56 protein-coding genes (2 of these 56 running past the window's edge) are annotated in these 57,671 nt (G+C 54.5%); 42 read left to right on the forward strand and 14 right to left on the reverse strand.

Annotation, left to right across the window (positions count from 1 at the left end):
• From fliO to CLV83_RS09640, 18 genes are all read left to right on the forward strand, one after another.
• On the forward strand, window positions 1-42 hold the 3' end of the coding sequence (fliO, locus tag CLV83_RS09555) for a flagellar biosynthetic protein FliO (protein WP_132291052.1). 381 nt of this gene lie to the left of the window's left edge; 42 of the gene's 423 nt are visible here — the last part of the coding sequence; its start codon lies beyond the left edge, outside the window; its stop codon occupies window positions 40-42.
• Window positions 42-776 carry a flagellar type III secretion system pore protein FliP gene (gene fliP, locus CLV83_RS09560; RefSeq protein ID WP_132291055.1) on the forward strand — a complete coding sequence of 245 codons (735 nt, stop codon included), beginning with the start codon at window positions 42-44 and terminating at the stop codon, window positions 774-776. The genes fliO and fliP overlap by 1 nt, the downstream gene beginning before the upstream one ends.
• An 8-nt stretch (window positions 777-784) precedes the next feature.
• Complete coding sequence (gene fliQ / locus CLV83_RS09565) at window positions 785-1,054, forward strand: flagellar biosynthesis protein FliQ (protein ID WP_132291058.1); 270 nt, start codon at window positions 785-787, stop codon at window positions 1,052-1,054.
• A gap of 2 nt (window positions 1,055-1,056) precedes the next feature.
• On the forward strand, window positions 1,057-1,836 hold the full coding sequence (fliR, locus tag CLV83_RS09570) for a flagellar biosynthetic protein FliR (RefSeq protein WP_132291061.1): 780 nt from the start codon (window positions 1,057-1,059) through the stop codon (window positions 1,834-1,836).
• Between the two features lie 2 nt (window positions 1,837-1,838).
• Window positions 1,839-2,984 carry a flagellar biosynthesis protein FlhB gene (gene flhB / locus CLV83_RS09575; protein ID WP_132291064.1) on the forward strand — a complete coding sequence of 382 codons (1,146 nt, stop codon included), beginning with the start codon at window positions 1,839-1,841 and terminating at the stop codon, window positions 2,982-2,984.
• Between the two features lie 164 nt (window positions 2,985-3,148).
• Window positions 3,149-5,266 (forward strand): flagellar biosynthesis protein FlhA, encoded by a 2,118-nt coding sequence (gene flhA, locus CLV83_RS09580; RefSeq protein ID WP_132291067.1) that lies wholly within the window; start codon window positions 3,149-3,151, stop codon window positions 5,264-5,266.
• A 34-nt stretch (window positions 5,267-5,300) separates the two neighbouring features.
• The gene (gene flhF, locus CLV83_RS09585) at window positions 5,301-6,791 is read left to right on the forward strand and encodes a flagellar biosynthesis GTPase FlhF (RefSeq protein WP_132291070.1); all 1,491 of its coding nucleotides are present in this window, start codon (window positions 5,301-5,303) and stop codon (window positions 6,789-6,791) included.
• Between the two features lie 14 nt (window positions 6,792-6,805).
• Window positions 6,806-7,621 carry a MinD/ParA family protein gene (locus tag CLV83_RS09590; RefSeq protein ID WP_132292642.1) on the forward strand — a complete coding sequence of 272 codons (816 nt, stop codon included), beginning with the start codon at window positions 6,806-6,808 and terminating at the stop codon, window positions 7,619-7,621.
• A 31-nt stretch (window positions 7,622-7,652) separates the two neighbouring features.
• Window positions 7,653-8,363, forward strand: a complete 711-nt coding sequence (locus CLV83_RS09595) for an RNA polymerase sigma factor FliA (protein WP_132291073.1) — start codon at window positions 7,653-7,655, stop codon at window positions 8,361-8,363.
• A gap of 54 nt (window positions 8,364-8,417) precedes the next feature.
• The gene (cheY, locus tag CLV83_RS09600; protein ID WP_104003644.1) at window positions 8,418-8,804 is read left to right on the forward strand and encodes a chemotaxis response regulator CheY; all 387 of its coding nucleotides are present in this window, start codon (window positions 8,418-8,420) and stop codon (window positions 8,802-8,804) included.
• Window positions 8,805-8,836: 32 nt separating this feature from the next.
• Window positions 8,837-9,664: a protein phosphatase CheZ gene (locus tag CLV83_RS09605; protein ID WP_132291076.1), complete on the forward strand. Its 828-nt coding sequence runs from the start codon at window positions 8,837-8,839 to the stop codon at window positions 9,662-9,664.
• Between the two features lie 13 nt (window positions 9,665-9,677).
• Window positions 9,678-11,792: a chemotaxis protein CheA gene (locus tag CLV83_RS09610; RefSeq protein ID WP_132291079.1), complete on the forward strand. Its 2,115-nt coding sequence runs from the start codon at window positions 9,678-9,680 to the stop codon at window positions 11,790-11,792.
• A 34-nt stretch (window positions 11,793-11,826) separates the two neighbouring features.
• The gene (locus tag CLV83_RS09615; protein WP_132291082.1) at window positions 11,827-13,059 is read left to right on the forward strand and encodes a protein-glutamate methylesterase/protein-glutamine glutaminase; all 1,233 of its coding nucleotides are present in this window, start codon (window positions 11,827-11,829) and stop codon (window positions 13,057-13,059) included.
• On the forward strand, window positions 13,059-13,820 hold the full coding sequence (locus tag CLV83_RS09620) for a flagellar motor protein (protein ID WP_132291085.1): 762 nt from the start codon (window positions 13,059-13,061) through the stop codon (window positions 13,818-13,820). The genes CLV83_RS09615 and CLV83_RS09620 overlap by 1 nt, the downstream gene beginning before the upstream one ends.
• Window positions 13,798-14,700: an OmpA family protein gene (locus tag CLV83_RS09625; RefSeq protein WP_132291088.1), complete on the forward strand. Its 903-nt coding sequence runs from the start codon at window positions 13,798-13,800 to the stop codon at window positions 14,698-14,700. Before CLV83_RS09620 ends, CLV83_RS09625 begins: the two co-directional genes overlap by 23 nt.
• Before the next feature lie 13 nt (window positions 14,701-14,713).
• On the forward strand, window positions 14,714-15,502 hold the full coding sequence (locus CLV83_RS09630) for a ParA family protein (RefSeq protein WP_132291091.1): 789 nt from the start codon (window positions 14,714-14,716) through the stop codon (window positions 15,500-15,502).
• Window positions 15,495-16,313 carry a chemotaxis protein CheW gene (locus tag CLV83_RS22590; RefSeq protein WP_165900274.1) on the forward strand — a complete coding sequence of 273 codons (819 nt, stop codon included), beginning with the start codon at window positions 15,495-15,497 and terminating at the stop codon, window positions 16,311-16,313. The genes CLV83_RS09630 and CLV83_RS22590 overlap by 8 nt, the downstream gene beginning before the upstream one ends.
• A 99-nt stretch (window positions 16,314-16,412) precedes the next feature.
• Window positions 16,413-16,829 carry a DUF2802 domain-containing protein gene (locus CLV83_RS09640; RefSeq protein WP_243642352.1) on the forward strand — a complete coding sequence of 139 codons (417 nt, stop codon included), beginning with the start codon at window positions 16,413-16,415 and terminating at the stop codon, window positions 16,827-16,829.
• Between the two features lie 22 nt (window positions 16,830-16,851).
• Here the strand turns inward: CLV83_RS09640 and CLV83_RS09645 are convergent, their stop codons facing one another.
• Together CLV83_RS09645 and fliK are read right to left on the reverse strand one after the other, a co-directional pair.
• Window positions 16,852-17,133, reverse strand: coding sequence for an EscU/YscU/HrcU family type III secretion system export apparatus switch protein (locus CLV83_RS09645; protein WP_132291094.1), 282 nt, complete (start codon window positions 17,131-17,133; stop codon window positions 16,852-16,854).
• Window positions 17,130-17,921, reverse strand: a complete 792-nt coding sequence (gene fliK, locus CLV83_RS09650; protein ID WP_132291097.1) for a flagellar hook-length control protein FliK — start codon at window positions 17,919-17,921, stop codon at window positions 17,130-17,132. The genes CLV83_RS09645 and fliK overlap by 4 nt, the downstream gene beginning before the upstream one ends.
• A 346-nt stretch (window positions 17,922-18,267) precedes the next feature.
• Between fliK and CLV83_RS09655 the strand changes: the two genes are divergently transcribed.
• From CLV83_RS09655 to CLV83_RS09720, 14 genes are all read left to right on the forward strand, one after another.
• Entirely contained in the window at window positions 18,268-18,501 is a 234-nt protein-coding gene (locus CLV83_RS09655) for a hypothetical protein (RefSeq protein WP_132291100.1), read from the forward strand.
• Window positions 18,502-19,563: 1,062 nt separating this feature from the next.
• Window positions 19,564-20,190, forward strand: coding sequence for a cytochrome c biogenesis heme-transporting ATPase CcmA (gene ccmA, locus CLV83_RS09660; protein WP_132292648.1), 627 nt, complete (start codon window positions 19,564-19,566; stop codon window positions 20,188-20,190).
• Window positions 20,187-20,900: a heme exporter protein CcmB gene (ccmB, locus tag CLV83_RS09665; RefSeq protein WP_132291103.1), complete on the forward strand. Its 714-nt coding sequence runs from the start codon at window positions 20,187-20,189 to the stop codon at window positions 20,898-20,900. Before ccmA ends, ccmB begins: the two co-directional genes overlap by 4 nt.
• 9 nt (window positions 20,901-20,909) lie before the next feature.
• A complete protein-coding gene (locus CLV83_RS09670) occupies window positions 20,910-21,668 on the forward strand; it encodes a heme ABC transporter permease (protein ID WP_132291106.1) in 759 nt (252 codons plus the stop codon).
• 7 nt (window positions 21,669-21,675) lie between these two features.
• Window positions 21,676-21,855, forward strand: a complete 180-nt coding sequence (gene ccmD, locus CLV83_RS09675) for a heme exporter protein CcmD (RefSeq protein ID WP_132291109.1) — start codon at window positions 21,676-21,678, stop codon at window positions 21,853-21,855.
• Window positions 21,852-22,313 (forward strand): cytochrome c maturation protein CcmE, encoded by a 462-nt coding sequence (ccmE, locus tag CLV83_RS09680; protein WP_132291112.1) that lies wholly within the window; start codon window positions 21,852-21,854, stop codon window positions 22,311-22,313. The genes ccmD and ccmE overlap by 4 nt, the downstream gene beginning before the upstream one ends.
• Window positions 22,310-24,271: a heme lyase CcmF/NrfE family subunit gene (locus tag CLV83_RS09685; protein WP_132291115.1), complete on the forward strand. Its 1,962-nt coding sequence runs from the start codon at window positions 22,310-22,312 to the stop codon at window positions 24,269-24,271. Before ccmE ends, CLV83_RS09685 begins: the two co-directional genes overlap by 4 nt.
• Before the next feature lie 14 nt (window positions 24,272-24,285).
• Window positions 24,286-24,822, forward strand: a complete 537-nt coding sequence (locus tag CLV83_RS09690; protein WP_132291118.1) for a DsbE family thiol:disulfide interchange protein — start codon at window positions 24,286-24,288, stop codon at window positions 24,820-24,822.
• The gene (locus CLV83_RS09695; protein WP_132291121.1) at window positions 24,819-25,301 is read left to right on the forward strand and encodes a cytochrome c-type biogenesis protein; all 483 of its coding nucleotides are present in this window, start codon (window positions 24,819-24,821) and stop codon (window positions 25,299-25,301) included. Before CLV83_RS09690 ends, CLV83_RS09695 begins: the two co-directional genes overlap by 4 nt.
• Complete coding sequence (gene ccmI / locus CLV83_RS09700) at window positions 25,298-26,545, forward strand: c-type cytochrome biogenesis protein CcmI (protein WP_132291124.1); 1,248 nt, start codon at window positions 25,298-25,300, stop codon at window positions 26,543-26,545. Before CLV83_RS09695 ends, ccmI begins: the two co-directional genes overlap by 4 nt.
• Before the next feature lie 56 nt (window positions 26,546-26,601).
• The gene (gene zipA, locus CLV83_RS09705; RefSeq protein WP_132291127.1) at window positions 26,602-28,032 is read left to right on the forward strand and encodes a cell division protein ZipA; all 1,431 of its coding nucleotides are present in this window, start codon (window positions 26,602-26,604) and stop codon (window positions 28,030-28,032) included.
• Between the two features lie 103 nt (window positions 28,033-28,135).
• Window positions 28,136-30,487, forward strand: coding sequence for an NAD-dependent DNA ligase LigA (gene ligA / locus CLV83_RS09710; RefSeq protein ID WP_132291130.1), 2,352 nt, complete (start codon window positions 28,136-28,138; stop codon window positions 30,485-30,487).
• Window positions 30,484-30,696 (forward strand): YheU family protein, encoded by a 213-nt coding sequence (locus tag CLV83_RS09715; protein ID WP_132291133.1) that lies wholly within the window; start codon window positions 30,484-30,486, stop codon window positions 30,694-30,696. The genes ligA and CLV83_RS09715 overlap by 4 nt, the downstream gene beginning before the upstream one ends.
• 37 nt (window positions 30,697-30,733) lie before the next feature.
• Complete coding sequence (locus CLV83_RS09720) at window positions 30,734-31,429, forward strand: DUF4126 domain-containing protein (protein WP_132291136.1); 696 nt, start codon at window positions 30,734-30,736, stop codon at window positions 31,427-31,429.
• 223 nt (window positions 31,430-31,652) lie between these two features.
• On the opposite strand, the gene CLV83_RS09725 is transcribed toward CLV83_RS09720, so the two are convergent.
• The 12 genes from CLV83_RS09725 to rfaH form a co-directional block, all read right to left on the reverse strand.
• Complete coding sequence (locus tag CLV83_RS09725) at window positions 31,653-32,327, reverse strand: CBS domain-containing protein (RefSeq protein ID WP_132291139.1); 675 nt, start codon at window positions 32,325-32,327, stop codon at window positions 31,653-31,655.
• Between the two features lie 43 nt (window positions 32,328-32,370).
• Window positions 32,371-34,356 carry a bifunctional tRNA (5-methylaminomethyl-2-thiouridine)(34)-methyltransferase MnmC2/FAD-dependent 5-carboxymethylaminomethyl-2-thiouridine(34) oxidoreductase MnmC1 gene (mnmC, locus tag CLV83_RS09730; RefSeq protein ID WP_165900275.1) on the reverse strand — a complete coding sequence of 662 codons (1,986 nt, stop codon included), beginning with the start codon at window positions 34,354-34,356 and terminating at the stop codon, window positions 32,371-32,373.
• A gap of 62 nt (window positions 34,357-34,418) precedes the next feature.
• Window positions 34,419-35,672, reverse strand: a complete 1,254-nt coding sequence (locus tag CLV83_RS09735; protein WP_132291146.1) for a nucleotide sugar dehydrogenase — start codon at window positions 35,670-35,672, stop codon at window positions 34,419-34,421.
• 23 nt (window positions 35,673-35,695) lie between these two features.
• On the reverse strand, window positions 35,696-37,336 hold the full coding sequence (gene pgi, locus CLV83_RS09740) for a glucose-6-phosphate isomerase (protein WP_132291149.1): 1,641 nt from the start codon (window positions 37,334-37,336) through the stop codon (window positions 35,696-35,698).
• Window positions 37,337-37,370: 34 nt separating this feature from the next.
• Window positions 37,371-38,249: a UTP--glucose-1-phosphate uridylyltransferase GalU gene (gene galU / locus CLV83_RS09745; protein ID WP_132291152.1), complete on the reverse strand. Its 879-nt coding sequence runs from the start codon at window positions 38,247-38,249 to the stop codon at window positions 37,371-37,373.
• A gap of 176 nt (window positions 38,250-38,425) precedes the next feature.
• Entirely contained in the window at window positions 38,426-38,806 is a 381-nt protein-coding gene (locus CLV83_RS09750; protein WP_132291155.1) for a Na+/H+ antiporter subunit G, read from the reverse strand.
• A gap of 12 nt (window positions 38,807-38,818) precedes the next feature.
• A complete protein-coding gene (locus CLV83_RS09755) occupies window positions 38,819-39,088 on the reverse strand; it encodes a K+/H+ antiporter subunit F (RefSeq protein ID WP_132291158.1) in 270 nt (89 codons plus the stop codon).
• Entirely contained in the window at window positions 39,082-39,585 is a 504-nt protein-coding gene (locus CLV83_RS09760; protein ID WP_132291161.1) for a Na+/H+ antiporter subunit E, read from the reverse strand. Before CLV83_RS09760 ends, CLV83_RS09755 begins: the two co-directional genes overlap by 7 nt.
• Window positions 39,582-41,096 (reverse strand): monovalent cation/H+ antiporter subunit D, encoded by a 1,515-nt coding sequence (locus tag CLV83_RS09765; protein WP_132291164.1) that lies wholly within the window; start codon window positions 41,094-41,096, stop codon window positions 39,582-39,584. Before CLV83_RS09765 ends, CLV83_RS09760 begins: the two co-directional genes overlap by 4 nt.
• A complete protein-coding gene (locus CLV83_RS09770) occupies window positions 41,097-41,459 on the reverse strand; it encodes a Na+/H+ antiporter subunit C (RefSeq protein ID WP_132291167.1) in 363 nt (120 codons plus the stop codon).
• A gap of 1 nt (window position 41,460) precedes the next feature.
• A complete protein-coding gene (locus tag CLV83_RS09775) occupies window positions 41,461-44,259 on the reverse strand; it encodes a monovalent cation/H+ antiporter subunit A (protein ID WP_132291170.1) in 2,799 nt (932 codons plus the stop codon).
• Between the two features lie 254 nt (window positions 44,260-44,513).
• A complete protein-coding gene (rfaH, locus tag CLV83_RS09780; RefSeq protein ID WP_132291173.1) occupies window positions 44,514-45,005 on the reverse strand; it encodes a transcription/translation regulatory transformer protein RfaH in 492 nt (163 codons plus the stop codon).
• Between the two features lie 290 nt (window positions 45,006-45,295).
• Between rfaH and CLV83_RS09785 the strand changes: the two genes are divergently transcribed.
• The 10 genes from CLV83_RS09785 to CLV83_RS09830 all read left to right on the forward strand — a co-directional run.
• Window positions 45,296-46,606 (forward strand): nucleotide sugar dehydrogenase, encoded by a 1,311-nt coding sequence (locus CLV83_RS09785; protein WP_132291176.1) that lies wholly within the window; start codon window positions 45,296-45,298, stop codon window positions 46,604-46,606.
• A 528-nt stretch (window positions 46,607-47,134) separates the two neighbouring features.
• Window positions 47,135-48,106 (forward strand): NAD-dependent epimerase, encoded by a 972-nt coding sequence (locus CLV83_RS09790; RefSeq protein WP_132291179.1) that lies wholly within the window; start codon window positions 47,135-47,137, stop codon window positions 48,104-48,106.
• Complete coding sequence (locus tag CLV83_RS09795; RefSeq protein ID WP_132291182.1) at window positions 48,103-49,272, forward strand: nucleotide sugar dehydrogenase; 1,170 nt, start codon at window positions 48,103-48,105, stop codon at window positions 49,270-49,272. Before CLV83_RS09790 ends, CLV83_RS09795 begins: the two co-directional genes overlap by 4 nt.
• 646 nt (window positions 49,273-49,918) lie before the next feature.
• Window positions 49,919-51,403 (forward strand): MBL fold metallo-hydrolase RNA specificity domain-containing protein, encoded by a 1,485-nt coding sequence (locus CLV83_RS09800; RefSeq protein ID WP_132291185.1) that lies wholly within the window; start codon window positions 49,919-49,921, stop codon window positions 51,401-51,403.
• Between the two features lie 174 nt (window positions 51,404-51,577).
• Complete coding sequence (locus tag CLV83_RS09805; RefSeq protein WP_132291188.1) at window positions 51,578-52,720, forward strand: glycosyltransferase; 1,143 nt, start codon at window positions 51,578-51,580, stop codon at window positions 52,718-52,720.
• A complete protein-coding gene (locus tag CLV83_RS09810) occupies window positions 52,698-53,624 on the forward strand; it encodes a class I SAM-dependent methyltransferase (protein WP_132291191.1) in 927 nt (308 codons plus the stop codon). Before CLV83_RS09805 ends, CLV83_RS09810 begins: the two co-directional genes overlap by 23 nt.
• On the forward strand, window positions 53,624-54,301 hold the full coding sequence (locus tag CLV83_RS09815; protein WP_132291194.1) for a methyltransferase domain-containing protein: 678 nt from the start codon (window positions 53,624-53,626) through the stop codon (window positions 54,299-54,301). Before CLV83_RS09810 ends, CLV83_RS09815 begins: the two co-directional genes overlap by 1 nt.
• The gene (locus CLV83_RS09820) at window positions 54,298-55,740 is read left to right on the forward strand and encodes an MOP flippase family protein (RefSeq protein ID WP_132291197.1); all 1,443 of its coding nucleotides are present in this window, start codon (window positions 54,298-54,300) and stop codon (window positions 55,738-55,740) included. The genes CLV83_RS09815 and CLV83_RS09820 overlap by 4 nt, the downstream gene beginning before the upstream one ends.
• Before the next feature lie 430 nt (window positions 55,741-56,170).
• Window positions 56,171-57,139, forward strand: a complete 969-nt coding sequence (locus CLV83_RS09825; protein WP_132291200.1) for a glycosyltransferase family A protein — start codon at window positions 56,171-56,173, stop codon at window positions 57,137-57,139.
• Between the two features lie 9 nt (window positions 57,140-57,148).
• Window positions 57,149-57,671, forward strand: the 5' portion of a protein-coding gene (locus tag CLV83_RS09830; RefSeq protein ID WP_132291203.1) for a glycosyltransferase. It continues 260 nt past the right edge of the window; only the first 523 of its 783 coding nucleotides appear in the window; its start codon is at window positions 57,149-57,151; the stop codon falls past the right edge of the window.

Here is a 57,671-nt window from a genome sequence, read left to right on the forward strand (position 1 = left end):
CGGCTCAAAGAGGCGATGCAGCAGAGGGGGAGAAAGCCTTGATGCGTTGGCTTTTACTGCCGTTACTGCTGCTCTGTGTGCCCGCCTGGGGTGCCGATACGGCGTTTCCGGCGGTGACGGTTACCACCGGCGAGGATGGCACCACCAACTACAGCGTCACGATTCAGATCCTGGCGCTGATGACGATGCTCACCTTCCTGCCGGCGATCCTGATGATGATGACCTCCTTTACCCGGATCATCATTGTGCTTTCGATCCTGCGGCAGGCGCTGGGTCTGCAGCAGACACCGTCGAACCAGGTTTTGCTCGGACTGGCGCTATTCCTGACGCTGTTCATCATGACTCCAGTGCTGGACCGGGTGAATGAGCAGGCGGTTCAGCCCTATCTGAATGATGAGCTTGCGCCGCTGGAAGCGCTGGAAGCGGCCAGCCGGCCGTTTCATCAGTTTATGGTGAGCAACACCCGCGAAAATGATCTGGATCTGTTTATGCGGATATCGGAAACGCCGGATGTGGCGTCGGCCGAAGAGATCCCGCTGCAGGTGCTGGTGCCGGCGTTTGTTACCAGTGAGCTCAAGACCGCCTTCCAGATCGGCTTTATGCTGTTTATCCCCTTCCTGGTGATCGACCTGGTGGTGGCCAGTGTGCTGATGGCTATGGGTATGATGATGCTGTCGCCGGTAATCATCTCGCTGCCGTTCAAGATCATGCTGTTCGTGCTGGTGGATGGCTGGGCGATGGTGATGGGGACCCTGGCCGCCAGCTTTGGCATTTAGGAGGTACCATGACAACCGGAGTGGTGCTGGATCTTTTTGGAAGCGCAATCTGGGTGGTGGTGTTGATCGTCTCCGCCATCGTGATACCCGGTCTGATTGTCGGCTTGATCGTCTCTATCTTTCAGGCGGCGACCCAGATCAACGAGCAGACTCTGAGCTTCCTGCCGCGTCTGATCGTCACGCTGCTGGCGTTGATGGCCTTCGGTCCCTGGATCGTCACCGAGCTGATGGATCAGTTTAACTACCTCTTCATGAATATTCCGCGGCTGATCGGTTAGCCATGGAAATCGACCTCGCGCAGATCGAACAGATGGTGGGCCAGATACTGCTGCCGCTGTTTCGAGTCGCCTCCATGCTGATGACGATGCCGATTATCGGTACCCAACTTGTGCCGGTACGGGTCCGCTTGGGGCTGGCGCTGGGTATCACGGCGGTACTTGTACCCGTTCTGCCTCCTGTGCCTGCGTATGAAGGCCTCTCCGGCGAAATGTGGCTGTTGATTGTCGAGCAGGTGGTTATCGGTACGGTGATCGGCTTTACGCTCAATATCCTGATGGAAACCTTTGCCGTAGGCGGCCAGTTGATTGCAAACCAGATGGGTCTCGGTTTTGCGTCCATGACCGATCCAGCTAACGGCACCAGTGTGGTGGTCTTGGGGCAGTTCTATCTGATGATGGTAATGCTGATGTTCCTGGCTATGAATGGGCACCTGGTGGTGATCGAGACCCTGGCGATGAGCTTTGAGGTACTGCCGATCGGTGAGGGAGGGTTGCCGCTGTCCAATCTCTGGCGGATCGTGCTGGCTGGTGGCTGGCTGTTTTCCGCGGGTGTTTTGATGGCGTTGCCGGCGGTGACCGCGTTACTGGTGGTGAACTTTGCTTTTGGCATCATGACCAAGGCGGCGCCCCAGTTGAATATATTTGCCATCGGCTTTCCTTTCACTATGGTGCTCGGCATCTTTATTGTCTGGGCCTCTCTGGGCGGCTTTCTCGGTCAGTATGAGCGCTTTGCCGAGTCGGTGCTGGAGCTGATCACCAACGTGATCCGGGAGGCCGGCTAGCGATGGCTGAAGAAACGGGTCAGGAAAAAACCGAAGAACCCACGGCGAAGCGCCTGCGCGAAGCGCGTGAAAAGGGGGATGTGCCCCGCTCCAAGGAGTTAACCACCACCTTTCTGCTGTTTGCTGCGGTGGCGGCCGCGTTTATTTTTGGTGGGCAGGTGGTGAACAGCATGGCCGGGCTCATGCGTTTCAATTTCTCCCTCGATAAGGCGACGATTGCCGATCCGTCGCAGATGATCATTCATTTCGTCAGCTCCATGATCGACGGGTTTATCAGTCTCTGGGGGCTGTTCGCGCTCTTGGTGGTTGCCGCCGTGGTTGGCCCCATCGCTCTGGGGGGCTGGAACTTCAGCGGTCAGGCATTGCAGCCGAAAGGAAGTCGTATCAATCCTCTCTCCGGTATCAAGCGCATGTTTTCTCTGAATGCGCTCACCGAATTGCTCAAAGGGATGGCCAAGTTCCTGGTGGTGGGGACGGTCGCGGTGGGCGTGTTGCTCTGGGATAGGCCTGAGATAGCCTCTCTTGCCAAGCAGTCTGTTAATAATGCCATGGCTCACGCAGTGGATATCATCATCTGGTCGTTCCTGCTGATGAGTGCTGCGACGATTCTGATAGCGCTCGTTGACGTGCCTTTTCAGGTCTACAGCTATACCAAGAAGCTGAAAATGACGCTGCAGGAAGTTAAGGATGAGATGAAAAACACCGAGGGTAAGCCCGAGGTGAAAGGGCGTATCCGTCAGATGCAGCGTGAGATCTCCCGTCGCCGCATGATGCAGGAGGTGCCCGAGGCGGATGTGGTGATCACCAACCCGACCCATTACTCGGTGGCGATAAGGTACGACCAGTCCCGGGGTAATGCGCCGATTGTTGTCTCCAAGGGCGCTGATTTCCTGGCGTTGAAAATTCGTGAGATAGCCGAAGAACATGAGGTTCCGATACTGGCTTCACCAGCCCTGGCGCGTGCGCTCTACCATGCTACCGAGGAGGGCGAAGAGGTGCCTCTTGGGTTGTACAAGTCGGTGGCTCAGGTGTTGGCTTATGTCTACCAGCTTCGCCGTTACCGTCAGCGCCTGGACGAAAAGCCTGAACCGCTGGATGAGGACGATATTGAGATACCCGAGTCGCTGAGAGTGGACCCGGAAGAGTAAGTCTGATTTATCCCCGGAAGTTGGCGGGGTTTTTGCTTTATCTAGACTTGATCGATCATTTAGCGTCAAAAAAATGTTATTTAATCGCTACGTAGCCTGTTTTATCCCCAGGGTTGGGGATGGAATGGGTGTTTTGTCATTTTTTTGACGGTATCGGGGGCGTTTTGGACCGTACAGCCATACTCAACAATGCACGCAGTTTGTCGCAGGGGAATCTCGGTATTCCTTTGTTGCTGCTTGTTGTGCTGGCGATGGTCACGCTGCCGATGCCCCCCTTTCTGCTGGACGTTTTTTTCACGTTCAACATAGCCCTTTCGATCGTGGTGCTGCTGGTGGCTATCTATGCCCTGCGACCGCTCGATTTCGGCGTATTTCCCACGGTGCTTCTTGCTGCCACCCTGATGCGACTGGCGCTTAACGTGGCCTCGACCCGCGTAGTGCTGTTGTACGGGCACGAGGGGACCGGGGCGGCCGGTAAGGTGATCCAGGCATTCGGCGACGTGGTGGTCGGCGGTAACTATATCGTCGGTGTCATCGTGTTCGCGATCCTGGTAATCATCAACTTCGTCGTGGTTACCAAGGGTGCCGGGCGTATTTCTGAAGTGAGCGCTCGCTTTACCCTCGATGCGATGCCCGGTAAGCAGATGGCGATCGATGCCGATCTTAACGCTGGCCTGATCAGTCAGGATGAGGCTCGCAGCCGGCGTGCCGAGGTCACTCAGGAGGCCGACTTCTACGGTGCCATGGATGGTGCATCGAAGTTTGTCCGCGGGGATGCGGTAGCCGGGATTCTGATCCTGGTGATCAACCTCTTCGGTGGTTTCGGTATCGGTATGCTGCAGCACCAGCTGAGCTTTGAGCAGGCGCTGCAGTTCTACGCATTGCTGACCATCGGTGACGGCCTGGTCGCTCAGATTCCTTCTCTGCTGCTCTCAACCGCGGCTGCGGTGATGGTCACCCGCGCGAACTCTGACGAGGGTATGGGGCAGCAGGTGTTCCGGCAGATGTTTGCCTCGCCCCGTGCGCTGTTTGTGTCCGCGCTGATCCTGGGCATTATGGGTAGCGTACCGGGCATGCCGCATTTCGCGTTCCTGTCCCTGGCAGCAGTTGCCGGAGGGATCGGCTGGTATATCGTTAAACAGGAAGAAAAGCGTAAGCAGGCCCAGGCCGAAGAGGCCGCGGCCGCGCCCGCCGAACGTAGTGAAGCTGAAGTTGCTGAAGATAACCGCGAGCTCGGTTGGGATGATGTCATGCCGGTTGATATGGTCGGGCTTGAGGTGGGATATCGCCTGATTCCGATGGTCGACAAAATGCAGGGTGGCCAGCTGCTCAACCGGATTAAGGGGGTGCGTAAGAAGCTGTCTCAGGAGCTTGGGTTCCTGGTGCCCTCGGTACATATCCGCGATAACCTGGATCTGCTTCCCGGCGCCTATCGGATCACGATGATGGGTGTAGTGGTGGGTGAAGCTGAGATCTATCCGGATCGTGAGCTGGCGATCAACCCGGGACAGGTGTTCGGCGAGGTCGAAGGTATCAAGGTTAAGGATCCGGCCTTTGGCCTGGATGCGATCTGGGTAGAAAAACCGCAGAAAGAGCGGGCGCAAACCCTCGGCTACACTGTAGTGGATGCGAGCACCGTGGTGGCTACTCACATCAATAAGGTACTGCAGGCCCAGGCGCATGAGTTGTTGGGTCATGAAGAGGTGCAGCATCTGCTCGATCTGCTGGCTGAGAAGTCACCCAAACTGGTTGAAGAACTGGTGCCGAAAAAACTCTCGATCAGTGTATTGTTGAAGGTGTTGCAGAATCTGTTGATGGAGCAGGTGCCGCTGAAAGATTTCCGTACCATCACGGAATCCCTGGCGGAGGCGGTCAACCGAACCCAGGATCCGCTGGCGCTGACCGCCTCAGTGCGTATTTCGCTGTCGCGCCTGATTGTACAGACCATCAACGGTTCGGCGGCGGAGTTGCCGGTGATTACGCTGGATCCTCAGCTGGAACAGATGCTGCTCGGCTCTATGCAGCAGCGTCAGCAGGGTGAAGATGGTCTGGTGCTTGAGCCGGGAATGGCCGAACGTCTGCAGAAATCGCTGGCGCAGGCGGCTCAGAACCAGGAGATGAAGGGGCTGCCGTCGGTACTGCTGGTATCCGCGCCGATCCGTCCTTTACTGGCTAAGTTTGTGCGTTACGGAGAGCAGCTGATCCATGTGCTTTCCTATCAGGAAGTCCCTGAAAACAAAAATGTCACCATAGTGGCGACAGTTGGGGGACAAAATGGTTAATGGTTTTCCGCTTTTCGGCCGATAAGGGACGAATATGAAAGTAAAACGCATATTTGCACCGGACATGCGCCAGGCCATGCGTCGCGTTCGCGAGGAGATTGGTCCGGACGCGGTTATCGTTTCCAACCACCGGGTTGCCGGCGGTGTGGAGATCGTTGTCGCGCGTGAAGAGGAGTACGAAGCCGCGCAGAGTGAGCTGAAGCAGGAGCGTGCCCGGCGTCGTGAAGAGCAGGTGCGAATACTGACCAGCAAAGCGGGGCAGAGCGCGGACAAGCGCAGAGATCTGGAGCAGGTGCTTGAGCGTACGCGTCTCGATATCGCCAAAGCACAGGAAGGTCAGGAACGGTCTGAGGTATCGCGTACCGCTAACCGCCAACTGGATGGCGATGACGACGAAGAGCTGCACTCCATTCTTGAATCGCTGCGGGAGCGTCAGCGTAGCCGCGATGCCCAGCATGCGCCTGCGCAAGAAGCGGCGCCCAAGCCCCGGCCGCGGGAACCTGTTCGGCAGGAACCAGAGTTCAGTCCGCACAGCAGACCGGCTGATGAGCAGGACAGCGCTCAGATCCGCAATATGCAAAACGAGATCCAGCAGTTGCGCTCGATGCTGGAACAACAGATTTCAGCCAGGCAGGCGGCGCCGCAACCGGCTCCTCGCCCGCATCATTTCAGTGAGGTTGAGTCGGCTCAGGGCAGTGACCGTAGCAGTGGCGTCAAGGTACAGCTCGAACACCGCTTTGAGCGCTTGGGGTTGGGTAGCCGTCTAACCTCATCGCTGCTGGCGTCCATCGAGCCGGGGCTACCCATCGATAAGGCCTGGCGCAACTCGCTGGCGCGCTTGGCGGATTCCATCCCCGTTGTCGGTGAAGAGTTGATTGAGCGCGGCGGTATGCTGGCTTTTCTGGGGCCTACCGGCGTTGGGAAAACGACGACTATCGGCAAGCTGGCGGCCCGTTACGTGCTTCAGCACGGCAGTTCCAGCCTCGCGCTGGTGACGACAGACAGTTTCCGTATCGCTGCTCATGAACAGCTGAAAACTTTCGGGCGTATTCTGGACGTGCCGGTCCGGGTGGTGGATGAAAATCACAGTCTGGAAGAGGTGCTGCAGTCCCTTAAAGGCAAACGCCTCGTGCTGGTGGATACCGCGGGGATGAATGCCCGTGATCCTTCCGGTCAGTTGCAGCTGGAAATGCTCGAAAGTGTCTCGATTCGGGTCAAGAAACTGTTGGTACTTTCCTGTTCGAGCCAGCGGCAGCTGCTGGAAAGCGCCTGGCAGACCTATTCCAAGCTGGGTCTGCATGGCTGTGTGCTGAGCAAGATGGATGAGTCGGGCAGCCTTGGCGAGGCACTGACACTGGCGGTGGAAAAGCAGCTCCCGGTTGCTTATGTCGCGGATGGTCAGAAGATTCCCGATGATATCGGGTTGGCACGACGCCATGACCTGGTCAGCCGTGCCGTGGTGACGGCGCAGCGCGATAGCGAGCGAGCCAAGTCGGCCTCCTCTGATCTCTACAGGGCTGGCTGAAGCAGAGCATGAATATGAAGCAGTCTCATCCGGTCAAGGTGGTAGCGGTTACGGGCGGCAAAGGTGGAGTCGGCAAAACCAACGTGTCCGTCAACCTGGCAGCTGCTCTTGGCGAGATGGGGCGGCGTACGGTGCTGATGGATGCGGACCTTGGGCTTGCCAACGTCGATGTGATGCTGGGGCTGAGGCCCAAGCAGAACATTGTCGATGTGCTGGAGGGCACCTGCGGGCTGAAGGATGTCATGGTCGAGGCTGGCGAGAATTTCTATATTGTGCCTGCATCCTCAGGGACCCAGGAGATGACCGCTCTGAGCGTGCATCAGCACGCAGAGCTGATTCATGCGTTTAACGATATCGCCGATGAGCTAGATGTACTTATCGTTGATACGGCGGCGGGGATTTCTGAATCAGTGGTGAGTTTTATACGTGCCGCGCAGGAAGTTCTTGTGGTAGTCTGTGATGAACCGACGTCAATTACAGACGCTTATGCGCTAATCAAGTTATTGAATCGGGATTATCGTATGACACGCTTCCGTGTGCTGGCTAACATGGTACGTAGCGACACAGAGGGGCGAAGCATGTTCAGCAAGCTGCTGACCGTGACGGATCGCTTCCTGGATGTCACGCTTCAATACCAGGGATCAATCCCTTATGATGAGGCGGTACGCAAGGCTGTGCAGAAGCAAACGCCTGTTTTGAAAGCGTTTTCGACCAGTAAGGCAGCACTTGCATATAGGCAGCTCGCCAACAAGGTGGATGAGTGGCCCGTATCGACAACATCGCGCGGGCACCTCGAATTCTTTGTTGAGCGTCTGGTTCAAGGGGTATAGGCAGTACATACGTACTTAGCGCAGAGCTTGCATGTATAACCAGCTGGAATTCAGGTCAGGCCAGGAGCTCGTTGAACAATATGCGCCCCTGGTGAAACGGATAGCCCGTCATTTGATGGCCAGGTTGCCATCCAGTGTCGTGCTCGATGATCTGATTCAGGCAGGCATGATCGGGTTACTCGAAGCGCTTAACAAATACGACCCCGGCAAAGGTGCTAGTTTTGAAACCTATGCCGGGATCAGAATCCGCGGCGCTATCATTGATGAGGTGCGTCGAGGTGACTGGACACCCCGCTCGGTGCATCGTAACGGCCGGCGGGTAAGCGAGGCGATCGCCCGGGTTGAAGCAAGAACCGGACGTGATGCCTTGGATGCAGAAGTGGCAGCGGAATTGGGCGTTTCGCTGTCCGAATACCATAACCTGTTGCAAGATTCGTCGGATAGCCGGCTTTTCAGTTTTGATGAGCTCAGCGAATCCGGTGATGACACGGTTGGGGAACAGTTCGCTGGCGATGATCCGGGGCCGGAAAATTCCACCCAGGGTGGCGCCTTTAAGGCAGCACTGGCACAGGCAATACAGAATCTTCCCGAACGGGAAAAACTGGTGCTGGCGCTGTACTACGATGAGGAGCTAAACCTCAAGGAAATAGGGCAGGTGCTCGGTGTGACCGAGTCACGTGTCAGCCAGATCCACAGCCAGGCAGCGGCACGGCTGAGGACACGTTTAAGAGACTGGCAATAAAGGGGCTACCCTTTTCTGGTGCCGAAGTAGATTTAATAACCGGGAGAACCTGTCTTGAGCAAAGACATCAAGATTCTTGTTGTGGATGATTTCTCCACCATGAGACGCATCATTAAAAACCTGCTGCGGGATCTGGGGTTCACCAATGTGGATGAGGCGGACGACGGCAAGACCGCGCTGCCGATCCTGAAACAGGGGCGAATCGAGTTTCTGATTACCGACTGGAACATGCCTGGCATGAGCGGTATCGATCTGATCAAAGAGGTGCGCTCCGATCCCAACCTCGCTCATATCCCCATATTGATGGTGACTGCGGAAGCCAAGCGTGAGCAGATCATCGCAGCGGCCCAGGCTGGTGTGAACGGCTATGTAGTTAAGCCGTTTACCGCTGCAACGTTGAAAGAGAAGATCGACAAGATCTTCGAACGTCTGCAGGGCTGACAGGGCTGTAACAGGTACCAGAGGAACGCCTTATGGCTGAACAGGATAAGACGGTAGACCTGGACGGGCTGGAAGAGTTGCTGAAGGACAAGGCACAGGAGTTGGTGGCCGCGTTAGAAGCGGGCAAGCTGCCCCTGGCTATCGAACTGATTAATCAGCTGCAGACCGCCCGGCACGAGGTGTTTTACAACGAAGTCGGTCACCTGACGCGTGGTTTGCATGAGGCGATCAAATCGTTTTCCAGTGATGTCGGCGGTCAGCTCGATGAGCAGGCCGGTAAGGAAGCGATGAGTGATGCCTCTGACCGCCTTTCCTATGTCATTGAGCTAACAGAAGATACGGCTCATAAGACAATGGATCGGGTGGATCAGTCCCTGACTCTGGTGGACCGCCTGGATGACCAGAGCTCCCGCTTTCGCGACCTGCTGATGCTGGTGGGTCAGCTTGAGGGTGAGTTCAAGGCGTTGGATGGTGTTTATGACCGCACCTGCTCTCTGAAAGACGAATCGGAAAATACGATTGGAGAGCTGCGTACCGCATTGACTGAAATACTCGTCTCCCAAGGGTTTCAGGACATCACCGGGCAGCTGATACGCCGTGTCATCACCTTGTTGACTCAGGTGGAAAGTCAGCTGGTCAAGCTGATGGATATGGCGTCCAAGGTGGAGCGCCTTAGTGGCGTTGATATTACCGCCTCGTTTGGAAAGTCTGATGCGGCTGAAGTGGGCGACACCACCAGCAAGCGTGATGAAAAGAAAAACCAAGAAGTGAAGGCTGAGGGTCCTCAGGTACCGAAGGGCGATAACGTCGCCTGCGACCAGGACGATGTAGACGAGCTGCTTTCGAGCCTAGGATTTTGAGTAGGAGTACCCTATGAGTTTCGATGCCGATCAGGAAATTCTCGATGATTTTCTTGTCGAAGCGGGGGAGATTCTTGAGCAGCTGTCTGAGCAGCTCGTAGACCTGGAGCAGCGTCCGGAAGACAGAGATCTTCTGAATGCTATTTTCCGTGGCTTTCACACCGTTAAGGGTGGCGCAGGCTTCCTGCAGCTGGATGCCATGGTGGAGTGCTGCCACAAGGCTGAAAACCTGTTCGATGAACTGCGTAACGGTGAATTAAGTGTTACTCAGGAGTTGATGGATCTGGTGCTGCAAGCCCTGGATGAGGTCAACTCCATGTTTGAGTCGGTTCGCAACGGCATAGAGCCCGATCACGCCTCGCCCGAGTTGCTGCAGCGTTTGAAGGATTTTGCCGAAGGGCGTGGCCCATCCAGTGCTCAGGCGCCGGCGCAAAGTGCTCCCCAGCCGGCGGCAGAACCAGAACCGCAAGAACCGCTGCCGTCAAACCCGAACACACCGAACGACGACTTCGAGGCGCTGCTGGGTGATCTGGCTGGTGCTGGCGGCGCTGCGACAGAATCTGCAGAGGCGTCGGGATCAGATCTGATTACCGAAGATGAATTCGAGGCGCTGCTGGACGATCTGCATGGAGCCGGCGGCGCACCTGGCAATGAAAAGCCGCATCTGCCTGCTTCCAGCGCATCAGAAAGTCCTGCATCGGGCGATAGCGATCTGATCTCTGAAGACGAGTTCGAAAACCTGCTCGACCAGCTTCAGTCCGAGGGTAAGGGTGCCTTTTCCGGTGTGGCTCAGCCTGCGAAACCGGCTGCGGTGGCCAGTGCACCTGCGCCTCGTCCGGCACCTGCTCCTCGGCCGGAGCCCGAGCCTGACAGGCCGGCCCCTGCCGTTGAGAGCACTGCGCCGAAAGCTGCGGCGGATACTGCGGCTCGCGCGGCAGCACCGGCGGCTCATAAGCCGACTCAGGAAAGTAATGTCCGCGTCGATACTCGTCTGCTCGACAAGATCATGAATATGGTCGGTGAGCTGGTGCTGGTGCGTAACCGTCTGGTGCGTCTCGGTGTCAGCCAGGAAGATGAGGAAATGGGCAAGGCGGTCGGTACCCTGGATATGGTCACGGCCGATCTTCAATCATCGGTAATGAAGACCCGCATGCAGCCGGTGAAAAAGGTATTTGGCCGTTTTCCGCGTTTGATCCGTGATCTGTCTCGCAGCTTGCAGAAAGAGGTCAAGCTGGAGCTGCGCGGCGAAGATACCGATCTGGATAAAAACCTGGTCGAGGCGCTGGCAGACCCGCTGATCCACCTGGTTCGTAACTCGGTTGACCATGGCATCGAGGCACCGGAAGTGCGCGCCAGAGCGGGTAAACCCCGCGAAGGTCATGTACTGCTCTCCGCTGAACAGGAAGGCGACCACATCCTGCTGATCATCCAGGATGATGGTGCCGGCATGGATCCGGAGAAGCTGCGTAACCTGGCGGTAAAACGTGGCATGCTGGATGAAGAATCCGCACGTCGACTGTCCGATCAGGAGTGTTTTAACCTGATTTTCCAGGCGGGTTTCTCCACCAAAACCGAGGTGTCTGACGTCTCCGGTCGTGGTGTCGGCATGGATGTGGTTAAAACCAAAATTACCCAGCTGAACGGCACACTCAGTATCGATTCCGTCATGGGGCAGGGCACCCGGATTGCGATTCAGGTACCGCTGACGCTGGCGATCATGCCGACGCTGATGGTGATTCTTGAGGGGCAGGCGTTTGCGCTGCCGCTGGTGAACGTCAACGAGATCTTCAACCTGGATCTGACCAAGACCAACATTGTCGATGGTCAGGCGGCGATCATCGTGCGTGATCAGGCGATACCCTTGTTCCATCTGAAACGCTGGCTGGTCAATGGCAAGCAGAATGAGGCGCTGCCGGAGCAGGGCCACGTGGTGATTGTTACCGTCGGTACGACACGGGTTGGTTTTGTTGTCGATCAGCTGGTTGGACAGGAAGAGGTTGTTATCAAACCCCTGGGCACCATCCTGCACGGTACACCAGGACTGTCCGGTGCCACGATCACCGGTGATGGCCGGATCGCGTTGATTATCGATATTCCTAACCTGCTCAAACGTTATGCGCAGACCTGATCGCGTGCGCGGGAAACCGGGTTGGAGAGCCTAGATGACGATTCGTGTACTGGTCGTTGATGACTCCGGTTTTTTCCGCCATCGCATCGAGGAAATTCTGCGGGATGATAAACGCGTTGAGGTGGTAGGGAGTGCGGTCAACGGGCGCGAGGCGGTCGAGAAGGCGCGCGCGCTCAAACCCGATGTGATTACCATGGACGTGGAGATGCCGCAGCTTAACGGTATCGATGCTGTCCGTATTATCATGCGGGAATGTCCCACCAATGTGTTGATGCTGTCGTCATTGACCCATGAGGGCGCGAGAATCACGCTGGAGGCGATAGAAGCGGGAGCCGCCGATTATCTGCCGAAAGATATTCGTGCCTGGATGGATAAAAGTCAGGGAATACGTACCCAGCTTATCGAACGAATTCTGGCGCTGGGTAGCAACCGGCGTTTCCGCTCGGGTTCCGTGTTCGAGCATCGCCATCCGCGATCCAAGGCCAGTACTACTTCGACCATGGTGTTCCGGCCGGATAGCCCGACACCAACGCGTCCTTCCGCTCGTGTTCCCCGCTCGGCTGAGAGTGCTGAACGCAAACCTGCGCCGCCAGTGAGAAGAGAGATGCCAGCGCGCACGCCTGCGTTTCGTTCTCCGGCTCCGACAGCAGAGGCAGCAGGCTCCACAAGTAACCCTGCCAAGGTTAAGTTTCCAGACTGCCGGATCGTCGTGATCGGCACTTCCACCGGCGGCCCCGCCGCGTTGCAGAAAATTCTCACTGCGATCCCTGCCGGCTTTCCCTACCCGGTGCTGCTGGTGCAGCATATGCCGAAAACCTTTACCCAGGTGTTTGCCGAGCGCCTCAATCAGCAGTGTGCGCTGGAGGTAAAAGAGGCGGTGGACGGCGATCGCCTGCGTCCCGGACTTGCCTTGTTGGCGCCTGGTGGGCTGCAGATGATGATCGATCCTCGCCAGACTGATCGTGTGCGGATCCTCGAGGGCGATACCAAACTGACCTATAAACCCAGTGTCGATGTCACCTATGCTTCTGCCGCCAAGGCCTATGGTGCCAAGGTGTTGGCGCTGATCCTGACCGGCATGGGGGCCGATGGTTGTGATGGCGCCCGCCTGCTCAAGCGTGAAGGTGCAAAGATCTGGGCGCAGAGCAGGGACAGCTGCACTATCTATGGTATGCCTCAGGCGGTAGTGAATGCAGGTCTCGCTGATGAGATTCTGGATCTGGAAGATATCGGCCCGTTGTTGGCGAAGCAGAGCAGGAAAAGCTGATGTTTGGGTTGCTGGGGATACTGGTGGCTGTTGTGGCAATCGTCGGTGGTAACTATATCGGCGGTGGCGATCTGTCTGAGCTGTATAACCCCACAGCGGCACTGATCGTGGTTGGCGGTACCCTGGCAGCGGCGATGGTGCAGTCGCCACGGGAGGATTTTCGTCGTGCCCGACGTTTGTTCGGCTGGGCCTACCGTACCGATGAGCCGGATTTTAATGCCGGCAACCGGGCGCTACGTGACTGGTGCCAACTGGCGCGCAAGCGCGGATTGATCGCTCTCGAGGCTGAGGCAAACAAGTGTGACGATGCCTTTGTTGCCAATGGCCTGCAGCTGCTTGCCGATGGCCGTCCGCCAGAGATGATTCGTTCCATACTTGAGGTGGACCTGATCGCCCGCGAGCAGCGTGATTTGCAGGCGGTGCGGGTTATTGAGAGCCTGGGTGGCTATGCGCCGACTTTGGGGATTATCGGTACGGTACTCGGTCTGATTCAGGTGATGGCAAACCTGGCGGAGCCCGAAGCTCTGGGGCAGGGTATCGCCACCGCGTTTGTATCGACCATATACGGCGTTGCCCTCGCCAACCTTCTGCTGATTCCCACGGCCAACAAGATTAAACGACTGGTTCAGGGGCGGGCGCAGTATCATGAGATGCTGATGGATGGCCTGGTATTCATTGCCGAGGGGCAGGGGCCGGAGGTGATCCGGCAGCGCCTGCAGGGATACCTGGAGACGGACGATGCCGCGCAGAAGGCCTCCTGAACCTGACGCTCCACTGGATCGCTGGATTCTCTCCTGGGCGGATTTCGTGACTCTGCTGTGCGCCTTTTTCGTGATGATGTATGCGATTTCCCAGGTGAGTGAAGATAAGTACCGGCGTATGAGCGAAGCGCTCTCCGATGTATTTTCCGGCCCCGGTGTGATGCGCGGTGTCAGCCCTGCTGTTGATGGTGGCGGCGGCATTCTGGAGGGCGGTGAGAGTCGAGAACAGGCCCCCGCAACGCTGGTCGGCCCCGCCGATGAAGGGGAAACACGGCTGCTGAACGATCTGCGCGCGCGGATGGAGGCGGACTTCAGTGAAGAGATCGCCGGTGGTGAGGTGGAAGTGCAGGGTTCAGATCTCTGGTTTTCCATCGAGTTGCGTTCCAGCCTGTTGTTTGAAAGCGGCGGCGCCATTCCATCAATAGCAGCCGATCGAGTCTTGTCACAAATCGCTGCAGAGCTCAGGGGGCTGGAAAACCCGGTTCATGTGGAAGGGTTTACCGATAACGAACCTATCTCTACCGACCGTTACCCTTCCAACTGGGAACTGTCCGCTGCCAGGGCAGCGGCGGTTGTAAGGCTGTTGGCGATGAATGGTGTCTCTCCGAGACGTATGGCTGCAGTGGGCTACGGGGAGTTTCAGCCGGCCTACAGTAATCGTACGGCTGAGGGGCGACGGCTGAATCGGCGCATCGTTATCGTCGTTTCGCGGGATGAGAAAGTCCGCAGGGCGGTGACCTCCTTCGGCAGTGAACAGGTCAGTAATGATGCGGTCAGCGAAATGCTGACCGAGCAGGACAGCGAGCCGGCGCCGCCGGCGCTGGAGCAGGTTGAAACGGAAGACGGAATTCTGATCCGTCAGGCCAGGCCGGAAGACTAACGGGAAAGTTGCTATGCAGGTGTGGGCTGTTGCTAACCAGAAAGGCGGGGTCGGTAAAACGACCACAGTGGTAACCCTGGCGGGGTTGCTGGCCGATGTGGGTTACAAGGTGTTACTGGTGGACCTGGATCCCCATGGTTCCCTGACCAGCTATTTTCGCTTTGATCCTGATGAGCTCGAGCACAGCGTCTATGACCTGTTTGAACAGCTGCAGGTCGATGAGAAGCGTACACAGAGTCTGATTGTGCCCAGCTCTCAGCCAGGTATCGATCTGATGCCCGCATCTACTGCTCTGGCGACACTGGAGCGGCGTGCGGTCGGTAAAGAGGGAATGGGGCTGCAGGTGGCCAAGGCGCTGGCAACCCAGAAAAAATCCTACGATTTTGTCTTGATCGACAGCCCACCGGTACTGGGTGTGCTGATGGTTAATGCGCTGGCGGCCTGCAATCATCTGCTGGTGCCGGTTCAGACGGAGTTCCTTGCGCTGAAAGGGCTCCAGAGGATGGTGAGAACCATCGAGATGGTTAACCGGGCGCGCCGCAACAAGCTGGAGTACACGATTATCCCCACCTTTTACGACCGCCGTACCCAGGCATCTGTCAGTAGTCTTCGCGAGCTGCATAAGCGCTACGAAGACAACATTTCGACCGCTGTGGTGCCTGTGGATACCAAGTTTCGTAACGCCAGTCTTAAGGGGCTGGTGCCCTCTTCGATGGATGCGGGCAGCCGCGGTGTTCACGCCTATGCGAAGCTGTTGAGAAACCTGCTGGAACAGCGCAGAGAGGGCCAGGCCCATGGCTGATCAGAAGAAAGTCGTTTTCGAATATATCGAAGCACTGTTGGCCGATCCCGATCTCGAAATGGAGGATCTGGCTGATGAAATCGTACCGGATATTTCGGATGAGGCGTCCGAGCCCGCGCAGGATGAGATTTTTCCCTCCGCAGATGAGGACGATCTGGAAGTGGTGCTTGACGCAGAGGAGGCCAGCGCACACGCTCCTGTAGAGCCAGAGCCAGAGCCAGAGCCAGAGCCAGAGCCAGAGCCAGAGCCAGAGCCAGAGCCAGAGCCAGAGCCAGAGCCAGAGCCAGAGCCAGAGCCAGAGCCAGAGCCAGAGCCAGAGCCAGCACCGGCGCCGATCACCGCCATGCCCAGGGCAGAGGCGGCTACGGCCTCCAGTGCGCCGGTCAAGGTGCTCAACTGCGTACTGCTCGATATGCACGGCCTGAAGCTGGCGGTGGAGTTTGACCGCATAGAGGGAGCGCTGAATATGCGCGATCTGTCTCTGAGTATTGGCGGCATGCCGGACTGGATTCTCGGCTCCTTTGGTGAGGCGTACGCCAGCACCCATGTGGTTGATACCGCCATGTGGCTGATTCCGGAGCGCTATAAACCGGAGCATTCGCAGTATTCCGAGGTGCTGATACTCCAGGGTCGCAAGTGGGCATTGGCTTGTGATGGCCTGGTTAAATCGATCCAGGTACCGATGGACAGGGTCAACCTGAACACGGATAAAGCGCAACGCTCCTGGCTGCTGGGTACCTACATGGAAGAGCGCTGTGCCCTGGTCGATGTGGAACAGCTGGTTGAGGAGTTCGAGGCGACAATCGCCTGATCTGTATCCACGCTGCCCGCCGCTTGAGTTACAATCGGGTGAATAGTCGTCGCGTCTGGCTGATAGTCGGACGCTGGTTTTTTCTGGGGCAGGCCCGCGATGGATCTGAGTGCCAACAATCTGATTGTTATGATATTCGCCATGCTGAGCCTGGCGACGCTGGTGATCTGCGTCGTTCTCGCGGTGCGTCTACGCAGGCAGGAACGGCGTCAGCAGGCGTTGATCAATGTGCTGCGTAACGAGATTCGCGCCATGACCAACGGCTCCATCGGTATGGGCAAGCGATTGCTGGCGATTGAGCATCGGCTCAATATCACAGTGGAAAAGCAGCAGGAGCTGGAAAACCGCGACCCGGGTGTTCTTGCCTACAATCAGGCGGCCAAGCTGATGGAAATGGGCGCGGATGTAGACGATCTGGTGCGCAGCTGCGGTATTGGCCGCCCTGAGGCCGAATTGATGGCACTGCTGCACCGCGAACTGCACACTGGCGAGACGCTGCCGCAACAGCGTCACTGAGGCGTATCCCCCTTTTCTGTTTTCAGACCTCTGTTTTCAAACCATAGGTGAAGGCGATAATCTCGGCGATCGCGCGGTACAGCGATTCCGGAATCTCATCTCCCAGTTCCAGCCGGATCAGGATCTCCAGCAGTTCAGGGCTTTCGTAGATATGGACATCATGTTCTTTGGCCAGACTGATGATCTGCTGCGCAATCACCCCCTGCCCCTTGGCCGTTACTCTGGGTGCGCTGCCCGCATCCTGATCATACTTCAGTGCTACTGCCTGTCGGCTCAGTGATGAGTAATCGTTATCGTCTGTCATGTGTGCAGGTCCACCAAACGGTGATTAACGGGAGAACGGGTGTCCCTTGGCGGCTTCCCTCGCTGAACCTGTAGCGCTTCCACCTCGAATCCGCTGGCGCCAAGCTGCTGCTGGAAACCGTCCAGTTGTTCTCTTATCAGGCGGGTTGTTTCCTCCCGTTCAGCCCAGAAACGTGCACTTAACTGCCATTCTTGCTGCAGGCTGACGTGAGCATCTACCGGACCCAGTTCCTCTCTGTCGAAATGGAGTTGAATCGACCACTGGGAAACAAAGCGGCCCTCTTCGTCAGGCTTTTTGCGTTGCTGGATATGGATTTCGCTGTCCTCAAGTCTATCTCTCTCCAGGCGAATCGGCAGATCCAGCCGGTACTGGCGCTCCAGGGACCCGTCTGGCATCTCCTGCCAGTTTTGCAGACTGGTGGCCTGATGGCTGGCGCTGCGTGCCTGGAGACCTTTTACCAGCGTTAGCATCTGTTCCCGTGCCTGGGGTGGCAGCTGGTCCGCCAGATCGGTCAGCTTTCCGAGCTGCTGCTGCAGGGGTGGCAGCTCGCGCTGAGAAGCGGCTGGGTTAGCTCTGGGCTGGCTGATCAGCCCGCTGGACTGAAGGTGATTCTGCACCACCTGTTGGGTGGTTTTTGCGTCAGTTTTCGGAGGAACGCTGAACAGGCTCAGCATCGACTTGATCACCTGTGCCACCGCATCGCCCCCCGGGCGACTGATGGCCGGTATCTGGCGCATCTGGTTCAGTGCATCGCCGGCGGGCAGCTGCTGCGGCAAATTGTCGCGCAATATTTGCTGTAACCCTTCCTGTAATTTCAGTTGTGCCCCGTTATCATTGCGGGGCGGTGCGAGCTGAAGCTGTATATGGTTATCGCTGGTGCGGGTCAATTGCACCTCCAAACCTGGTTGCAGCGGTCTGGGGCTGATGAATTCCAGCGTTTGTCCGTTCACGCTCAGGCTGACGCGGATGTTGTCAGCGTTAGCGGCAATGACCTGTCCAGAGGCGCCTTGGGGAGCGGTCGAAGCTTGCGCGGCAGGCGGAGTCTGTGCGGCGACAGGCGTTTGGGGTGCGGCTGCCGTTTGATTTGTTGCTGTTGTCGTTGAAGTCGCAGCCGTTGCAGCAGTCGCTGGCGTAGTGCCCGGCTTTGAGCTTTGTGCAGCGGGGCTTGGCGAGGGCGGCGGTGGATTGTTTGTCGACTCTCTTGATGAGGTTGACGGTGAAGGTTGCTCGCGTGGCGTCGTGTTACTCGCTCCAGCTGTTGTTTGCGACGGGGCAGGCGTCGGTGCCGGTGGTGTAGCCTGGGATGATGTTGATTTTGGCGTCGATGCCGCCGGCTCCTGCGTTGAAACAGGGGTTATCGGCGCCTGAATACGTGGGTTTTGTGACTGCTTGTCTGCAGTGCTGCCTGTGGCCGGGGCGCGTTCCTGAACCGTTGGTTGCGGTCTGGGTTGCTCATTATTCGCCGGTGGGGCTTGTGTTTGAGCAGCCCGGTTAGATGTATCTGCCGTCGCTGGCGCCGGTGTTCTTGGCGTTGTGCTCGCAGGCTGTTGCTCAGGGTTTGTTGCCGTTCCGGTAGGTGGCCGGGAGGGCGTAGAGGAAGTCTGAGCAGTGTCACTTTGAGTGTTGCCCGCAGCAGCGTTTTGTGAGGAAGAGCTGGGCGGCGGTGTCGTAGGCCGCGCGGTGGTCGGTTGAGAGTTCTGGCCATCTGCGAGAGTCGGTGTTTGCTGTGAGCCTGTACTGGTTACTACTCGCGCAAGCTGCGTTTCTCCGACCGGCAGGAGTTGCGTCAGGCTGTTTTGGCTTTGGCTTTGGCTTTGGCTTTGGCTTTGGCTTTGAGCCGGAACGCGGAGCTGCAGAATCGGCGCTTGGGGTTGGGCCTTTTGCTGCGGCGTTGGATTGCTGCTCTGGGGGCGTGGCTGAGTGCTCAGAAGAGTCAGTTGCACCTTGCCGGCCGCATCCTGGCTCAGGCTGATCTGAGCGCCGGAATTCAGTGGCCTGGTGGTCAGTAGCTCCATGAGTTGTTTTTGCACCTCGACCTTGATCCGGAACAGGTTGGGGCGCTGTGGGTCCGGGGTCACTTCCCGTACACTTGCGTCCAGCGTGCGGCCAGCCGCAAGCTCGGCGCGGACATCAGTCTGTCGGGCACCATCTGCGGGCAGCTGTTGCAGTGATTGTACGGGCAGGTTAATCGACACTTTTTGAGCTCCCAGAGGCTGCTGTATGACCGGGGTGCACTTAGGTAGCAGAGGCTATCAGACCTTGGAACCGTTCTAGCCGTTGCCGGTTCCGGTTCCCTGACGCCTGGCTGCCAATCTGTTTATAATGGCGCGTTTAAAATCAGTCGGCCAGCGCGGGTGAAACTGTAGTCTGACGGCGCTTGTGTGGCGACGGTTGTGTGATCTTGATGGAGAGTGGTGTTTGTCCCAGACGATGCTGAAAGTTGAGAACCTGTTCTGCGAGCGGGATGACAGGGTACTGTTCGACCAACTCAGCTTCGAAGTCGATGGTGGCGAGATCGTGCAGATCGAAGGCGCCAACGGCAGTGGCAAAACGACGTTGCTGCGAATACTCAGTGGCCTGTCACGCAACTATGAAGGTGAGATTTACTGGCAGGGGGAGCCGATCGAAAAGGTGCGCGAGGAGTTTCGCGCTGAACTGCTCTATTTCGGTCACCAGCCCGGGGTAAAAGCGTTGCTGACACCGGAGGAGAATCTCCACTGGTACTGTGCGCTGCATGCCTCACTGGACCCTGCGCGGGTTCAGGAAGCGCTGGAGCAGGTTGGGCTGCGCGGTTTTGAAGATGTGCCCTGTCACACACTGTCCGCCGGCCAGCACCGGCGGGTTTCGCTGGCCCGTCTCTACCTCAGTGATGCAAGGCTCTGGATTCTGGATGAACCCTTCACCGCGATCGATAAGCGTGGAGTGGCGGCAAAAGAGGCGCTGATCGGACGTCATGTAGCCCAGGGCGGCAGCGTGATTCTGACCACGCATCAGGATCTTCAGGGCAGTGGAGCGGTGCGTAGTATTAATCTTGACCGGCAGGGAGAGCGCGGATGAATCAGCCACTGAATCCGCAGCGCAGGCCTGCCATCGGCATGGGGGCGCTGTTTGCCGCAACGCTGAAACGGGATCTAAAGCTCTCGCTACGGCGTAAAAGTGAACTGGTTAACCCGCTGATCTTCTTTTTGATGGTGATCACCCTGTTTCCGCTTGGCGTCAGCCCGGAGCCGGGTTTTCTGGCGGAACTGGCTCCGGGTGTGATCTGGGTGGCAGCGTTACTGGCGACGTTGCTGTCCATGGATAGCCTGTTTCGCACCGATTTTGATGACGGCTCGCTGGAGCAGCTGCTGCTCAGCCCGCAGCCTGTGATGCTGGTCGTGTGTGCGAAGGTGCTGGCGCACTGGATGTTGACCGGGTTGGCGCTGACGCTGGTGGCGCCGCTGATCTCGGTGATGCTGTTTTTGCCGGCGGAGGGTGTTCCCGGGCTGATGCTGAGCCTGTTGCTGGGCACGCCGACGCTGAGCCTGGTGGGTGCCATCGGCGCGGCGCTGACGGTGGGGCTGAAAAGGGGCGGGGTGCTGATTTCCCTGCTGGTGCTGCCGCTGTATATTCCGGTGCTGATTTTTGGCACCGGTGCGGTGCAGGCGGCGGTGACAGGCTTGCCGCTGGATGGCTACCTGGCTCTGCTGGGTGCGCTGCTGGCGCTGGGCACCGTGCTGGCACCGCTGGCGATTGGTGCCGCCTTAAGAATTTCGGTTAGTGGGTAGAGTGTAAGGATGGTAGAGAAGAAGAAATGGTTACCGCGCTGGTTTTACCAACTGGCTTCTCCTCGCTGGTGTTACCAGATCTGCGGTAAGTTGCTGCCGGGCTTTGCCGTGGCGGCGCTGATTCTGTTACTAGGCGGCATCGTCTGGGCGCTTCTATTCGCACCGGCTGACTATCAGCAGGGCAACAGCTTCCGCATTATCTATCTGCATGTGCCTTCTGCGATCCTGGCTCAATCCTGCTACATGATGATGGCGGTAGCCGGTGCCATCGGTCTGATCTGGAAGATGAAGGTCGCCGACATGGTAGCGAAATCCTGCGCCCCGATTGGCGCTACCATGGCTGTGCTTGCACTGCTCACCGGTGCTATCTGGGGCAAGCCGACCTGGGGTTCCTGGTGGGTCTGGGATGCCCGCCTGACTTCCATGTTGATCCTGCTTTTCCTCTACCTGGGGGTAATGGCGCTGAACTCTGCCATCGAGAGCGAGTCAACTGCTGCACAGGCAAGCGCGGTTCTGTCTCTGGTTGGGCTCGTTAACATCCCGATTATCAAATACTCGGTAGATTGGTGGAATACGCTGCATCAGCCCGCCACGTTCACACTGACAGAGAGACCGGCGATGCCGGCCGAGATGTGGGTGCCGCTGCTGATGATGGTGGTGGGGTTTTACTGCTTTTTCGCGGTGTCGCTGATGCTGCGTCTACGCAATGAGATTCTGAGACGCGAGCGCCGTGCGGGCTGGGTCAGGGATCTGTTGCTGTCGAAGTGAGGTCGATGTGAGCTTTAACTCTTTTACCGAATTCCTGTCGATGGGTGGGCACGGGCTGTACGTTTGGCTCAGCTACGCCCTTGGACTAGCCGTCATTCTGCTCAACCTGGTAGCGCCGTTGATGGAACGCAGCCGGTTGGTCGCCCAGCTTAAACGCCGTCTACAGAGGGAGAATCAAAGTCCATGAACCCGAAGCGCAAGAAGCGGCTCTATATAGTGCTGTTCATCGTCTTCGGCGTCGCCGTCGCCGTTGGTCTGACCCTTTTCGCCCTGAACCAGAACATAAACCTGTTCTACTCTCCGACGCAGATTGCTGAAGGTGAGGCACCTACCGACACCCGTATCCGTGCCGGCGGCATGGTCGTCGATGGCAGCGTTAAGCGTGCCGAAGACAGCCTGGAGGTGATGTTTGAAATTACCGATTACGAGAAAACCGTATCTGTGCACTACAGCGGTATCCTGCCGGACCTGTTCCGCGAAGGGCAGGGAATAGTGGCTCAGGGTGAGCTGGATGGCCAGGGAGTGTTTCAGGCTGTCGAGGTGCTCGCCAAGCATGACGAGAATTATATGCCTGCAGAAGTTGCGGAAGCGCTGGAAAAAGCCGGCAAAATGCCGATGCCCAGCGGTCAGGAGTTTAATAAATGATTCCTGAACTCGGACAATATGCACTTATTCTGTCGCTCTGTATCGCCGTACTGCTCGGTACTGTTCCGCTGGTAGGGGCTGCGCGTAGCAACGCGCTCTGGTGTGGCTTTGCCCGCCCGCTGGCGATTGCCCTGTTCGGCTTCGTCATGTTCAGCTTCCTGTGCCTGGCCTGGGCGTTCTACAGCAATGATTTTTCCGTGGTTTACGTGGCCAGCAACTCTAACAGTGCGCTGCCCTGGTATTACCGTCTTAGCGCCGTTTGGGGCGGGCATGAAGGTTCACTGCTGCTCTGGCTGCTGATTCTGGCGGGCTGGACTGTCGCTGTAGCGATCAAGAGCGATAACCTGCCGGATGATATGCGCGCCCGTGTGCTGGCCGTCATGGGCCTGATCGCAACCGGGTTTATCCTGTTTGTGCTGTTTACCTCCAGCCCATTTGAGCGCTACCTGCCGCAGAGTCCACAGGATGGCGCTGACCTGAACCCGCTGCTGCAGGACTTCGGCCTGATCGTTCATCCACCGATGCTGTACATGGGATATGTGGGCTTCTCCGTGGCTTTCGCCTTTGCTATAGCGGCTTTGCTCAGCGGACGACTCGACGCGGCCTGGGCACGCTGGTCGCGTCCCTGGACTAATATCGCCTGGGCGTTCCTGACTCTGGGTATCGCGCTGGGAAGCTGGTGGGCCTATTACGAGCTCGGCTGGGGTGGCTGGTGGTTCTGGGACCCGGTGGAAAATGCGTCCCTGATGCCCTGGTTGGTGGGTACTGCACTGGTACATAGCCTGGCAGTGACCGAGAAGCGCGGTGTGTTCAAGAGCTGGACCGTGCTGCTGGCGATCTTTGCCTTCTCGCTGAGTCTGCTGGGAACCTTCCTGGTGCGTTCGGGAGTGCTGACCTCGGTACACGCCTTTGCTTCCGATCCGGATCGTGGTTTCTTTATTCTGGCGTTGCTGGCGATCGCCATTGGCGGCTCGCTGTTGCTCTATGCGTTCAAAGCGTCGCATGTGAAAAGCGAGTCCAGTTTCGGCTTCGTTTCCCGGGAGACGCTGCTGCTGGTCAATAACGTGCTGCTCACTGTTGCCTGTGCAACTGTGCTGCTGGGTACACTCTACCCGCTGCTGATCGATGCGTTGGGCATGGGCAAACTCTCTGTTGGCCCGCCGTATTTCAACGCGCTTTTTGTACCGCTGAGTCTGCTGCTGGCGATCAGTCTGGGTGTCGGCACGCTGGTGCGCTGGAAACAGACCTCCGGTGCGCTGATGTTGCAGCAGCTCTGGCTGCCGGCTGTGCTGGCCCTGATCGCCGGTGCGATCTCTCTGGTATCTCTGCCGGAGTTTCCGGGAGTCTGGGTATCGGTGGGTCTGACACTGGCTTGGTGGATAGTCTTTACCGGTCTGCGCGACCTGTTTAACCGGGTGCGGGCGAAAAGCAGCCCCTTCAGTGCCATGTTTAAGCAGTCCCGCGCCTATTACGGCATGATGTTCGCCCACGTGGGCGTTGCCGTGATGGTTGTCGGTGTGGCGCTGGTATCTACTTTCAGTGAACACAGTGACCTGCGGATGGAGCCGGGCGATCGTAAAACCTTCAATAATTACGAATTTGTGTTCGAACGGATGGACAAGGTGGACGGCCCTAACTTTCACTCCGATACCGGTGTGATTCAGGTGCTGTACAAGGGGGAGCCCTACACCACCATGTATCCGGAAAAACGCCTTTATACGGCGCGTAACAATGTGATGACCGAGGCGGCGATTGATCCCGGCCTGTTCCGTGATCTCTATGTGGCGCTGGGTGAGTCGCTAGGTGGCGATGCCTGGGCGATCCGCGTGCAGTACAAACCGTTCGTGCGCTGGATCTGGCTGGGTGGATTGCTGATGACGCTGGGCGGTATCCTGGCGGCCACCGATCCTCGCTATCGTAAACAGGCTCGCCGCGATATCGCGGCTCAGAGCGCTTAAAGGGGAAGATTGCTATGCGTCGTTACGTACTGTTTTTACCGCTGGTCATCTTTCTCGGTATCGGCTTTTTCCTCTGGCGGGGGTTGTCCATCGATCCGACGGAGCTGCCTTCGGCACGGCTGAACCAGCCGTTCCCGGCGTTTGAAAAAGCCTCCTTGACCAACCCAGAGCAGACGCTGACACCTGATGACCTCAAGGGGCAGGTGGCGTTGGTTAATATCTGGGCAACCTGGTGTCCCACCTGTAAAGAGGAGCACGCCTTCCTTAACCAGCTGGCACAGCAGGGCGTTACCATCTATGGCATCAACTACAAGGATGAGCCGGTCAAGGCCCGTGAGTGGCTGAAGCGCTACCTCGATCCGTACGACAAAGTGGTATTGGATGTGGATGGGAAACTGGGCCTGGATCTGGGCGTCTACGGCGCACCTGAAACCTATGTTATCGATGCCGATGGGGTGATTCGTTACCGCCATGTGGGTGCGGTGGATGCGCGTGTCTGGAAAGACCTTAAAGCGGTGATGGAGCAGGTCTCCAGCGGAGAGGGCGCATGACTCGGGTTCTGCAGCACCTAGTATTGATCGGCCTGCTGTGGGCTGGCGCAGTACATGCCACCATTGAAGCCTATGAGTTTGACGATAAGGCCACCGAGGAGCGTTTCCAGAGTCTGACTGCAGAGCTGCGTTGCCCCAAATGTCAGAACAACAACATCGCCGACTCCAACTCTCCGATCGCCTCAGACCTGCGGGGTGAGGTGTATCGGCTGGTCAATGATGGCGCCTCCGACGAGGAGGTGGTCGACTTCATGGTTACCCGCTACGGTGAGTTCGTGCTTTACCGCCCACGGGTCAACGAGATGACCTGGGTGCTTTGGTACGGCCCGTTTGTGTTGCTCGGTATCGGTCTGCTGGTGGTCTTCTTAATCGCTCGAAGTCGTCGCCGTGTCGGTTCACCCGGTGTTGCGGGATCGGATCTGGCTCCCGAGGAGCGGGAGCGGCTGGAGCAATTGCTGGAACAGGATAAGAAACAATGATCGCACTCTGGAGCGGCATTGCGCTGCTGACCCTCATCGCTGTGGCTTTCGTGTTCTGGCCGCTGCTAAGGGCCCGTCGCGAAGCGGATCGTCTTGCCGAACAGGCCGACGACACCGCTGTGGATAGACAGCATCTGAATATCGAAATCTACCGTGAGCGCCTGTCTGAGCTGGAAAACGAACGTGAGTCCGGCACGCTCGATGCGGAAAATTTCGAGGTGCTAAAGCTGGAGCTGGAACGCAATCTGCTGATCGACGCCGAAGAGCAGGCGCCGGAACTGAAACACCCTCGTCCGGGTGGCGCCCAGTTTACCACGGTGGTTTTGCTGGCTCTGCTGGTACCGGTGATCGCTTTCGGGCTGTACAACGTGCTTGGCCGCTCGGCGGATCTTGAACTGGCGATGAACCCGCCGACCATGCCGACTCTGGAGGAGGCGGTCTCCCAGCTTGAGAAAGAGCTGGAAGCCAATCCGGATAACGCTGAGGGTTGGTATCTGTTAGCGACCACCTATGTGAATCAGGGCCGCTTTGACGAAGGGGTGGATGCTTTTCGACGCGTAGCCGCCATCCTGCCGGAAGATGCGCCGCAGTATGCCGGTGTGCAGGGACAGATCGCTCAGGCACTCTACTTCCAGGCCGAAGGCAGCATGACACCTGAGGTTCAGGCTCAGATTGAGCGTACATTGGCGCTGGATCCTGATGATATGGCGGCGCTTGGCTTGCTCGGAATCAACGCCTACGAAACTGGCGATTATCGTGCCGCCATCGAATACTGGAGCCATGCCAAGGAAAACGCCCGTGGTGAAGCGGTGCAGTCGCTGCAAACCGGCATAGAACAGGCGAGACAGCAGCTTGTGGCCGCCGGAGAGGAGGTTCCCGAGCTACAAGCAGCAGCTAAAACATCGATCCGCGTCAGCATCAGTCTTTCCGACGAACTGAAATCCAAGGTATCGCCGGATCAGGCGGTGTTTATCTATGCCCGTCCGGTGGGTGGTCGTATGCCGCTTGCAGCAGTGCGTAGACAGGTGTCTGACCTGCCGCTGGAAGTGATACTCGATGACAGTATGGCGATGATGCCGGGTAACGAACTATCCAGTGTCGATGAAGTCGAAGTGGGTGCACGAATCAGTGCTTCAGGCCAGGCGATCGCGCAACCGGGAGACCTGATAGGCAGCCAGTCTCCTGTCTCGACCGGAGGCGATGCGGAGCGCGTCACTCTGGTGATCGATCAGGTAGTAGAGTAGTCTGTTACCCGGGAGAATAAGTTGAATTATAGACCGGACGGTAAAAGAGCCTAACCATGGAAATCAGTCTGCGCGAATGGCTAATCATTGGTGGGATCCTGGTAATTGCGTTAATCCTGTTTGATGGATGGCGCCGGATTCGCGGTAATCGCAGCCGCATTCGTATGAACATCGACCGGTCGGTGCCGCATGAAGACGATAGCGAAGAGCTGTCGCAGTCCAATCCTGAGCTGCCCAACGGCGGCGCACGTAAAATCGCGGAGACCAAGAATCAGCATAAGGCTGAGGTGCATGAACGCCGTGAGCCCAGCTTTGGTCGGTTTGATCAAGAGCCTGATCCGGAGCCACTCAACGCGGAATCGGATCGTATCCCTGACTGGCCCGCGCCAGAGCCGGAGGTTCGTGCCACCTACAGCCAGCCCAGCGAACAGCAGGATCTTCTGGCCGATAGCGAAGCGGAGCTTGATCCCCTTTTCGATGATGTGCCGGTGGATCGCAGTCGGCAGGGGCAAGATCGTGGCGCTTCAGCCGGGGCCGCGTTTGGTCATAAAGCGCAGCCAGCGTTTGCCGAGGCCGAGCCGCGTCAAGGAGTGCGCCCACTGACCGCGAGCCGTGATGAGGAGCAACCCTCCGAGCCGGAACCGCTGAGCCTGGATTTTGACCCGGAACAGCCGATCCCCGTGCTGATGGATCGGGTGCGTCCTAAACGTGACGCCGAGGCCCCCGAGCATGCTGAATTTTCTGAGGTCAACGAGCCTGAAATTCAGCAGCCTGAAATTCAGCCAGAGCCAAAAATCGGGCACCGCGCGGTAGATGACGGCAGCAGCCTGGGTGAAGCGCTGGATATGGATGAGCCCAAACATCAGGATGAAGAGCCGTTCGTTGCGCATCAGGCTGAGCCTGTTGCTCGGGATGCCTTCTCGAGTGATGTGGCTGAACCGGATAGCAGAGCTGTGGCTGGATCGCATCCCGGAGAAACCGCTGAGGACGATTCGGCTCCTGCAGCTGCGCAAGGTAGTAAGGATCGGCCTGCGCCGGAGATTACGGCTGACCCTGAAGAGATGCTGGTGATTTTCGTTGTAGCGCGTCAGGGTGAAACACTGCCCGGCGCGGCGATCCACCGTATCGCCGAGGCCTGCGGTATGGAGATCGGTGCCATGGATATCTATCACCGTCACGAGAATCCCAATGCGCAGGGCTCGCTGCAGTTCAGCATGGCTAATGCGATCCAGCCTGGAACCTTTGACCTCGCCAGCATTGATGAACTGGAGACACCGGCGGTGACCTTCTTTATGTCGATGCGCGATCCGGCTGATCCTATGTATGCTTACGAGTGCATGCTGGCGACGGCTGAAACCCTGGCACGGCACCTTGAAGCGGAAATGCTGGATGGTGATCGCTCGGTCATGCGCCCGCAGACCAAGGAGCATTACCGCGAGCGGATCCGTGATTTTGAAATCCATAAACGGGTTCGGCGCGCACACTGATATCGCTTATCCGTATAGATACTGATACAGATAGCGCGCCCGACTTAGCAACACCCAGCCAGACAGTGAGTGTCTGGCTCCTTTCCAGAGATATCCCGAACCGATGAGTACCTCAGCCCCGGAGCGCATTCAGACGCTGCGTGAACAGATCGACACCCATAACCACCGTTACTACGTCCTCGACGAACCCAGTATCCCCGATGCCGAGTATGATCGCCTTTTCCGTGAGCTTAGGGCTCTGGAAGATGAACACCCGGAGCTGGTGACGCCGGATTCGCCGACCCAGCGTGTGGGCGCCAAACCCAAAGGTGGCTTTGCTGAGGTGACTCATGAACTGCCGATGCTGTCATTGGACAACGCCTTCAGCGAAGAGGAGCTCAGGGCGTTCGTTAAGCGCATCGCTGACCGGCTCAGCGGTGTTGATGGCTCGACACTAGAGTTTGCCTGCGAACCGAAACTGGATGGTCTGGCGATCAGTCTGCTGTATGAGGACGGCATTCTGGTGCGTGGCGCCACCCGCGGTGATGGTTACACCGGTGAGGATATCACCCTGAATGTGCGCACCATCGCCAATATACCGCTTAAACTGCGTGGCAGCGGCTGGCCGCAGCGGCTTGAGGTTCGGGGTGAGGTCTATATGCCCAAGGCAGGGTTTGAAGAGCTTAACGAGCGCGCCCGGGCGCGGGACGAGAAAACCTTCGTTAACCCGCGTAACGCCGCCGCTGGCAGCCTGCGTCAGCTGGATCCCAAGATCACCGCCCAGCGACCGCTGGAGTTCTGTAGCTACAGCACAGGCATCGTTGAAGGCGGCGAGCTGCCCGATAGCCACAGTGAGACGCTTCGTCAGCTGCGAGAATGGGGGCTGAAAATAAACCCGGAGATGCGGCTGGTGACCGGTGCTGACGGTTGTCTCGAATATTACCGGGATATGGAACAGAAGCGCGGGGGGCTGGCGTACGATATCGATGGCCTGGTGTTCAAGGTAGATAGCCGTGAGGTCCAGCAGGAGCTTGGGTTTGTGGCCCGAGCGCCGCGCTGGGCGATCGCACATAAATTCCCGGCCCAGGAAGAGATTACCCGGCTTAATGATGTCGAGTTCCAGGTAGGGCGTACCGGTGCGGTAACACCGGTGGCGCGTCTCGAGCCGGTATTTGTGGGCGGTGTTACGGTGAGTAATGCCACACTCCACAACATGGACGAGATCGCCCGTCTGGATGTAAAGATCGGCGATTACGTCATGGTGCGTCGGGCGGGAGATGTGATCCCGCAGATCGTCAAGGTGGTCACCGACAAGCCGCGCGGTGAAAAGCCCGTGCAGGTGCCCGAGCACTGCCCGGTATGTGGTTCCGATATTGAACGTACCCAGTTGATCAAGCATGGCAAGAGCGGTGCTCAGGTCAGCGAGGGAGCGATCTACCGCTGTGTTGGCCGCCTTTCCTGCGAAGCACAGCTGAAGCAGGCGCTGTTTCACTTTGGTTCGCGCAAGGCGATGGATATCGATGGACTGGGCGAGAAAAATATCGAGCAACTGGTGGACCAGGAGCTGGTGCGCTCGCCGGCGGACCTTTTCCGCCTGACCGCACGCGACCTGCTGAGACTTGAAGGCTTTGCCCAGCTTTCCAGCGAGAACCTTGTCGCTGCCATCGATCAGCGCCGCCAGATCAGCCTTGAGCGCTTTATTTATGCGCTGGGTATTCCTGAGGTCGGTGAGGAAACGGCTCGCACGCTGGCGAACAGCCTTGGCAGCCTGAGCAATATCCGCAAGGCGCTGCCGCAGGTGCTGGCAACCCTTAAGGATATCGGCCTCACTGTGGCCCATGAGATCCACATTTTCATGCAGGACGACCATAACCAGCAGGTGATCGATGATCTGCTGAGTCTGGGCGTAGAGCCAAAAGAGTCCGGCCAGGTGAGTCCCGCGCTGGTGGGCAGCGTGGCCTTTGGTGCTTTGATCGACAGCCTGGGTATTTTCAGGGTAGGACGAAAGGGGGCGGATAATCTGGCTGCTCACTTTGGCAACCTGCAGGCGTTGCTGGAGGCCAGTGAAGAGACCCTCGCAACAGTATCGGGTCTTTCTACTCAGGCTCGCCAGAATGTATTTGAGTACCTGCAAAGCGAAGCTAACCGGCGCAAGTTAATCGATACGGAGCAGCAGCTGCGAGAGTTCGGTATGCACTGGGAGTGTGAGCCGGAGGAGTCTGCGGAAAGCCTGCCGCTGGACGGTGAAACCTGGGTGCTGACCGGCGCCATGGAGCGATTAACCCGCGATGAAGCCAAGGTACGCCTGCAGGCACTGGGGGCTAAGGTAGCCGGTAGTGTCTCGGCGAAGACCTCGGCCCTGGTTGCCGGTGAAAAGGCGGGCTCGAAACTGGCCAAGGCGGAGCAGCTGGGTATCCGTATCCTTAACGAAGCGCAGTTGATTGAGCTGCTGGAAGCCGAGGGGCAGGGCCTATGATCCTGCCCTGGAAAGAGCTTTCAGACGATGCGCTTAACGGGCTGATCGAAGAGTTTGTCACCCGCGATGGCACCGATTACGGCGAGCAGGAGACTCCGTTGGCGCGCAAGGTGGAGCAGGTGAAGGCAAAGCTGCGCTCAGGCGAGGTGGTGTTACTGTTCAGTGAAAGTACAGGTGAATGTTCTATAGTGGCAAAAGAGCGGCTTTAACCGGAGCCGCCTTCTGTTTAGCCTGAGGTACGACTGAATGGACCAGCTTGACCAGATTACCAGCCTGATAGCGCTCTCCATGGGTGTGGCCTGGGCCAGTGGTATTAACCTGTATGCGACCCTGTTGATGCTGGGTGTGCTTAACAATATGGGCCATATCGATCTGCCTCCAGGGCTGGAAATAGTCGGTGATCCGCTGGTGATTATGGCGGCGGGCCTGATGTACTGCGTCGAGTTTTTTGCTGATAAGGTGCCAGGAGTCGATACCGGCTGGGATACGCTGCACACTTTCATTCGTATACCTGCAGGGGCGGCTCTGGCGGCCGGTGCTGTCGGTGATATTTCGCCGGTGGTCGGGCTGGCTGCCGCTATTGTTGGCGGCTCGGTGGCCGCGGGGAGTCATAGTTTGAAGGCCGGGACAAGGGTGATGATCAATACCTCGCCGGAGCCCGTGACCAACTGGACAGCCTCATTCAGTGAAGACCTTATCGTGCTCGGCGGTCTATGGGCCGCACTGAACCATCCCTGGTGGTTCCTGGCGGCGTTTGTCCTGTTTATTCTCTTTCTTATCTGGGTGCTTCCCAAGCTCTGGCGCGGTATCAAACGGGTATTCGGCTTTCTGGCCCGGTTGTTCGGCGCTAAAGAGGAGCCTGAGCCAGAAGTGCCCGATTTCCGGCCAGGGGCGCAACCGGCCAAACCTCAGGGGCTTCCCTCTTCTGATGGCAGGCGTTAAATCTGCTGAGGGGATGCGTCCAGAAGAGGCCAAGTCTCTTTTGGTCAGGCCTCTTTTGGCCAGCTCTCTTTTGGACAGTCGTCGTGTATCTTCAGCGTCATCGCGCCGGATGGTTTGGTTGGGGGTATTGCATAGACGCCAGGCCTCCGGGCTCTGAGAATTACCGCGGCGAGGCGCCGTTCCTATCCTGCCTGAAGCAAACTATCCCGGAAGTGGCCGAATCTCAGACTTTACTGTCTACTCGGCCATTATTGATCAGCAGTCGCAGCAGGTCGGAACGAGTGATGATCCCAACCACCTTTTCCTGCTCATCGATCACCGGCAGCGCGCGGACTGAGTAGTTAACAAAGGTGTTGGCCAGCACCGACAGCTCGGTATCCAGTGAGGCGACAATCATCTGGCTCTGGTATCCGGTGGAAACCGGCTGTACCGAGTCCTTGCCTACCCTTTCGAGGTCAGTGTTCGAAATCAGCCCCAGAGGGCGCGAATCTTCATCGACCACGACCAGGTGATGGATGCCATGGTCCTGCATCTTCTGGTTGGCGCTATACAGGGTGTCATGCAGTCGAGAGGTGTAGACCGGCGCTGTAAAAAGCTGTTTCGCGGTAAGACCGCTCTTGCGCCGTTCAGGCCCTACGAGAGAGCTTTTGCTGTAGATGCCAGGGCCGGCAGACCCTTTGTTTGCTGGCGCTTTGCGCGGTGGTGACTGTTTGCCTGGTTGTCTACCCAGAAGAAAAGACTGCTCCAGCTCGCGCGCCTCGTCATGGGCGATATCATCGCTCGAGGGCAGGCTGCCCGATTCCTTGGGCTCTGTCAGGGTATCGACCCCTTTGGGTTTGAACTGGGAAGCTACCGGGGTCTGTATTCGGTACCCCTGATCATAAACTACCAGTGCCATGTTTTAATCTCCCGCCTGTGGGGCCGCTTAATCTCTATCCCTTTTATATCGTCCCCTTTACTAATTTCTTGATAGTAAAGCGCACTGGGTTGATCGCATCGGCCACAGCCCGGGTTACGGGCAGAGGGCTTCCTTCGATAAGGGCGGCAATAACCTGTGCACTGATTGGACAGCTGAGAAGGCCTTTAGATCCGTGGCCGGCATTCACAAACAGCCCTGGGAGGTGCTTCATACCCGGCTCAAACGTCCAGCGGGCATCGCGCCGGAGACGGTCGAAGCGGTCCACTGTCCAGGCAAGGTCGGGTACGGCGCCTACGATCGGCATGTAATCCGGTGAGGTGGCGCGAAAAGCGACACGTCCGCTGGCCGTCTCCAGGTTAATGTTCTCTGCCAGTGTGGGCACGGCGCGAGCGAGGAGTTCGTGGTTGTGCTCCTGCTCCTCCTGTCGAACCTCAGAGGATAGGTCGTTGACCTTGAAGCTGGCGCCATAGCAGTATTGATCGTAGAGGGGCGGTGATATATAGCCTTCGCCACAGACAACCGTGCGCAGGTTGTTGACCTTTGCCGGTCTGGGAGCCTGGGTGGTTTGGCCACGAATTGGCTTAAGTGGCAGAAAAGAGAGCGGCTCGAGCTTGGCTGTATCAGAGGCGCTGCAAACCACAACCACCGGCGCTGAAAACTGCTTATCGTTGATCCCCCAGAGTGCCTGGCTCTCGTTATAGGTCAGTGAGCTCACAGCGGTATCAAAGTGGCAGTTGATCAGCGGGTGACTCAGGAGCTGCCGGCAAAGTAGCCTGGGTGATGCCCAGCCGCCTTCCGGGAAGTATAGACCGCCCGCACCCATCTCAAGCGCCGCGATCTTAGAGGCTTCTTCGGCATCAACCGGACGTACCAGTTCGGCTGGATAGCGGTCTGCATCCAGCAGTTGCTGTTGGCGTTTACGCTCTTGGGGAGTCAGTGCCAGGCTTAGCAATCCGCAGATCTGCCCCGTATCCGGGCTTTCTTCAGCCAGGCAGCGCACCAGCTGACCGCTGTAATGAAGGCCCTGCAGGTGCAACTCGCCCTGGCGAGTCGGGTCTTTGGGAAGCTTGAGATACAACGCGCCCTGAGGGTTGCCCGATCCTTCCAGCGCAGCTTCTGCGCGACGTTCGAGCACATCGACTTGCCAGCCCCTTGATGCCAGGGCCGCAGCCGTGCTTGCGCCCGCAATACCCGCGCCGATAACAATCGCTTTGCGAGCGTTGTCTTGAGGTTCAGGTCGTACCAACCAGGGTGGCCGAGTTATTTCCTTATCGATCTGCTCAAAACTGCCGGTCAGCATATCCCGTTTCTGGCCAAAACCCGCTGCTTTGGCGACTTTAAACCCAGAGTCAGCCAGGCCTCTGCGGACAATACCTGCTGCGGTAAAGGTGCCGAAAGTTGTTCCCGTTGCAGAATGGTTGGCGATCTCGTTGAAAAGTGCCTCGCTCCACATATCGGGGTTACGGGAGGGGGCAAACCCGTCGAGAAACCAGGCATCGACGGTTCCATCGAATGCGGCCAGCATGTTTGCAGCGTCACCCAAGGCAAGCGTCAACGTGACCCTGCCGCCGTCGAACTCAAGGGTGTAGAAACCTTCGGCCGCTGGAGGCCAGCCAGCCACCAGGTGGTCGCAGGCCACTTTGAATTCAGGCCAGTGTTCGAGAGCGGTCTGCAGGTCGTTGCGGCAGAGTGGGTATTTCTCACAGGAGAAAAAATGCAGATGGGCATCTGCAGGCGCCGTTTTTAGCCAGAGGTCACGGGCGCAGAGAAAATTGAGTCCGGTACCAAAACCGGTTTCTGCAATACAGAAGTGATCCCGTGGGCGTAGTTGCTGCCAGCGGGGCGTGAGCTGATTGGCGTTAAGAAAAACGTGCTCGGTTTCAGCCCGGCCACCGGCCTTGTTGAAATAGATATCGTCAAACTCGACAGAGACCGGGGTGTCTTCCTGCCACTCAACCTGGGCGGGAGTGAGTTTGGTGCCGGGTGTACTTTTTTGATTGGTGCTCAAGGGGACTGTTCCGGTGTTGAAGAAGCGGCATAGGTTTCTCGACTCTATGCCGCTCTCTGGCGCTAGCGCCCCACGCCGTAATAGGTGAATCCCAGGTCGTGCAGCAGCTGCGGATCGTAAACATTGCGGCCATCGATAATCACCGGGTCTTTCATCAGACGATGAAGCTCGGTGTAGTTCGGTGACCAGTACTCGGGCCAGGCGGTTAGCAGCAGCAAGGCGTCTGCATTATTCACCGCATCGTAGGGCTCGTCGCAGTATACCAGTTGCTCACTTTCGCCGTAGTGGAAACGGAACTCCTCCAGAGCTTCGGGATCGTGCAGCTGAATAATCGCTCCCTGGGCAAGCAGGGCATCCACTGTCTTGAGGCTGGGGGCTCCGTCGATAGTGGTGACACCAGGTTTGAATGCCAGGCCCCAGACTGCAATACGTCGCCCGCTCAGATCGCAGTGGAAGTGCTGCCAGAGTTTCCTGAACGGCAATTCCTTATGCTGCTCGTTCTGGGTCAGTACGGTTTCCAGAAGCGTTGAGCCACGGGTTTTGCTCAGCAGGCCTGCCAGGCCTTCGATATACTGGGTGAAATGCTGGCCGCCGAAGCCGCAGCCTGGTGCCAGGTAGTGGGGACCAACACGGGGGTCGGTACTCATGCCGTCGCGGACGGTTTCGATATCGACGCCCACATGGTCCGCCAGCGTGGCGAGCTCGTTGATGTAGCCCAGGCGCAGTGCCAGCATGCCGGTGATGGCGAACTTGGTAAACTCTGCCTCGCGGCGGCTCATCATCCGTAGTTCGGTGCCCTCACGGGTGAAGGGGCGCATCAGCGCCGCAAACATGATCCGTGCAGCTTCATGTTCACAGCCAACCAGCAGTACGTCAGGATTTGAAAACTGACGCATCGCCTGGCCCGCCTGCAGCATATCGGGCAGATAGATAACGTGCTGATCGCGCTCGGCATCAAGCCTTTGCTGCAATTGGTCACTGGCTCCGCTGCCCAGGTTGCTTTGGTTGATCACCAGTACCTGGCCGGTATGTACCGCAGCGATCCGCGCCACAATCTCAGTGGCTGCCTCCAGCTCACCCGGGCCGATCGCCAGCCAGTGGATATCGGCAGAGAAAGGGTCTTCCTGTTCATTGGAGACAAGCTTGCCGGCATCGATGGAATGTTGGAGCTGTTCCATCAATCCGGGTTCTACGCGGTTGCTACTGTCCGCAGGCGCCATCTCGGAGCCTGCCTTGATGACATCGTTACCGAAGCCGGCGAACTGAGCGGCTGCGATCCATGCGGCCAGCTCCTCTCCCCATACACAGATCTTCATATTCAATCCTTACAAAGCGGTTCTTAGGCGGACTCAGAGTCGTGGCGCAGCCTGTTTATGCGTCCGAGCAAGCCGCGCGTGGCGCTATCCAGTGTTGTTGAAGGGCTTGCCTCATCGAGCTCGTTCAACATGGCTGTGGCCATCTTCTTACCGAGTTCGACGCCCCACTGGTCAAACGGGTTAATCTGCCAGATCACCGCCTGGGTGTAGACCTTGTGTTCATATATGGCGATCAACTGACCCAGGGAGTATGGGGTCAATTCATCGACAAGAATCACCGTGCTGGGTTGATTACCGCGGTAGCGCTTCCAGGGAGGGGCTGCGGAGGCTGTCTCTTCATCCAGGGCTTTATCACCGAGAGCCAGTACCCGAGCCTGGGCCAGGCAGTTCGCCAGTGCCAGTCGATGCTGTTCCTGCAGTGTCTGGCTTTGTTCGGTGTAGCGCTTGGCCGGTACGATAAAATCGCACATGACCGCTTCGGTGCCCTGATGCAGCAGCTGGTAGAAAGCGTGCTGGGCGTTGGGGCCTATCTCGCCCCAGAGAACCGGGCAGGTGCGAGCATCGGAGTCTGCGCCGTCGAGCGTTACGCTTTTGCCGTTGCTTTCCATCTCCAGCTGCTCGAGATAGGACGGCAGGTGTGCCAGGCGTCCGTCATAAGGCAGGATTGCGTGGGCATGAATATCCAGCAGGTTGATATTCCAGATACCCGCCAGAGCAAGCAGTACCGGCAGGTTTTCCTTGAAAGGTGCCTGCTGATAATGGGTGTCGATGCTATGGGCACCCGCTAACAGCTGGCGGAACCCGTCCATGCCGGTAGCGATGGCGATCGGCAGGCCAATGGCGGACCACATGGAATAGCGTCCACCTGTCCAGTCCCAGAACAGCAGCTGGTTCTGCTCAGGTATACCCCACTCACAGGCTTTTGCCGGCTGTGCAGTGATGCCGATAAAGTGGTGCCTGAGGATGGTTTCCACCTCAAGTCCGCTGGCATCCAGCAGCCACTGACGAGCCGTGGCTGCGTTGGCCAGGGTGTCGATGGTGGTAAAGGATTTCGATGACAGCACAAACAGGGTGGTGGCCGGGTTCAGCCGACTCAGCAGACCAGACAGCTGGCTACCGTCCATAGACGAAACAAAGTGCAGATCGATGCCTTGGACGGTATCTGGCTTAAACTCTTCAAGCGCATGGCAGGTCATCAGTGGTCCAAGATCGGAACCACCGACACCGATGTTGACGACGGTGTCGATCGCTTCGCCGTTGTAGCCACGCCACTGACCTGAGTGCAGTATGCTGACCAGCTTGTCCATCTTCTGCAGCGTTTGCTGTACGCCTGCTACCACGTCGACGCCGTCGACTTCGAGCGATTTCTCTGCAGGAGTACGCAGCGCCGTGTGAAGTGCGGCGCGGTCTTCGGTGATGTTAACGCGAGCACCGCCGATCAGAGCATCGATCTTCTCTTTCAGGCCGCTGGCTTCGGCCAACGCAACCAATTGATCAACTGTTTCGGGCAGTAACCGTTGGCGGCTCAGGTCCAGCAGTACACCATCATGGCTGAATGATAGCGTGTCGAAGCGGGTGTCATCGCTGAGCAGCTCGCTCAGATGCTTCTTTTTCAGTATCTGCGCTGAATCGCGCAGGTTGCTCCAGCAGGTATCAGGGTTCACGGTATCTCCTTATTGCCGATTGAGGTCCGATTAATCAGACGTCCAATCCCTGAATAAATGCTTTCAATGCTTCGGCTGTTTCCGGGTGGCGCAGGCCCAGTGCCACGTTAGCCTGCAGTAAACCGGCCTTGTTGCCACAGTCGTAGATCTTGCCGCGCATGTTGTAAGCTTCCAGCGGTGATTCCTCGGTCAGCTCCAGCAGTGCATCGGTAAGCTGAATTTCGCCGCCGGCACCGGGTTTTGTCGTCTTCAGCAGTTCCATGACGCGGGCAGGAAGTATGTAGCGGCCCACGATAGCCAGGTTGGAGGGAGCTTCCTCGGCCTTGGGCTTTTCCACCATGCCTTTGATTTCTGCAGCATCACCAGCATCTACCTTGGTGCCGCCGCAGTCGACGATGCCGTAGCGCTGAACCTGATCTTCAGGCACCGATTCCACCATAATCTGGCCCTTGCCTGTCTCAGCGTAACGCTTGGCCATGGCGGTAAGGTCGCGGTTCCCGTCAGGATTATCGATCACCATGTCCGGCAGGATGACAGCGAAATCGTCGTCACCGACTACATGGGAGGCGCAGAGCACCGCGTGACCGAGACCCAGTGCCTGAGGCTGGCGTACGGAGACGATTTCAACATCGTCGGGCAGCGTATCGTTAACGGCAGCGCGAAGCTCGTGTTTGCCCTTGCGGGTTAGCTCGTGCTCAAGTTCGTAGTGGTGATCGAAGTGGTCTTCAATCGCCTGCTTGCCGCTGCGGGTAACGAGGATAATCTCGCGAAAGCCAGCGGCAATCGCTTCTTCAACGACGTGCTGGATGACCGGTTTGTCAACAACGGTCAGCATTTCCTTGGGAATCGCTTTACTGGCGGGAAGAACGCGGGTACCCAGTCCGGCGACGGGAATAACGACTTTGCTCAGCATTGTGCGGCAGTCCTTTCTTGGCTCATTTTGTAGATACCATAACACAAAGAGGTGATAGCCCGCACAGCCCGGGATTACTGCCCTTCAGTGGGTCATAAAGGGACTGCGATGGGCAAAGTTTGGGCGTTTTTATGGCGCGGAAAAGTGACAGGGCTACCCTTGGGTAACCCATGTCGTCACAGGTTAGTGTCTTCGCTAAACGAGGGAGCCTGACGCTCTCTTGCGGATTCAGCGAGGGATCTGCCCTGGGTCCGTTGTAGCGATTTAACCTGATGGTGAAGTGCAGTTTTCGCCAGCATATGGGCGCTGACGGGGGCGGTAATCAGCAGGAACAGCGTGATTAGCAGCTCATGCACCATCAGTCGTTGTTCAGCGGCAAAAAAATAGATCATCGATCCGATAAGCAGACCGGCCAGGCCCAGGGTTGTGGCTTTGGTCGGAGCGTGCAGCCGGGTAAAAAAGTCGGGCAGCTTCAGTAGGCCGAAGGAGCCGAGCAGCACAAAGCTTCCCCCCATTAACAGGAAGGCGGAGACGATCAGTTCAACAGTAGTGCTCATGGCAGGTCTCCTTTACTCGATAATATCGCCGCGCAACAGGTACTTACACAGCGCAGCGGTGCTGACAAAACCCAGCATGGCAATAAGCAGCGCGCCTTCAAAATAGAGCGCCGAGCCCTTGTACAGCCCAAACAGCAGGATCAGGCCGATGCTGTTGATGTAGAGGGTATCCAGGGCCAGGATGCGGTCGGGAAGATCCGGACCTGTCAGTAGCCGGATCAGGTTCATCACCAGAGCGATACAGATCATCACGCTGACGATCGTAATAGTCATGCTCAGCATCCGAAAATCTCCTTCAGCGGCGCTTCATAGCGGGACTTGATCTGTTCGATCAGCGCAGTCTCGTTTTCCAGGTGCAGTGCGTGAACATACAACCAGCGGCGGTCCTCGCTGACCTCGGTGCTGACCGTGCCTGGTGTCAGCGAGATGGTGCTGGCAAGCAGGGTGATCGGCAGGTCACCCTCGAGGTCCAGCGGGATGGCTACAAAAGCAGGGTTCAGACGACGATTGGGTCCCAAGACCCGCATCGCGACTTCAAAGTTGGCGACGACAATGTCGTACATCACCATGAAGGTGTAGCGAACGGCCAGGCCATGCCGCAGGACCCGGGGCTGGCGCGCCTGCATGGGGGAAACCAGCAGTGGAATTGTCCATGCCAGGAAGGCGCCTAGCAGTATCTGCCCCGGTGCTACCGAGTTGTTCAGCAGCAGCCAGACAACAAACAGGATAAAGCTTTGCGCTGGCATCGGTATCCAGCGGTTGCGTGCCTGGAGCTTCATGAGCCACCTCCCGGTCGCAGCAGAGGTTCAAGGTTGCTGCTAAGACCATGCAGCTGAATGGCCGTCTGTTCGGTGAACTCGGTCATCGGTCCGCCGAAGATGACCAGCAAGGGTGAGGTGGCCAATAGCAGGTAAACCGCCACCAGTTTAACCCTCGGTGGGCGCTCGCAGATATCCGCCTGCTCGCGGCTGATATTCCAGAACAGCGAAGTGCCAGCGCGGGAAAGCGCGATCAGGGCAGCGAGACCGCCGATAAGCACAGCGGGGTAAACCCAGCCAGCTTCTGCGTTAATGTCCGCGGCTTTTAGAATCAGCGCTTTGCCGACAAAGCCGGAAAATGGCGGCAGGCCGGCGATAGCCAGGGCGCCGATAAAGAAGGCTATGCCCAGGGGGACCGGCTGGCACATCTTGCGCGCCGTAACAAAGCGGTCTTCGGCCTTGCCGCGCTGCTGGAATATCAGGTCCGCTAACAGGAACAGGGCTCCGCAGACCAGCGTTGAGTGCACCAGGTAATAAAGCAGGGCGCTGGTTGCCTCAACACGGGACATGGCCGCGGCAGCCAGCAGCGTTCCGATCGACAGGATCACCAGCTGGGCGATCAGCTGGCGCAGGCTAGACGCGGCTAGGATTCCCAGGGCACCGATGATCAGAGTTAGTATCGCGATGGGCCAGAGCCAGGGTTGGGCAAGATTAGCCAGGCCTCCGGCATCATCACCAAAGACCACGGTGAATACGCGCAGGATGCTGTAAATGCCCACCTTGGTCAGTACGGCGAACAGCGCCGCTACCGGAGCGCTGGCACTGGCGTAGGTGCGCGGAAGCCAGAACTGCAGTGGCAGCATGGCGGATTTCAGGCCAAAGACGACGAGCAGCATCAGAGCGCCGGTCTTGGCGATGATCTGCTCAGAAGGTTGCAGCATGGCAACTTTCTGTGACATGTCAGCGATGTTCAGCGTACCAAGCGTGCCATACAGAATGCCCAGCGCGAACAGAAAGATCGATGAACCGGCCAGGTTCAGCACCACGTAGTGCACGCTGGCGCGCGTCTTCTGTTTACCACCCGCATGGATCAGCAGCGCGTAGGAGGAGATCAGCAACACCTCAAAGAAGACGAACAGGTTGAATATATCGCCGGTCAGGAAAGCGCCGTTGATGCCCATCATCTGGAACATGAACAGTGGGTGGAAATACATGCCGCGCTTATCGTCGCCGCCACAGGCGTAAAGCATGGCGCCAAAGCCCAGTACTGCTGTGAGCAGCAGCATCAGGGTCGATAAACGGTCAGCTACCAGGACGATGCCGAAGGGCGGTTGCCAGTCACCGAGAACGTAAAGTTGGATCTCGCCGCTGGCCGACAGGGCGATCAGGCGGATAGATACCAATAGCATGAAGCCGAGTGCCGCTAATGACAGCGCGCGCTGGCGCGCATTGTCGCGGCAGACCGGCGGCAGCAGCATCAGTATCCCGCTGAGCAGCGGAATGATGATCGGGAGAATCGCCAGATGATCCATTCAGTTTTTCTCCTTCTGCGGCGATTCTTCATTCTGGACGGGCAGGCGGCCGTCCACATGATCGTTACCCAAATCGGCACGGGCGCGCATGGCCAGGATGACAGTGAATGCAGTCATCGCGAAACCTATAACGATGGCGGTCAGTACCAGGGCCTGGGGCAGGGGGTCTGCATAGCCGGTGGCGCTGTCCTGCAGTACGGCGGCATCCTCGTTGCTCAGACGGCCGCTGGCAAACAGAAACAGGTTCACCGCGTAAGAGAGCATGGTCAGGCCGACAACGACCGGGAAGGTACGCCCGCGCAGTGTCAGGAAGATCCCGCAGGTGGTCAGAATACCGACGCAGAGTGCGTAAACCATCTCCATATCAGGACTCCTCCTCTTTATGCTTGGGTCGCTCGGCAGTTGTCAGTTTGCCGAGGTTTGCCAGGATCAGCAGGGTCGCACCTATAACAGTCAGGTAGACGCCCAGATCGAACAGCATGGCGCTGGCCAGCTCGAACTCACCGATCACCGGCAGGTGGAAGTGGTCGAACCAGGAGGTCAGGAACGGCTCACCCGCAAGCCAGCTGCCCATGCCGGTCAGCGTCGCAATCAACAGTCCTGAGCCGATTAGCCACTGGTAGTTAAGCTTCAGGCGGTTTTTGATGAACTCAACGCCGTTAGCCACGTACTGCTGGATGATCGCCACGGAGGTGATCAGGCCGGCGATAAAGCCGCCGCCAGGCATATTGTGGCCGCGCAGGAAGATATAAACCGATACCAGCAGCGCAAGTGGCAGCAGCAACTGGGATACCACGGCGAGAATCATCGGGTAGCGGTCGGATGACCAGGGGCGTCCGCGTTCATCACCCGATGGCATGTAGAGGCGCATACGGTTGATCAGCTTGAAAATACCGAGGGCGGCAATGCCGAGAACGGTTATCTCACCCAGCGTATCGAAGCCACGGAAGTCCACCAGAATCACGTTGACCACGTTGGTGCCACCGCCGCCGGTCTTGCTGTTGGCAATGAAGAAGTCCGAGATGGTTGAATGAGGCCGGGTCATCAGCGCATAGCAGAGCGTGCCGACCACACCGCCGATCATTGCTGAGATCCCCAGGTCTCGCATCACCTGATGCGGGCTGGACTCCTTCGGCGTCTTCTGCGGCAGGAAGAACAGAGCCAGCATCAGCAGGATAATCGTCACCACCTCAACGGATAGCTGAGTCAGCGCCAGGTCCGGTGCCGAGAAGCGTGCGAATGCGACGGATACGATCAGGCCGACGATAGAGAGCGTCAGCAGTGCAATCATCCGTTTGCGATGCCAGATCACGGTGGCAAAAGCGCCCAGTACCAGCAGCACCGCACCGGTAATCACTACGCCATCCGCAGGAATGGTCGTGCGGATACCGGCTGTATCGCTCAACTGCATCATGGGGCGGGCGAGCAGGATGATCGTAAAGCCGAACATAAGAAGCAGGTAACGTTGCAGAGAGCCGTTCTCGAGCCATTCGTAAACCCGTCGGCATCCCGCCATCAACATTTTCATACCGCGCTCGAACACCTCTTTGGCATCCGATTCCGGGAACTGCGCATGGAACTGGAACAGAACCTTGCGGTTGGAATAGATAATCAAGCCACCGATGAACGCGACGATACTCATGGTTAGTGGCAGGTTAAAACCGTGCCAGATCGCCAGGCTGTAGTCCGGCACTATGCCCTGGAGTACGGCTGCTGAGGCGCTGTGTAGCAGACTGCCGATCACATAACCCGGAATGACGCCGACCAGCAGGCACAGAGCCACGAGGATCTCAACCGGCAGCTTCATATAACGCGGCGGTTCGTGTGGGGTACGTGGCAGATCGATCGGCTCGCCGTTGAAAAATACATCGTGAATAAAACGCAGCGAGTAGGCGACGGAGAACACGCCACCGCAGGTGGCCAGTACCGGCACGATCCACGATAGCGAGCCGAGAGAGCTTTGATGCAGGGTCTCGGAGAAGAACATCTCCTTGGACAAAAAGCCGTTCAATAGCGGTACGCCGGCCATCGCCGAGGCGGCAACCATCGCCAGCGTGGCCGTGTAAGGCATGTATTTCCACAGCCCGTTCAACTTACGCATATCGCGGGAGCCGGACTCATGATCGATGATGCCGGCGGCCATGAACAGGGAGGCCTTGAAGGTGGCGTGGTTGATGATATGGAAAATCGCCGCCACGGCCGCCAGTTTGGTGTCCATGCCGAGCAGCAGGGTGATTAACCCTAGATGGCTGATGGTCGAGTAAGCCAGCAGTCCCTTGAGATCGTGTTTGAACAGGGCGAAATAGGCGCCCAGCAGCAGGGTTGCAAGACCGGTCAGGCTGACGATGAGGAACCACATGTCGGTACCGGATAGCACCGGGTAAAAACGGGCCATCAGGAAGATGCCCGCTTTAACCATGGTCGCGGAGTGCAAGTAAGCACTTACCGGTGTCGGGGCTGCCATGGCATGTGGCAGCCAGAAATGGAACGGGAACTGCGCCGACTTGGTGAAAGCGCCCAGCAGTACCAATACCAGAATCACAGGGTAGAGACTGGAGTTACGGATCTGCACCGCATGATCCAACACGACCGTAAGGTCGAAGCTGCCCACCAGGTTGCCGATCAGCAGCACACCGGCCAGCAGGCAAAGGCCGCCGGCACCGGTGACGGTGAGCGCCATACGAGCGCCACGGCGCGCGTCCTGTTTGTCGGACCAGAAACTGATCAGCAGGAAGGAGCTGATACTGGTCAGCTCCCAGAACACCCACAGCTGCAGAATATTGTTCGACAGAACGATGCCGACCATCGCTGTCATGAACAAAATCAGATAGCTGTAAAACCGCCCCATGGAGTCTTTCGACGACAGATAGTACCGGGCATAGAGAATGATAAGCAGCCCGATACCCAGGATCAGCAGGGAGAATAGCAGTCCCAGGCCGTCAAGGCGGAACGAGAGCTCCAGACCCAGTGCAGGAATCCAGGGGAGGGAGGAAAAATGTGTTTGCCCGGAAAGGATATCGGGCGCATGGTTCAGTACGATAAATAGCGCCGCGGCGGGAAGGATCGCCGTCATCCAGGCGCAGGCTGTCCGCCCAAAACGCTCGGAAAACAGCGGCACCAGGGTGCCTAGTAAGGGCAGCAGTGGTACCCAGATCAGGTTCATGGCAGGGGATAACTCCTGTCAGTTGAGCCAATGAATCTCGCCATCATGGCAAAGCGTTTCTAAGCGTTCAGGAAATCTCCGTTCCAAGAACGCAACGCGTATTTATAACGACTTAGGCCGATATAGTCTAATGAAACCGGAGTTTATCCGGCCGATCGCAGGGGCGAGGCCCCGTCGCGATTAGTCGTCAAGGTTTTCGATTATCATCTTGCCAAGTGCCATCGGCGCAGGCGAGCCTACTCTCCTCAAGCCTGCTATCCGCGAATGGATCCCAGATCCACCGACAAACGCTGCCACTTGCCCAGCAGCTCAAGCAGCACGAAGGCCCGCTGCTCGCCGTCGTACTGCTCAAATACGGCATCAAGACCCTTGAACGGTCCTTCGGTGATCTCAATTTTCTGCTGCACTTTGAGCTGGTGCTCGGGCTCTTTGTCGACGCGTAATTTGCTGCGCAGGGCTTCGACAACAGCGGGCGGCACGATGGCAGGTTTATTACCAAAGGTGATGATGCGGGCAACCCCGCGGGTGGAGCGGATCGGGCGCCAGTTGCTCTCCATCTCCGACAGCCAGATGAACAGATAGCCGGGAAACATCGGTTCTTCTTCCGTGACCCGCTTTCCCCTTTTGACCTTCTCAACCTCGATCCAGGGCACGAACAGATCGAAACCCTGATTCTCCAGTTCCTGTTGAGCTCGAGCCGTCTGGCCCGGTTTTGCCTGGACGACATACCAGTTATAGCGAGACATCGACGATCCAAATTCACTAGCGCAAAAAGCTATTATAAGTTGCTGGGGAGCCGGGCTAAAGTTCTGTAGAATTCCCCGCCATGGAATCTGGGCGTGTTCATGTCCAATAGCCTGATCTTGCGATGTTAATTTCTCCTTGGTGTGTAAACCGGATAGAGCGCTAACATTTGATATTAGAACAGGTGTTTGTTGGCTGTGAGGGGCGTCCGGAATCTAACCTTTGGGCGGTAGCGTGGTCAGATGAGACCGTTCAATAGCGGGATATCCTCAAAGCTATATCAGGGAAGCCAATGTCAGTACTCGAAAGCACAGTCTCCAAGCTAAAAAGCAAGCAAGCTGTAATTGGTATCCTGGGGCTAGGCTATGTTGGCCTGCCGTTGATGCTTCGCTACAACGCCGTGGGGTACAAGGTTATCGGATTCGATGTTGATGCCGACAAGCTTGATAAGCTCAATGCCGGTCAAAGTTACATCGAACATATCTCTTCAGACTCCATAGCCACCGCCAACCAAAGAGGCTTCGAATCTACTGGCGATTTCAGCCGGGTTGGTGAGTGTGATGCCCTGGTTATGTGCGTCCCAACACCGCTGAACAAGTACCGCGAGCCCAATATCAGCTTTGTCATCAATACGATGGATGCGCTTAAAGGTTATCTGCGCGCTGGGCAGGTGATCTCGCTGGAAAGCACAACCTATCCGGGCACCACGGAAGAAGAGCTGTTACCGCGTGCTGAAGAGGGTGGCTTGAAAGTCGGTGAAGAGCTGTTCTTGGTGTATTCGCCGGAACGCGAAGATCCAGGCAATCCGAACTTTGAAACCCGATCTATACCTAAGGTGGTTGGTGGGCATACGCCTGCCTGTCTCCAGGCGGGTATCGCCTTATATGAGCAGGCCATCGACCAGGTTGTGCCGGTCAGTTCCACGAAAACGGCTGAGATGACCAAGCTGCTTGAGAATATCCATCGCGCGGTGAATATCGGCCTGGTTAATGAAATGAAGATTGTCGCTGACCGTATGGGTGTGGATATTTTCGAAGTGGTAGACGCAGCGAAGACCAAACCTTTCGGTTTTACAGCTTATTATCCAGGGCCAGGGCTCGGTGGGCATTGTATCCCGGTCGATCCGTTCTACCTGACCTGGAAGGCACGTGAGTATGGTTTGCATACCCGTTTTATCGAATTGTCGGGTGAAGTAAACCGAGGCATGCCTGAGTATGTGCTTGGCAAGTTGATGGATGGTCTTAATAATTTCGGTAAGGCGCTAAAAAACAGTCGTGTGCTTGTGTTGGGTATCGCCTACAAGAAGAACGTAGACGATATGCGGGAATCCCCATCGGTGGCGATCATGGAAATTCTGCGGAATAAAGGCGTCGAGGTCGCATACTCGGATCCGCATGTGCCGGTTTTTCCCAAGATGCGTGATCACGTGTTTGATCTGAAAAGTGAGCCTGTCAGTGCAGAGAATCTGGCGACTTTTGATGCGGTTTTAATCGCAACGGATCACGATAAATTTGACTATGAGTTGATTGAGCAGAAAGCCAAGTTAATCGTCGATACCAGGGGGCGCTTCCGTAAGCCCTTTGATCGGCTGATAAGGGCCTGATAAAAGTTGTAAAAATTACTAGGAACGTGCTCTGGCTGATATCTGGTGTGATTCGGGAAATGTGATCGCAAGTAATGCCTGAGTGGTAATGAGAAATATCGATTTATAGCTATGCGTATTTTACGTTTCTGGCATTTTTAAACAGGGTTGAATTGTTAAGTGCCAATGAATTCCAGGTGGAGGCAGGAAGCGTCAATGAGCCTAGGGAAGCTATGACAAGTTCATGGCATCTCAGGCTTACAGGCTGGCTCACTAACAAGGCGGGCTTTTGCAGGCGTAGTGGCGCTACGGCAAAAAAGTCCAACGCAGAGAGTGGGCCAGCCTGTAAGCCCCGAAGGGCGCGGCATGAAGCACCCATCTACGGCGTTGAGCTTGTTGCCAAGGGCTACGGCCATTGGCTGCAAAGCTCGCCTTGTATCTGGGCACTTCATGCCACGCTGAGACGCTATAGACTTAATCATAGCTTCCCTAGCGCTAGGTCGGGTAGATGACGCTGCGTCCTCCATTATTTTTTAAGGTATAAAGACGTTGAAGTATCTGGTAACAGGGGCCGCAGGCTTTATAGGTAGTTACACGGCTAAGCGGCTGCTGGAAGCGGGTCATGAAGTCGTGGGGCTTGATAACCTCAATAGCTACTACGAACCGGAGCTGAAAGAACACCGGCTCAACTGGCTGACACCTTTCGATAAGTTTCGCTTTGTAAAGGTTGATCTTGCGGACCGTGAGGGAATCGCCAGACTATTCAGGGATGAGCAGTTTGAGCGAGTTATCCATCTGGCTGCGCAGGCAGGGGTGCGTCACTCATTGGAGGCACCCTTCGATTATGTGGACAGTAACCTGGTGGGTATGATGACCATCCTGGAAGGGTGCCGCCATAACCAGGTAGAGCATCTCGTCTACGCATCATCGAGTTCAGTCTATGGCACGAATGAGAAGGTGCCCTTCAGTGAAGATGACAGGGTAGATAGCCCTGTATCCTTGTATGCGGCGACCAAGAAGGCGAGCGAGCTGATGGCTCACTCCTATTCTAAACTGTATGGGCTGCCGACCACCGGGCTGAGGTTTTTTACAGTTTATGGTCCGGCGGGGCGGCCCGATATGGCGCCTTGGCTGTTCACCGAAGCGATACTGAACAAACAGCCTATTCGGGTGTTCAATAATGGAAAAATGCTGAGAGACTTTACCTTTATTGATGATGTTGTTGAGGGGGTTGTACGCATACAGGATGTGATACCCGGCGGTGACACTCCCTATGCCCTGTTCAATATAGGTAACAGTCAGCCCATAGAGCTGGCGCGGTTCATTAAGGCAATAGAAGCAGCCTGTGGCATCGAGGCTGAGAAAATAGAACTACCCATGCAGCCTGGCGATGTTCCAAGAACCTTTGCAGACACTAGTCGCCTGGAAGAGGCTGTTGGTTATAAGCCGTCGATGAGTATCGAGGACGGTGTGAATCAATTTGTGAATTGGTACAAAGATTACAGGAGCGTATGTCAGTGAAAATTGCAGTGGCGGGAACGGGTTACGTTGGGCTATCAAACGCTGTGCTGCTGGCTCAGCACAATGAAGTGGTGGCACTGGATATCGTGCAGGAAAAGGTTGATCTGATAAATGCACGGAAATCGCCGATTGAAGATAAAGAGATCGAAGCGTTCCTGGCTGAGCGTGAGCTTAATCTGACTGCCACGACCGATAAAACGACTGCGTTTAGCGGTGCTGATTTTGTCATCATCGCCACACCAACGGATTACGACCCTGAAACGAATTACTTCAACACAGGGAGCGTCGAGTCGGTCATCAAGGATGTGCTATCCATTAACCCTGACGCTGTGATGGTGGTTAAATCGACCGTACCGGTTGGATTTACCAAGGATGCTTGCGAACGATTTGGCGCGACTAACCTGATCTTCTCACCGGAGTTCCTGCGTGAGGGGAAAGCGCTTTTCGATAACCTGTACCCATCACGTATTGTTGTCGGCGAACAGAGCGCTCGCGCTGAAACCTTTGCTGACTTGCTGAAACAGGGCGCTATAAAAGAGGATATCCAGGTCCTCTTTACCGAGAGTACTGAAGCCGAAGCGATCAAGCTTTTCGCCAACACTTACCTGGCGATGCGTGTAGCCTACTTCAACGAGCTGGACTCTTATGCGGCAACCCATGGCCTGGATACACGCCAGATTATCGATGGTGTGTCGCTGGATCCTCGTATCGGTAGCCACTACAACAACCCCAGCTTTGGTTATGGTGGCTATTGTCTGCCGAAGGACACCAAGCAGTTGCTGGCAAACTATGCAGATGTGCCCAGCAACATGATTCGTGCGATTGTTGATGCGAACTCAACGCGCAAGGATTTCGTCGCGAACAGCATTGTTGCGAAGAATCCGAAGGTGGTGGGTATCTACCGTCTGGTGATGAAGTCAGGTTCGGATAACTTCCGTGCATCGGCTATTCAAGGCGTAATGAAGCGCATAAAGGCCAAAGGTATTGAAGTTGTTGTCTACGAGCCAGTGCTGGAGGAGGACGAGTTTTTCCACTCCCGCGTGATCAAGGACTTGGAAGAGTTCAAGCAGACCAGTGATGTGATTGTGGCGAATCGCCAGACTGACGAACTGAGCGATGTGATAGAGAAAATCTACACCCGTGACCTGTTCGGTAGTGATGCCTGAGCCCGTTGCCAGAACTGTCAGTGCAGAGGCCGGCAAATGCCGGCCTTCCAGCAATTCAACGATCGACTGCTATTAACTTAGTGCTCGTGTACAACTTGTAAAAACTTCATAAATGGCATTCTGATATCCGGATAGAAGCGAAATGTAATGCCATCATCAGACTACCTAATCGCTACAGAATCTTACGGCTAGAGATTTGAGCCTTTAATGGCCCTATGTAGACGAGTTCGACTAGCTCCTGCCTCCTCGCCTCATACGCCTAAACCCGCTGAGCTATCCTCTGCAGTCGATCTGCTTCCTCCCCCCGCGCGTTTCAGGCGTGGTATCGCCAGCAAAAGCTGCAATCCCAGAGAGTATTAACAGGCCAGCGATAAGCGTACTTCGCGTCTCGTGATAGATATTTCGAAGGGTTTGAATGGAGTATCGTTGATACCTCTATTGATCCAGCGCGGCGTAAACAGCTACAAAACGCATAGAGCCTGTGCACCCCAGGATAAAGTCGATTACCATCTATCAGCTGTTTTAACGACAACGCGAAGAAATTGCGCAACTGGGATTGAGGTGTACCCCTGGCCTTCGGGCGGTAGCGTGCCAAAAGTGCGTTCCATCAAACTCACTAAGGCTGAGTGCAACAGAGGCAAGGGAAATGCCGTATAAAGAGATTCAGCACCATGGCGCCATAGACGGCGTCACCGGCTCCTGTCATCAGCTCCATATCGACGACAACCAGAGCCTGCTCATCGATTGCGGCCTGTTTCAGGGGGCTGAAACCGGAAGCGCCCAGAGTGCAGATCGACAGACCATAAATTTCGATACCGACGGTATTATGGCGTTGATTGTCACCCATGTGCATATCGACCATGTTGGGCGTATCCCCTGGTTACTGGCGGCAGGGTTTAGGGGGCCGATCATCTGTTCTCAGCCTTCCGCCAAGCTACTCCCATTGGTACTGGAAGATGCGTTCAGGCTGGGCATCAGCCGTGAGCGTTCGCAAATAGAAAACTACCTGGATGACATTGAGTCTCGCATTGTGGCGCTGCCCTATAAACAGTGGTTCACGCTTATGGATTCAGCGGAACGCCAGGTGCGGATCAGATTGCAGCGGGCAGGCCATATCCTTGGCTCGGCCTATGTCGAAGTGGACTGCCAGCGATGGCTACTTCCCCATCGCAGGAGCGGCGCACCCCAGGGGCATAATACCCTCGCCGCGAGCACGACGGACGGGAGCAATATTCAGCAAGGTGATGGTCACGCTGCGCTCAGCCAGGCCTTCAGCCGAATAGTTTTCTCCGGTGACCTTGGTGCCAGTCATACGCCCTTGCTTCCGGCACCCAGGCCTCCCTACAAGGCCGATATCCTGGTTCTGGAAAGCACCTACGGCGATCGCAATCACGAAAGCCGCGCCACCCGTAAGTACAGACTGAAAGCTGCAATCGAGCGTGCCCAGGAAAACAGGGGAACTGTGCTAATCCCGGCCTTTAGCATCGGCCGTACCCAGGAGCTGCTCTATGAACTGGAAGAGATGCTTGGTGAAAGCGAACTGCCAGTTATCCTGGATTCACCCCTGGCATCGAAATTCACCGCTGCTTACCGCGAGCTAAAACCCTTCTGGGATGAAGAAGCCCATGCCCGGCTGAAACAGGGCCGTAAGCCACTGGCATTTGATACCTTGCTTACCGTTGATAGCCACGACGAGCACCTGAAAATGGTACGCCACCTCGCCGAGTCCGGAAGGCCTGCCATCGTTATCGCCGGCAGCGGTATGTGTAACGCAGGGCGAATTATCAACTACCTGAAAGCGATGCTGAGCGATGAGCGGCACGCCGTGCTGTTTGTGGGATACCAGGCAGAGGGCACACCGGGCCGGGATATCCAGAAATATGGACCGCGAAAGGGTTATGTGGAGCTTGATGGGGAGCGATACATAATCCGGGCTTGGGTTGAAACAATAGGTGGTTATTCTGCCCATGTGGATCAGCGGGGGCTGGTGGGTTTTGTGAAGGGGATTAAGTGTGGGCCGAGGAAGATAAGGCTTGTGCATGGTGATAAAGAAGCAAAGCGTACCCTGAAAGAAGCGCTGGAACCGTTCTGCGAAAATATCTTGGTAGGTGTTCGAAATTTGTACAATTAAGTGTTTGATAATGAGTAATAGACACAAAATAATTGAGAGGAAGGGATTTCAATCTTTCTCACTCTGTGAAGTTATATAAGAGAATTAAATTTATTTTTTCGTAGATACCTTATTATAGTTTAAAAAATCACTGTAAAAAGTGATTTTAAGTTGTTACATTATATTGATTAAAAAATGAAACGAAAAGTTGCGGTTTTTAGGACTAATTTATTAGCCATATCTGAAACTTTCATTAGAGAACAAATTTGTTCTCTAAATGAATGGGGGGCTATTCTAGTTGGTAGAAATAAATTGCCAGATGGGGTTGATATTAGCGATTTAGATTATAAGCTTATACCAATTTTCGGGGGGCGTTTTTTCCGGATAATTAACTATTTATTTTCATTGCCTGACCGCCGTCTGGTGAGAACGCTTAAGCAAGGCCAATTTAGCTTGGTTCATGCGCATTTTGGTATGGATGCAGTGTCAATTTGGCCTAGTGTAAGAGCTGCTCGAATTCCAATGATCGTTACCTTGCACGGTTATGATATAAATATTTATCGCTGGTGGTGGGAGAATGGTAATTCAGGATGGCTCCATAGGTTTTATCCTAAAAAAATGCTTAAAATGGCTAAAGATCCATCTGTTAGATTTATTGCTGTTTCTAACGCCATTAAAAAAGCAGCGATAAATTATGGTATCGATTCTAAAAAGATAGATGTGTGTTATATCGGTGTAGATACTAAAAAATTTAAACCGAGTCGTATACCATTGGAATTTCGAAAAAAGAGAATTCTTTTTGTGGGACGGATGGTGGAGAAAAAAGCTCCTCTACTTTTGATTCAAGCTTATTCTAAAGTACTGGAGGATGTTCCAGGCGCTGAATTATTCATGATAGGCACTGGCCCTATGCTAAAAGACGCTAAGAAGTTGGCAAGTGATTTAAAAGCTCCTGTGAAATTCATGGGCGCACAAAATTCAGATCAAGTGCTTCAGCAATTGAATGAGTCTCGTGTTTTCTGTTTGCCAAGTGTCACAGCAAAAAATGGAGATTCAGAAGGGCTGCCTATATCGATATTAGAAGCGTTAGCATGTGGTGTACCTGTGGTTACATCTGCAAAAGGTGCTGTAGATGAGGTTGTAATTAATAAAAATACAGGTTTTTGTGTGAAGGAAAACGATGTTGATGATCTTTCTTCTTCGCTAATAAAGGCTCTCACTTTAGATGATGCATCTCGTTTATCTGAAAATGCGCTAAAGGATATAGATTCTAAATTTTCACTATCATATAGAGCAAAAGAGTTAGAGAAAATATATGGAAATGTCGCCAGAAATTAAGCCTGTAGTTGATAGCGAAAATATTATTAGCCCATTTGGTGGACGGTCTACACATTTACAAACACTTTCTACAGCAAAGTTATGTGCATCTTACCAACTAAAATGCGGGCTGGATATTTCTAAACATTTGAAGAATCTCAATTCGAGTATGATTGAGTTATATAAATGTGAAAAAACCGGATATAAATATTGGCTTCCTAATGACATCTCTTATAGTGAAACATTTTATCGTGAAATAAGCAGTTGTTGGCCCGGTTACTACAGAGTAGATAGATGGGAACACGAAGTTTCTTTAAGATATCTCAAGAACTTAGACTATATATTGGAAATAGGTTGCGGACCTGGCCATTTTTTGAAAAAAATGGAAAGGTTTGGAAAAAAAGCAGTAGGTATAGAGTTTAACAAAGAAGCGATTGATAGGAAGGTTACAAAATTTCCTATATATTCTAAGGATATAAATGTTTTATCCAATGAAGAGCCATGTAAATATGATGCTGTGTATGCATTTCAAGTATTAGAACATGTAAAAAATCCATCTGATATAATTGAAAGCTCCATTAAATGTCTTCGTCCAGGGGGGCTGCTAATTTTTAGTGTTCCTAATAATGAATATGTGCATTTTCTAAATCAAGAAGACCCCTTCGACCTTCCTCCTCATCATCTCGGGCATTATACTCCTTTAGTTTTTGAAAACATCGCAAAGATTTATGGTCTTGATATTTTGAAAGTTCACATTGAAATCCGAAAGGCTAAGAGTATAGACGCTCTAAAGAAAACAAAATCAAGTATTGTGCATAAAGCTTTTAGTTTTTTATCGAAATGCCTTTTGAATCTATCATTTTTAATGAATCGAGAGCCGGGCCCTAATTTAATTGTAGTTTTTAAAAAAAGGCATGACTCGTAATGTATAGAGTAAAAAAAACAGAACATAACTGGTTATACAAAAAAATCATAAATAAATTTGTATTCCATAGATTGTCGAGCATAAATGGATTGGTTCTAGATTTTGGTTGTGGTTTGTGTCCTTTTAAAAGTGATATTCTTGGCGTTGCAGAAGGCTATGTAGGGATAGATTGGAGCGATACTTTACACTCTCTTAGAGCAGATATAATAGCTGACTTAAATAAAAAAATACCGATTAAAAGTGCTTGTGCTGATCATATAGTATCTTTTGAAGTTTTGGAGCATTTGTCCGAACCTATGCACATGCTTAATGAGGCGTTCCGAATTTTAAAAAATGGTGGAGAAATAACGATTTCTGTACCTTTCCAGCACTGGGTCCATGAGGCGCCTTGGGATTATTATCGTTTCACGAGATACGGGCTTTATTATTTGTTGCAGAAGGCGGGCTATGTTGATGTTCATATTCAGCATATGAGTGGGTTTTGGTCGATGTGGCTAATGAAGTTAAATTACCAAACCAAGCGTCTTGTTAGAGGGCCTAACTTTTTTAAATTAATGATGAGAATAATTTTAGTGCCTTTCTGGTGGTTAAACCAAAATGTTGGTCCAATTCTAGATCGATTTTGGTTTGAAGATAGAGAAACAATAGGTTATTTTGTGACGGCGCGCAAGCCGTGAGTTTACGAAAGAAGTCTCTTTCAGCTACTCGCTGGACAACATTATCAGCGACGTTCAGAGCTGTTATACAGCTAGCTCAGATAGCCGTATTAGCACGTATTCTCGCGCCCGAAGATTTTGGCCTGATGGCAATGGCGGGAGTTGTACTTACCACTTTCGGTTTATTTTCAGACTTAGGGTTAAGCAGTGCATTAATGCATTATCCTCGGCCCGAGCGTTGTAAATTGTCAACTTTGTTCTGGCTAGATTTTTTCTCTGGCTGTGTAATGTCTATCATATTTTTGCTTTTGGCATGTCCCTTATCCATACTTTATGATCAACCTAACCTATTTTTAATACTTTGTTCGCTTTCAGTTATATTCCCTATATCCGCGTTAGGTAGGCAGTTTAGAGTACTTTCAGAGAAAGATCTTTGCTTCAAACCCGTAGTTCAAAACGAAATAGTTTCGCTAATATTTGCTTTCATATTCGCTTGCTTTTCCGCTAAATTAAATCTAGGAGTCTATTCACTTGTTGTATTTCAGCTCGCAGCAGCAACTATAAATACCGTATTGGCATGGGGACGACTATCTAAGGGGGTAATGCCTACGCTCACTTTTGACTTTGGGGGCGTTAAACCTTATGTAAAGTTTGGGATCCATCGTATTGGCGACGGATTTTGGAACTCATTGAGAATGCAAGCTGACATATTTGTAGCCGGCGTTTTTTTACAGCCTTCGGCTCTTGCTTTTTATAGCTTGCCTCGTGATCAAACGCTAAAAATAGCTAGTTCGGTTATTAATCCTGTTATTACTAGGGTTGGTTTGCCCGTAATGACTAAGGTAAAAAATAACCCTGAGTCACTAAAATATATTTATCTGAAAATTCTCAGAGTTACATCATCATTTAATTTTCCGATCTATGCATTTATTGCACTTTTTTCCGACGAGATGATTTATTTGCTATTAGGTGAGCAGTGGACAGATTCTGCCTTTTATTTAGAGATTTTTGCTTTGTGGGGATTGCTTCGATCAGTCGGAAACCCGGCCGGTAGCCTCATTTATGCTGTAGGTATGGCTAAACGTGCTCATCAATGGAATTTAATTATTTTTATTTTGACATGTCCATTGTGTTTTTTATCAGTAAAGCTAGGAGGGCTTAATTTACTTGCTTGGACTATGCTGTATTGGCAAGCAGCTCTTGTTATATTAGCTTGGAAATTTATTATTTACCCGGCTTGTCAGGTTGGTTTCATAAAATACATCTTTTCTATATTTATCCCTTTGATTTTAACGCTGATCGCGTCCTTGATTACTGATGCGGTAAGCGGATTATTTAATGGGATGGTGAAAGTTTTTTTTGGTTTTATTGTTTTTTCAGTCACTTATTCAATAATCAGTTGGATTTTTAATAAGGATATTTTTTTCATGATGAAAGATATTATTTTCCCAAAAAAATAATTGATGGGAAACGAAATATCTCAGCCTAAAATATAAGGTTGTCATTCCAGTTTTTTTAAGCTGGTTCTAATATGGAATTAGCAAGAACTTTAGATCTAGCCGCATGTGAAAATTAAGGAACGGTTTATCTTGAACTCGCCGAAAGTTGCTAAAAACTATTTTTGTAATAAGTGATCGAGTGCTGTGGCAGGCTGCTGTATGAAGTTTATAGCAAGCTAGTGCTTTGGGTTGTGTTATAATGAAAAGTAAGACTTTATTTACTCTCTATTTTTTAATGGCTATAGGACTTATTTTTGTGCAGTTTTCTATAGTAATCTAAAGTCCTGTTTTTAATATGCAATATTTTATCAGTTTTTAATAATACGAAACAGGATGTCAGAAGATATAGGGCGCTGAGGCCAGTTTTTTATCTATATATAGAGATCTTATAATGACATATTTTTCTGTCATAATTCCTGTTTTTAATAAAGAGCCTCATGTGAAAAGGGCAATAGAGTCTGTATTGAATCAGTCTATTGATTCTTTTGAGATTATAATCGTTTGTGATCCTTCTACAGATAAAAGCGATGAAGTAGTAAATAATTTTAAAGATTCCAGGATTCATGTCTACAACAGGAATAAACCTGGCCCTGGTGGTTATGCTGCACGTAATTTAGGAGTAAAAAAATCAACATTCGATTGGGTTGTTTTTTTGGATGCAGATGATGAATGGTCTCCGAATCATTTAGAAAAATTGTCATGTGCAATTAGCCAGAATCCTAATATAAATATTTTTAGTTCATCATGGATAATTAGAGAAAATGGGAGAGAAACGTTAGATAAATATTCTAAATATAATAGAAAAACTGATATTGTTATACTGTCGGTTTATGAGTATCTCCTAAATGAGGTTTGTGGGAAAAGACCTATTTGGACATCCGTTGCATGTATTAAAAAACAAATCTTAATGTCCGCAGGACTCTTCCCTGAAGGTAGATCATCCATGGGAGGTGATATTGACACTTGGCTAAGATGTGTTTTTTTTAGTAAATATATGGTTTGGATTAACAACCTTAGCGCCATATACCACCGTGACTCTGTAAATATGGTGACAAAAAATAGTTATATAGACCCTTTAATACATAGAGAAACTACTGATAAATTGCTACATTTCATCAAAGATAAAAAGGTAAATATACTACTAAAAAAGAGGTTGAATAAAATAATCATAACCGCTTGGAATAATAATGAAAGGCTAGCGCAGGGAAATTTCGATATTTTAGATGAAATATATGTTAGTGTTATAAATTTAAAGGCTTTATTTTGTGTTATTTTGTCTAGGCTTCCAGTGTATTATCGCTGTAAGGTTCATAAAATTATGAGCTACCTATCCTCTAGTTTCAGAAATTTATTAAATTAGTATCTAGGTATGCAAGGCTTAAGTATCATTATTTCCACGTCAAATCATAGAATTTTTAATTTAAAAATCCCCGACGAAATCATAAATGTTTATTATGTCGTGGTTCATCAAATATATGATCGCGAATATGAAGGAGAGCTGCTAGAATTTATGGGCGGCAGAAAAGACATTTCTTACGTGAAATTAAATTACGCAGGTTTAAGTGCTAGTAGAAATTTTGGGTTGTTAAAATCTAAAACAAAGTATGCGTATATTATGGATGATGATGTTGATTTTAATATCGATACCATAAAGAAGTTAGTAGAAATAATGGATTATAAAAATATAGATATAGCCACATGTAAATTCAAGTTGGAAGATGGGAGTTGGCCTAAAAAATATTCTGATATCGAGTTTAATCACAATATATTTACTTCTTCAAAAGTTTCATCAATTGAAATTTGTGTAAATGTGGAATCTGTTAGAAATTATAAAGTTTTATTTGATGAAAATTTTGGTCTCGGATCTAAATATCCCTCGGGTGAGGAATATG

The sequence above is a fragment of the Marinobacterium mangrovicola genome (assembly GCF_004339595.1).
GTDB lineage: Bacteria > Pseudomonadota > Gammaproteobacteria > Pseudomonadales > Balneatricaceae > Marinobacterium_D > Marinobacterium_D mangrovicola.

Coding starts and splice junctions, on each gene's coding strand:
- ccmA (WP_132292648.1), top strand. CDS start 19,564: ATGCTGAAAGTTGAGAACCTGTTCTGCGAGCGGGATGACAGGGTACTG.
- ccmB (WP_132291103.1), top strand. CDS start 20,187: ATGAATCAGCCACTGAATCCGCAGCGCAGGCCTGCCATCGGCATGGGG.
- CLV83_RS09630 (WP_132291091.1), top strand. CDS start 14,714: ATGCAGGTGTGGGCTGTTGCTAACCAGAAAGGCGGGGTCGGTAAAACG.
- CLV83_RS09785 (WP_132291176.1), top strand. CDS start 45,296: ATGTCAGTACTCGAAAGCACAGTCTCCAAGCTAAAAAGCAAGCAAGCT.
- galU (WP_132291152.1), bottom strand. CDS start 38,249: ATGCTGAGCAAAGTCGTTATTCCCGTCGCCGGACTGGGTACCCGCGTT.
- zipA (WP_132291127.1), top strand. CDS start 26,602: ATGGAAATCAGTCTGCGCGAATGGCTAATCATTGGTGGGATCCTGGTA.
- CLV83_RS09715 (WP_132291133.1), top strand. CDS start 30,484: ATGATCCTGCCCTGGAAAGAGCTTTCAGACGATGCGCTTAACGGGCTG.
- CLV83_RS09815 (WP_132291194.1), top strand. CDS start 53,624: ATGTATAGAGTAAAAAAAACAGAACATAACTGGTTATACAAAAAAATC.
- rfaH (WP_132291173.1), bottom strand. CDS start 45,005: ATGTCTCGCTATAACTGGTATGTCGTCCAGGCAAAACCGGGCCAGACG.
- CLV83_RS09825 (WP_132291200.1), top strand. CDS start 56,171: ATGACATATTTTTCTGTCATAATTCCTGTTTTTAATAAAGAGCCTCAT.
- fliP (WP_132291055.1), top strand. CDS start 42: ATGCGTTGGCTTTTACTGCCGTTACTGCTGCTCTGTGTGCCCGCCTGG.
- CLV83_RS09605 (WP_132291076.1), top strand. CDS start 8,837: ATGGCTGAACAGGATAAGACGGTAGACCTGGACGGGCTGGAAGAGTTG.
- CLV83_RS09805 (WP_132291188.1), top strand. CDS start 51,578: ATGAAACGAAAAGTTGCGGTTTTTAGGACTAATTTATTAGCCATATCT.
- CLV83_RS09625 (WP_132291088.1), top strand. CDS start 13,798: ATGCCGCGCAGAAGGCCTCCTGAACCTGACGCTCCACTGGATCGCTGG.
- flhB (WP_132291064.1), top strand. CDS start 1,839: ATGGCTGAAGAAACGGGTCAGGAAAAAACCGAAGAACCCACGGCGAAG.
- CLV83_RS09755 (WP_132291158.1), bottom strand. CDS start 39,088: ATGCTGAGCATGACTATTACGATCGTCAGCGTGATGATCTGTATCGCT.
- CLV83_RS09735 (WP_132291146.1), bottom strand. CDS start 35,672: ATGAAGATCTGTGTATGGGGAGAGGAGCTGGCCGCATGGATCGCAGCC.
- ccmE (WP_132291112.1), top strand. CDS start 21,852: ATGAACCCGAAGCGCAAGAAGCGGCTCTATATAGTGCTGTTCATCGTC.
- CLV83_RS09725 (WP_132291139.1), bottom strand. CDS start 32,327: ATGGCACTGGTAGTTTATGATCAGGGGTACCGAATACAGACCCCGGTA.
- CLV83_RS22590 (WP_165900274.1), top strand. CDS start 15,495: ATGGCTGATCAGAAGAAAGTCGTTTTCGAATATATCGAAGCACTGTTG.
- CLV83_RS09610 (WP_132291079.1), top strand. CDS start 9,678: ATGAGTTTCGATGCCGATCAGGAAATTCTCGATGATTTTCTTGTCGAA.
- CLV83_RS09775 (WP_132291170.1), bottom strand. CDS start 44,259: ATGAACCTGATCTGGGTACCACTGCTGCCCTTACTAGGCACCCTGGTG.
- ccmI (WP_132291124.1), top strand. CDS start 25,298: ATGATCGCACTCTGGAGCGGCATTGCGCTGCTGACCCTCATCGCTGTG.
- CLV83_RS09800 (WP_132291185.1), top strand. CDS start 49,919: ATGCCGTATAAAGAGATTCAGCACCATGGCGCCATAGACGGCGTCACC.
- flhF (WP_132291070.1), top strand. CDS start 5,301: ATGAAAGTAAAACGCATATTTGCACCGGACATGCGCCAGGCCATGCGT.
- CLV83_RS09620 (WP_132291085.1), top strand. CDS start 13,059: ATGTTTGGGTTGCTGGGGATACTGGTGGCTGTTGTGGCAATCGTCGGT.
- CLV83_RS09760 (WP_132291161.1), bottom strand. CDS start 39,585: ATGAAGCTCCAGGCACGCAACCGCTGGATACCGATGCCAGCGCAAAGC.
- CLV83_RS09645 (WP_132291094.1), bottom strand. CDS start 17,133: ATGACAGACGATAACGATTACTCATCACTGAGCCGACAGGCAGTAGCA.
- fliR (WP_132291061.1), top strand. CDS start 1,057: ATGGAAATCGACCTCGCGCAGATCGAACAGATGGTGGGCCAGATACTG.
- CLV83_RS09685 (WP_132291115.1), top strand. CDS start 22,310: ATGATTCCTGAACTCGGACAATATGCACTTATTCTGTCGCTCTGTATC.
- CLV83_RS09670 (WP_132291106.1), top strand. CDS start 20,910: ATGGTAGAGAAGAAGAAATGGTTACCGCGCTGGTTTTACCAACTGGCT.
- CLV83_RS09595 (WP_132291073.1), top strand. CDS start 7,653: ATGTATAACCAGCTGGAATTCAGGTCAGGCCAGGAGCTCGTTGAACAA.
- CLV83_RS09640 (WP_243642352.1), top strand. CDS start 16,413: ATGGATCTGAGTGCCAACAATCTGATTGTTATGATATTCGCCATGCTG.
- CLV83_RS09770 (WP_132291167.1), bottom strand. CDS start 41,459: ATGGAGATGGTTTACGCACTCTGCGTCGGTATTCTGACCACCTGCGGG.
- CLV83_RS09590 (WP_132292642.1), top strand. CDS start 6,806: ATGAAGCAGTCTCATCCGGTCAAGGTGGTAGCGGTTACGGGCGGCAAA.
- CLV83_RS09690 (WP_132291118.1), top strand. CDS start 24,286: ATGCGTCGTTACGTACTGTTTTTACCGCTGGTCATCTTTCTCGGTATC.
- CLV83_RS09810 (WP_132291191.1), top strand. CDS start 52,698: ATGGAAATGTCGCCAGAAATTAAGCCTGTAGTTGATAGCGAAAATATT.
- CLV83_RS09720 (WP_132291136.1), top strand. CDS start 30,734: ATGGACCAGCTTGACCAGATTACCAGCCTGATAGCGCTCTCCATGGGT.
- ligA (WP_132291130.1), top strand. CDS start 28,136: ATGAGTACCTCAGCCCCGGAGCGCATTCAGACGCTGCGTGAACAGATC.
- CLV83_RS09765 (WP_132291164.1), bottom strand. CDS start 41,096: ATGGATCATCTGGCGATTCTCCCGATCATCATTCCGCTGCTCAGCGGG.
- CLV83_RS09750 (WP_132291155.1), bottom strand. CDS start 38,806: ATGAGCACTACTGTTGAACTGATCGTCTCCGCCTTCCTGTTAATGGGG.
- fliQ (WP_132291058.1), top strand. CDS start 785: ATGACAACCGGAGTGGTGCTGGATCTTTTTGGAAGCGCAATCTGGGTG.
- CLV83_RS09695 (WP_132291121.1), top strand. CDS start 24,819: ATGACTCGGGTTCTGCAGCACCTAGTATTGATCGGCCTGCTGTGGGCT.
- CLV83_RS09615 (WP_132291082.1), top strand. CDS start 11,827: ATGACGATTCGTGTACTGGTCGTTGATGACTCCGGTTTTTTCCGCCAT.